Genomic DNA, 57,671 nt, shown 5'->3' on the forward strand with positions numbered 1-57,671 from the left:
TTTACTTGTTTAGTTTCAGGGTTAATTAAAATATTAGTTGGCTTAATATCCTTATGAATAATCCCATGCTGCATGAGATAATGTAATGTATTAGCAAGCGCGATCGCTACTTGTAAAAATTCATCTAAAACCCCAACACGATTATGGTGGTTGAAATACTCCTTGAGAGAAATCCCTCGGAAGTCTTCCATCACTAGTGCGTAGCCGTTTTGGTACGGTTCCAGCCTATAAGCTTTAATGATTCCAGGATAGTCGAGATTTTTAGCAATGGTGTATTGATTACGAAATTGTACTAGTTCACTGAAACTCGGATAAGGATTTTTCAGCAGTTTAATAACTACAGGTAATGAATCAGCTTGCCGAACACCGCGATAAACTATGGTTCTAAAACCGTTATATAGCTTTTCTCTCAGATCATATCCTGGAATATTTACTAAACTCATTTTACTAGAATCTCTTGAAAATTTCCGGTTTTATTGTTCCCAATTTTTTATTTAATACAACAATATATGGGTTACTTCATTATTTTCTCTTGCATATCACATAAAACTTAATCATGTATGGCGTAGAGATTCTTAATTAACAGTAATAGTTAGAGATTTAGTGAATTAAAGAATTGGTAAAGAGACGAGAAATTCTGTTCCCTGATCAAGGGTAGAATTGACAGTGAGGGTTCCATTATGTCTACCCGTGATAATTTGTTGCGCGATAGCCAAGCCTAAACCAGTCCCTTTTCCTACAGGTTTAGTGGTAAATAAATGGTCAAAGATTTTTTGCTTAACTTGCTCATCCATACCAACTCCATTATCAGCAATCTTGACTTGAACCTGATTATTGCTGATAACGGTGGTGATGGTAATCTGGTTAGGGTTTGCTTGAATCTCCTCAAAACTGCGTCCAGCGTTTGATTCATCTAATGCGTCAATAGCATTAGCAAGAATATTCATAAAGACTTGATTTAATTGTCCAGGGAAACATTCTATTTCTGGTAAATCACCGTAGCTTGTATTGACTTGGATTGCTGGGCGTTGTTCGTTGGCTTTCAGGCGATGCTTGAGAATGAGAATTGTGCTATCAATACCAGAGTGGATATTGAATGGGACTTTATAATCTTTGTCCTGACGAGAGAAAGTACGAAGACTGGTGCTAATGTTGGTTAGGCGATCGCACGCCATATTCATAGAATCGATCATCTTCGGCAAATCCTCTAAGCTATACTCCAAATCAATTTCAGTTGCATGGTCAATAATTTCACGACTTGGACTGGGCAGAGATTTTTGATAGAGTTCCAAGTGTTCAAAAATATCTGTAATTATAGGTTTAGCTTGCTGAAGACTAGCAGCAATAAAGCCCAAAGGATTATTCATTTCATGAGCAACACCTGCAACTAAATTACCTAAAGCAGACATTTTCTCACTTTGGACAATTTGTAATTGAGCTTGTTGCAAATCTTGTAATGCTTGTTTTGCTTGCTGATAAAGCCGAGCATTTAAGAGTGAGATTGCAGCTTGGGACGAAAGTAGGTTGATAACTTGTAGGCGTTGAGGAGTAAAAACACCACTTGTGAACTGATTTTCTAGGTAAAGAATCCCTACCAAATTTCCCTGGTTAATAATAGGTATACACAAGGCACTTTGGGGTTGATGTCGCAGCATATATTCCCCAATCACACCAGGTATATCTGTTTGACAATTGTCTATAGTGATAGTTTCTTGAGTATTCTTAACGTAGTTGATAATTGTGCTGGGAATATCTTGACAATTGTCTATTAGTTGTGAGACAAAAATCGTCTCAATAGAAGTTTGAGAATTGGACTGTTGATTAATCAGCGTAATAGCCTTCACCTGCCAGGTATCTTCCTGTGGAAGAATGAGAACAGATTTTTTAGCACCAGAGTTTTCTAGGATAATACGGGAGAGGTTAGCAATAAGTTGATCTAATTCCAGAGAACTGGAAATTGCCTGAGCAGCTTTTAGTACACTTGTAAAATCTAGAATATCGGAAATATTGGTGGTACCAGAGGTAGTTGTAGTAGTTGATGAGGAAATTGAACGACTAATAGTCTCTATAGGGTTGAGGTTGCGTCGTTGCTGTTGCAGAATTGGGTGCAGTAGTTGGGGGTACCTTTTTTCTAAGTCTCTAACTTTAGCGAGTGCACCCCAGCGAGCGTAGCAGTAATAAGCGTCTTCTATGTATGCTTTGGCAACTTTTGGTTTGCCCCAGTCAAGGTAAAATCTAGCTGCCAACTCGTTTGCTAAGGCTTCTTCCTGAATGTAACCGTTTTCTTGGGCAAGAGCAATGGCTTTTTCATAAAATTCCATTGCGGCTGAATTTTGTCCTAAGATCCGATTTTTTTCGGCTTCTACTAACTTGAATCTATGCAGATTATTCATAGGGGCATAATTTGCCCACTGTTGCATGGTGTTCTGATTTTCGGCTACTTTCTCTAAAATTCTCTGTTGTTCTTCAATTGAGGACTTAGGAAATAAACCCAATTGCAGCAGTGAATCATAAAAATTCTGCAATGCAATACCTGGCGATGCATATACTGAACCAGAATGCTGTTTTGCTTTGACAACACATTCGGCTGCCAAATCTAGTTCCCCAAACAGATAACAAAGGATCAATTTGTTGAAAAACAAATGCCATAAAGCAGTACCATCATTAGTTTGTTCGTGTAATGCCAGCATTGTTCTTTCATCATACGCTGAGCCGACTAATTCCCAAGGAATAGTTCCAGAGCCTCTTAAATTCAAGACCACTTGTTGGTAAATATTATTGTAATTAAGAGCGTTTCTTTGGTTGATTTTTTCTAGTACTGCCGTATAAATCTCTAATTGATCAGCTAATGTAGTTAATTCTTCACCAGCAAAATAAGCGTTTATGCAATAAATATTGGCAGCAGAACCAGTAATGCCTAAATCCCCAGTATCTAACCCTGTAGTGTAGGCTTGTAGTATTGGTTTGGACACTGCTGTAAGAGGTTCTTTCCAGTGGATGATAAAAGAATAAACTAGAAACAGGACTATTGCTTCGTCTTCTCGCGCTTGAAACTTGGACAATAATTGCAGCGCTAATTGACCAAATTCATAACCTGTTGAGATACTATCTACCTGACCACAAAGCATGAGTCCATACTGTGAGTAAGCAACCGCAGAGCCGAAAGTATTTCCGTACCTGACACAAAGACTCACCTGCTTAAGCACAACCAAGCGATGGAGTTCTGGTTTTGCTAAATAAGCAGGCATATTTAACTTGACTAAAACCCGCAAGGCTGCACGTAATTGTGGATCTTCCATTTCTGGTAGATTAACCAACTCAGCTACTGCTTTGCCTCCTAAGATAGTCTGAGTTTCTTGCATAGCCACAAGAAAATCTAAGAGCGTTGGTTCCTCTGGAAATTCAATCCCTATCGGCTGCAAAAATTGGAGCGCTGTATCAATAGCTGCCAAGAAATTTCCTTGGACTGCGTAAGCTTCAATTTTTACTTCATAGACTTTGACTGTATCAATTAGAACTTTTGCATTGTGTAAAACCTCTTGGGCAAAACTTTCCATTTCATCGAGTTTGCCACATAGATAACTAGCTTCGCTGGCTTCGGTATACAAGTTAATCGTCAAATTATAATCAGATTCCCAAGGGTTTGATGGTAGTAGTTGGATACCTGTTTTCAGGTAAGCAAGTGCAGAACTATACGCTGTTGAAACTTTTGCTTTTTTACCAGCTATGAGATTTAAGCAGGAGATTTCATGGCGTTCTTTTGCTTGTTGGAATTGTTCCAACCCGATATTTAGCTGATTGACAATCCCAAAAATTTGATTCTCTAACTCAGCTTCAGGAGTGTTTTGCCATAGTAACCGACCAATTTTGACATGAGTCGCCTGTTTTTGCTCTTCTGGAATTAAAGAATATGCAGCTTGTTGAACTCTGTCATGCAGGAATTTATATCCCACAGTATGACCAATTTCCTGATTTATCGCTTGATTTTCTTCACCTACATAAAACTTATAAACTTTACTAATTGGCAAAATTAATCCAGATTGTAAAGCTTTCCACAATGTAGTCGCAGTTTCACCTTGCGATTGTTCACTAACAATTGCTAAAGTAGCCAAGTCAAACTGATTCCCAATACAAGCTGCCAAGTTTAATGCTTTCTGAGTTGCTGCACCCAGTTTCTCTAACTGTTGCGCCATAAACTCTACTACATCATCTGTCAATGCTAGTTGCTTGATTTGGGCAATATCACACTGCCAATGTCCTACTTGAAAATTAAATTGAATATAATTATCCTCATGCAGTGCTTTGAGAAACTGGGTTGCGAAGAAAGGATTTCCTTCTGTTTTTTGATATACCTCTTGTGTCAAGAGTTGAGCCATTTCTAGTTGACAATTGAGGGTATCTGCTACCAACTGATTCACAGTTTCCATTGATAGCGGACTGAGTGTGATTGTATTGACTCCTGCTCCTGCTTTGGCTATCTCATTTAATGTCAGTATCAGGGGATGTCCTGGGAAAACTTCATTATCTCGGTACGCCCCTATCAGGAATAAGTAACCCTTGTCGGATTCATCGATGAGCAGTTGCATCAGCTTCAATGAAGCTGAATCTGCCCACTGCAAGTCATCTAAAAATATTACTAAGGGATGTTCTTTTGTTGTAAATACTTGAATAAATTTTTGGAAGAACAGATTAAATCGGTTTTCTGCTGCTATCCCGGATAGTTCACTAGCAGGGGGTTGGGAACCAATAATTTGTTCTAATTCTGGTATTACCTGAATAATTACTTGAGCATTTTCACCCAAGGCTGTTAGGATTTTATCGCGCCACTGCTGTAATTTTATATCATCTTCAGCTAGTAGTTGCCCCATCAAATCGCGGAATGCTTGCACAAAAGCAGAAAAAGGAATATTTCGATTAAATTGGTCATATTTGCCTTTGATAAAGTAACCCCTTCGTTTCACAATTGGCTTGTGGACTTCGTTAACTACAGCCGTTTTCCCAATTCCAGAAAAACCAGTGACTAACATTAATTCAATGTTTCCTTGCGCGACTTTCTCAAAAGCTGCTAATAGTTGCTTGACTTCTTGTTCTCTACCGTATAATTTTTCTGGAATGACAAACCGTGCACACACGTCCCGCTTTGCAATTGTAAAACTCTCTATTTTGCTTGTTTCTTTTAATTGCACCCAGCACTTTTGTAGATCATACTTTAAACCCAATGCACTCTGATAGCGCTCTGATGGATTCTTCGCCATCAACTTGCTGACTATTTCTGAGATAACGCTGGGAATATTTGGATTAATTTCATGTACTAATGGTGCATTTTTCGCAATATGAGAATGTACCAATTCCATCGCGTCTTCTGAAGGAAATGGTAATTCTTTTGTCAATAATTCGTAAAAAGTAACACCTAAAGAATAAAAATCTGTCCGATAGTCAATCCCGCGATTTATCCTTCCTGTTTGTTCTGGTGAAATATACGCAAGTGTTCCTTCTAATATATTAGGGCTGATTAAAGTTTGTGTCTCTCTTGGCAGTAATGATGCTATACTAAAGTCGATTAATTTTACTTGTTTAGTTTCAGGGTTAATTAAAATATTGGCAGGTTTAATATCCTTATGGATAACTCCATGCTGCATTAAATAGTCTAATGTACTAGCAAGCGCGATCGCTATTGGTAAAAATTCATCTAGAATCCCAACACGATCATGGTGAGTGAAATAATCCTTGAGAGAAATCCCCCCGAAATCTTCCATCACTAAGGCATAGCCATTTTGGTATGCTTCCAGGCTATAAGCTTTAATGATTCCAGGATAGTCGAGATTTTTGGTAATCGTGTATTGATTGCGAAATTGTACTAATTCATTGAAACTGGGATAAGCATTTTTCAGCAGTTTAATAACTACAGGTAACGAATCAGTTTGCCGAATACAGCGATAAACTACGGTTCTAAAACCGTCATAGATCTGTCTGCCCAGATGATATCCCGCAATACTTACTACATCCATGATCCTACTATCTCTTCAAGCCTTCTAGATTTATTGTTCCCAAAATCTTTTATGACGAACCTGTAGTAAGCGCTACCAAGCAGCGTCTTTAATTCTGTAAGAACATTATAATAGTAGTCTGTTGATTAGTAATCACTCAAAACAACTGCGCACGAATAACAAAGCAATGCAAATACCCCGCTTGCACCCAGACACAATTGAAGAAGTTATACAACGGGCTGATATTCATGATGTCGTCTCGGAACATGTTGTTTTACGCAAGCGCGGTAAAGACTATTTGGGTTTGTGTCCCTTCCACTCAGAAAAAACACCCAGTTTTAGTGTGAGCCAAACCAAGCAAATGTATTACTGCTTTGGCTGTCAGGCTGGAGGAAATGCAATTAAGTTTCTTATGGACTTGGAGAAACGCTCTTTTGCTGAAGTGGTATTAGATTTAGCACGGCGTTACCAAGTTTCGCTTAAAACCCTCGAACCTGAGCAAAGACAAGAATTACAACGTCAAATGTCTATGCGAGAGCAACTTTATGAGGTTCTCGCTTCTGCGGCGCAGTTTTATCAACATGCTCTTAGGCATAGTGTAGATAAAGCAATGGTATATCTGCAACAAAAGCGCCAACTAAAGGAAGAAATTATTCAGCAGTTTGGTATAGGGTATGCTCCGCCAGGTTGGGAGGCTCTTTATCGTTATCTTGTAGATGATAAGCGCTATCCAGCAACACTGGTGGAGAAAGCTGGTTTGATTAAACCACGGAAAGAAACCAGTGGTTATTATGATGTGTTTCGCGATCGCGTAATGATTCCCATTCATGACGTGCTAGGGCGAGTTATTGCTTTTGGTGGTAGAACTTTGGGTGATGAACAGCCAAAGTATCTCAACTCACCAGAAACTGATGTTTTTCTCAAGGGGAAGACTTTATTCGCTCTCGACAAAGCTAAAGCTGCTATTTCCCAGCGAGATCAAGCTGTGGTTGTAGAAGGATATTTTGACGCGATCGCTCTCCACTCAGTAGGTATTCCCAATGTTGTCGCGTCTCTTGGTACTGCTCTGAGTATAGAACAAGTCAGGCAGGTATTGCGATACACTGATTCTAAACAACTCATACTTAACTTTGACGCCGATAAAGCTGGAGTTATAGCAGCAGAAAGAGCAATAGGAGAAGTGGCTGAACTCGCATATAAAGGAGAAGTTCAGCTAAAAATTCTTAACCTACCAGATGGCAAAGACGCTGACGAATACCTGCAAGCACACCAGCCGCAAGACTATCAACAACTCTTGACAGATTCTCCTCTCTGGCTTGACTGGCAAATTCAACAAATTACAAAAGATCGTGACTTAAAACAAGCAACTGATTTCCAGCAAGTGTCTCAGCAGATCGTAAAATTGCTGAAAAATATTAATAATATTGATACTCGCGACTATTATATTGATCGCTGTGCTGAAATACTATGTTTTGGGGATAGCAGGCTTAAACCGTTACGAGTCGAAAACCTGTTAACTCAGATAGCTCCTAGTGCTATCCAGCGTAAGCCCGTAGCAGTAAAAGAGAGTCCTAAAAAGGAAGTTACTCCCCAATCTGAAGGTAGTCTTTTAGAAGTTGCTGAGGCTTTGGTGTTACGAATTTATTTGCACTATCCGCACCATCGTCAAACAATAATTGAGGCGTTGGATGAACGAGATTTGCAATTTAGCCTCTCGCACCACCGATTTTTGTGGCAACAAATCGTTGATATTCCACCAGAAATTCAGGATGATTTGATCTCGACTGTCCAAAACCGATGTCTAGAGTTTCCAGATGATATTAAGTTGGTGTCCCATTTATTTCATTTAAACGAGAAAACCCAGAAGGAAATACGCTCACATCACGAGAAATGGATTCAAGCTGCGATCGCTTGTATGGAACGAGTGCTTATAGAGAAGCGTTATCGTCACTTCCTAGAACTATGGGAGCAAACAGATCCAGAAACTGAACCAGAAAGATACCGCTCATATTATGATGCTTTCTATAAAGAGAAAATGCGACTCCAGGAACTAGACCGTCAACGAAACTTTACCATTAGCGATTTTTTGTAACATCATAGTTAACGAGGAAGAACATCATCCAAGCGAAGTTGGAGACGAGGCAGAAGCGGCGAATTAATTTTCTGGTTTAGTCGATACTGTTGCTGAGTATAAGTGTCTTCAATCAACTGGCAGACAGTGAAAGTTGGTTGTTTCGGTTTACCGATAAACGCTACACCACCCAATCCTCGATAATCTACGATCCAATATTCAGGGATACCCAACAGAGCATATTCCTCAACCTTTCGAGCGTAATCCGTTTCCCAATTGGTGCTAACAACCTCAACTACCAATTTTACAGAACGTCCCAGCGTAATTACTGGTTCTTTTTCCCAAAGAGGTTCACGCTCAAGAACAGTTTCATCAAGAACTACAATATCAGGACGGCGAGCTGTAGCAGAATCTATAAAGGGGTAAATTAAACAAGTACGAGGAATAAACCACGGAAGTTCTTCTGCTACAAGATGGCTCCCTATTCTAGTTGCTAGCTTACCACTCACCGTTTCATGAGGACCAGTCGGTTCCATGTCAATTAGTTCTCCATCCGCCAGTTCATACCGTGGATTATCCCCGTATTGAGCAACAAAATCTTCTTTGGTGAGTGTTGTTTGGGAAATATATGTCATTAGTGAATTCTACCTCCCACGTTGTAGTTACCTATATATATTTTAATGAAGATAAATTCTGACATATTCAACGAATGCTACTCTTGATCACCAATGGTCCTGCTGGGTATCGATTGTCAATTGAAGATTCTATCGTTACGATAAAACCTGAGACTCCTGCATCATAGAAATCAGCGGGCATAGAAAACTTTTCTATAAACTTACCCCGTGGGTGAGACTTAAGCTGTCCGCAAGGTATTTTATCACCATCAACGATCGCCCAAAGTCGGTAAATACGCCCCGGTGGTGGAGCAGGAAGATTTTGGATAGCAATAACCCCTTTTTGTTGCTCAAGATTTAGTACAAAGCTCCCAGAAGCAGTGCTTGCTGCATTCACTCCTTGAAGAGGGAACAAGCGTGTGTCAGAGTGCTGAAGCAATGTATTAACATCCTGCGCAAGCCTTAAATCATGTCGTAATCGGTAGTTATCAACCCCTAGCCATAAAATTAATAGCGCTGCTACACTTCCTAAAATTGTGCGCCAAGGTAAGGAATGCCGTTTTATTAGCTTGATTTCATTAACAGAATTGCTTGCCGCAAGAATTTCTGTTTTGAGATGTTGTGGAGGTTTTACTTCATTTAAACCAGAAATGACTTGGTTTAATGTTTCTTGTAAAGATTCTACCTCAACTGCCAATTCTGGATTTTCTTTCAAAAGCCGCTCAAATTCTAAAGCTTCTTCAGGAGCAAGATTCCCTACAACAAAGCCTGCGGCTAGCTGTTTCTCTATAGAATTAAGATTTTCTGGTTCAGTCATAGGGTTACTAATCTATAGTATCTTGTAAAATTTGCTTTAGTTTCAGTAGTCCTTGGCGTGTCCAAGTTTTTACTGTTCCTAATGGTTTGTCGAGTTTTTGAGCAATTTCTGACTGACTTAATCCTTTGTCATAAGCCATCTCTATGACTTGGCGTTGTTGTTGTGGAAGTTGTCCTAAAGCATCACGAACACGTGAGGAACGTTCAGTCAAGGAAGCTACCTCAAAAGGTGTCGGAGAAGGTGATTCGCTTGTGAAGGTGTGGGAAAAGCGTTGTAGCAAGTTTGTTTTTCTGGCGCGATCGCGAAGTTTGTCAATCGCCCTTGAGCGAGTCATAGTAACAAGGTATGCCAGAAAATTGTCAGGATAGACATTCATCTTTCGCCATAATGCCAGAAAAATTTCCTGGGTTAAGTCTTCTGCTTCTTGGGAATTTTGCAAAAGCTTCAATGCAATCCCGTAAACAACACCACTATAACGGTCATAGAGAATACTTAATGCTGAAGATTCCTTAGACCTCAATCTATCAAGTAATTCTTTATCTGTTAAGGGTGGTGGGGGTTCAGGCGATGGATTATTGGGAGAACTAGATTCCATACTGGAACACAAGTATACCTGAGTTAATAAGGGCTTCGGTGGTTCTAATCCTAGTTTCACAACATTCTTTAAAAAATAAAATTGCTTCTATCTCTTAAACGCTTGGCGAAACAGATTGGATTTTAAAAAGGAGACAGAAGTCAGGAGGAGCCAGTGCGTTGGGCGGCTCTGCCGACTTGAAGCACCTGGCGTTCAGGAGTCAGGAGGGTATCTCTCTATGGGAATTTAGCCTTCAAAATGTACGGGTAACGAAAGGCTGAAACTGAAATCCAAGGGCGAAATCAATTCTGACTCCTGTATTCTGACTCCTGACTCCTCTGTTAAATCCAAAATTAAAGTTTGTTCGTCTCTAGGAATAGATGCGAACAAAGAGAAACTGCTTACACATTTATGAGAGTAGCATTTCGGAAACACCATCGACTCATTGCCATTACAGTCTGTATTCCTTTAATGATTACCGCCATTACTGGAATTGCCATAACATTTACAGATCAATGGTTTCATCAAAATGATTTAACCGGATTTCTTCTACAAATTCATACTTTTCAAATCTTTGGATTATCGGCGTTTTTACCGATTTTCAATGGACTAGGGTTAATTGGCTTAATCCTAACAGGATTAAGTATGACAGGTTTATTTTCACAACGGCGTAAGCCCAAGCAAAGAAGTGAACTACCATGAAGTACATATCTTATTTTCTGACAGCAATTGCTACTGCATTGGTTGTTATTTTATTATCATTGTCGTCTTGTAGCCCCAATCATCAATCTACAGCACCAACTAACCAATCACAGGTTAGTGCGGCAAATACCAATGGTACGGTCAAAATTGTCAACTTTAAATACATGCCAGAAACCCTAAAAATTGCTGCCGGGGAAACTGTGCAATTTGTCAACAAAGATGAAGAACCACACACGGTAACTTCTACAAGTGGTGCGTTTGATTCAAAAGCACTTGATACAGAACAAAGTTGGTCGCATACGTTCAATCAGCCTGGGAATTTTCCTTACTTGTGTTCTATTCATCCTTATATGAAAGGAACTATTAATGTAACTTCTAAAGGGAACGGAAAATGAAACGTAGAAAGTTTATTGAGCATGTCGGATGGACTGGGCTTGGCATTTTATGGGTTGTAGGCGAAAATGGTTTACTGACTTCATGTAAAGTTGGTAATTCTGAAGAGCAAAAACTATCCAATTCTGCAGCCTTATCTTTTGTTCAAATCAGTGACACACACATGGGCTTTGATAAGCCAGCCAATACACACGTTAAAGAAACATTTACCAAAGCTATTAATGCTATCAACGCATTACCTACACCACCAGCGTTCGTGATTCACACAGGAGATATTACCCACCTTTCCAAACCAGCAGAGTTTGATCAAGCTAAGCAAATTCTTTCCCAATTGAAAGCACCACTATTCACTTTACCCGGAGAACATGACACGATAGGCGATAGAGGTAAAGCTTACTCTGAAGCGTTCAGCCAAAAGGATAAAAAAGAAGGTTTTGAGTCATGGGATCACTCTGGTATTCATTTTGTTTCATTGACGAATGTGCTAGAATTTGGTGACACAGGAAAAGGTAAACTTGGTCAAGCTCAACTAGATGTACTCTCGAAGGATCTAGCTCGGCAAAAGCAAGACACTCCTTTGGTTGTGTTTAGTCATATTCCTCTATATGATCTTTATCCACAGTGGGGTTGGGCGACTGCGGACTCAGCGAGTTTACTCTCTTTATTGTCGCGCTTTTCTTCTGTAACTGTTCTCAACGGTCATATTCATCAAGTCATTCAACATACAGAAGGAAACATTCGCTTCTCGACAGCTGCATCTACAGCTTATCCGCTCCCTTCTCCAGGTAAAGCCGAAAAACCTGCTCCAGTAAAGTTACCAGAAAATGATTTACTGGCTGTTTTGGGTTTCCGCAGTGTTGAGTTTGTGCCTAAAAACGATGTTAAAATTGACCAGCATTCTTTAGCTTAAATTTATCAAACAGAATTCAGGAGTCAGGAGTCAGGAGCCAGAATTCAAGATTGAATTCTTTAAACTGATAGATGAGTCGTGGCGATAATGTTAAATATCGGTTGATGAAACCCTTAGCTTTTAGCTTGATTCCTTGCGGTATTCTGACTCCTGAATTCTGAATTCTGACTCCTTTTCATATCTCCACCCGACAGAGGGATGGGGATTTAAAATATTTTTGTTAAATTAAATGAGCAATAAATTCTCCAGTAAAATGCAATCTGAGTTCAACTTTTTTCAACATTGGTATCCTATTTACCCCATTGAAGATCTTCAAAAGGATCGACCAAAAGCAGTTACCATTTTAGGAATCCGCCTAGTTGTGTGGAATCCAGGAAAATCTGAGACTTACCAGGTATTTTTAGATCAATGTCCTCACCGTCTTGCTCCTTTAAGTGAAGGGTTTATTGATGAAAAGACGGGTAATCTAGTCTGTAGTTATCATGGTTGGGAGTTTGATTCTCAGGGAATATGTACTCGTATCCCTCAAGCAGAGAAACCAGAATTGCTTACCAATCATTCGCAAGATTTTTGTGTACAGACGTTACCTTGTCGCCAGGAAAATAATTTACTTTGGGTATGGCTTGACGCTAAGTCAACAGAGCAAGCTTCTACTACACCCTTACCATTGTCTCCTAAAGCCAATGCAAGTGAGGATTTTGTTTGGTCATCGTACGCACGTGAGTTAGAATATGATTGGCAAACTCTTGTTGAAAATTTGGTAGATCCTAGTCACGTTCCCTTTGCGCATCACGGGTTACAAGGAAAGCGAGAACAAGCAAGAGCAATCCCTATCAAAATTGTAGAATCAACACAAGATTTGATAAAAGCAGTTAATGAAGGAATTTACAGAACAACAATCACTTTTAAACCACCCTGCTACTTGGAATATGCTATCACTTTTGGCAATGAAGGAAAGCAAATGGGATTGGTTACTTACTGTATACCAGTATCGCCTGGTAAATCAAGAATTGTAGCTCTCTTTCCTCGTAATTTTGCTAAAACACTTTTTCGTTTAACACCTCGTTGGTGGGAACACATCAAAACCCGTAATCAGGTTCTTGACGGGGATATGATTATTCTGCATCAGCAAGAGCATTTTCTCCAACAAAAGAAACCTGTGGAAAGTTGGAAAACTGCTTACAAGTTACCGACAAGCGCAGATCGCTTAGTGATTGAGTATCGGAATTGGTTTGATAAATATTGTGACAGTCAGCTACCTTGGCATGAAGTTGGGATCACTGCTCCTGAAAGTGCGACAATCAATGAGAACCGTGAGGAAATGCTAGATCACTACAAACAACATACTCAACATTGTAGTAGCTGTCGGGGTGCGCTTAAGAATGTGCAGCGTTTGCAGTGGGTGCTTTTGGGATACTTCGCGATCGCTGTTTCATCTGTCGCAATCCTTCCTGATGCACTGCGAGTCAAGGTTGGTTTACCGCTAATTATTCTCGCACTTTTAGGTCTCGGATTATACACTTGGCTTAAATTTTGGTTAAGTCCTAAATTTTACTTTGTGGACTATGTACATGCCGAAAGATAAGCAGAGCACACCTTCATTGTAAGTAGTTTACTCGGGGAGGGGAAAAGGGTGAAGGAACGAAGCTACTTACAGCGTTGACGGCGCAATTTTTTTTCATTGGATTATCCTGTGAACACTTCTGTTCGGATAAAGTTATCCTTTATCTTTACCTTCTGGTATACTATAGCATTAGTAAAATACTCAGTCTAGATCAATGTTCAATCCAGTAGATCCTCGTTATATGATTACAAACCATGAAACATTAAAGGAAAGAGAATGTATAGCAAATAACTTATTATTGGGATAAATATAACTTGGCTTTAAGTATCTTTTCCATAAATTTGCTTTAACTTAATGTAATTTTCATTATAATAGGGAGCTACTTGCTTGGAGTTGTATGGAGTACTTCCGAAAAACGGAACGTCAATTTGAGGTTTGAGTTTGTAAGTATACGACGAAGGTAGGGGTTCGGCAGATGTCAGATATCATAATCTCCGTTGAGAAATTAGGTAAGAAGTACGTCATTGAAAATCAGAAAGAAGGGAGTGTTAATTACAAGACACTTCGGGGAGCAATGACTCAAGCAGTAACATCTCTTGCTGATACACTTAACCCTCGTGTAAAGAAACAAACAAACTCCCGGGAGGAGTTTTGGGCGCTGAAAGATGTGTCTTTTGATATCAAGCTGGGAGATAGAGTTGGTATTATTGGTCGAAATGGAGCTGGAAAATCAACGCTGCTGAAGATTCTTAGTAGAATTACAGAACCAACAACAGGAAAAATTAGGATTAAAGGAAGAGTTGCGAGTTTGTTGGAGGTAGGAACAGGTTTTCACCCGGAGTTAACTGGTAGAGAAAATATTTTTCTTAATGGTGCGATACTAGGAATGAGCAGGAGCGAAATTAAACGTCAGTTTGATGAGATTGTTGATTTTGCAGAAATCGAAAAATTTATAGATACACCAGTTAAACGCTATTCATCAGGGATGTATGTACGTTTAGCATTTGCAGTTGCTGCTCACTTAGAACCAGAAATTTTAGTAGTTGATGAAGTTCTTGCAGTAGGTGACGCAGCATTCCAAAAGAAGTGTTTAGGAAAGATGGAAGATGTATCAACTAAGGAGGGAAGAACAGTTTTATTTGTGAGTCATAGTATGAATGCTGTTGAGTCTTTGTGCAGTCGATGTATTGTGCTAGAGTCAGGGTCATTATTTATAGACAGTAGAACGCACGAGTCAATCCGTGCTTATTTAGAAAATACTTATAAAGTTATGACTGAAACTCCTCTTACGGATCGCAAAGATCGAAGAGGTTCAGGTAAGGTAAGAACAGTAAGCTTCAGAGTTTTAAATGCGGAAGGCGAACAAGTGAATTCTTTGCAATCAGGCAGAGATTATTATTTTGAAATTCGATATATAAACTATACGGGAAACCCGCTTAATAATGTTGTTTTTAGCTTTGATTTCTTGGATGAGAGAGGAAATGTAATTTTACTTTTTAGAACTAATTTTACAAATAGTAATCTAAATTTGGAACCTGACACAGGGTGTATCAGATGTAAAGTAGACAATTTACCATTAGCAAATGGGACATATCACTTTAATATTTTTATTTCTCACGCAGATCTAGACATATTAGATTGGATTGAAGATGCAGCCTCTATTAAGGTAGATGGGGGAGACTATTTTGGTACTGGTAATCCTGGATTGCCAAGTATGTGTAAAATTTTGAGGAAAGCTCAATGGTCTGCTTTAGGTGGTTGAAGAAAATTAAGTTTAATATGAGGAATAAGAAAGGAAAATTCTTGACAAGACAACATTGTCTAAATGAAGATAGGTTACTTTAGCTTAAAGTATAAGCCAGAATAGACTGGCACGGTCTTTTCTGGATGGAAGGGAATCAAACAAGAGTCTACATTATCTTCCCAAATGTCTATTAACTCATAGCCAATATTAGTAATTGCTTCAATAAACTCAGTTTTATTAAAGACGTACTGAGGATAAAACACTTGACCTCCATTTTGGAGTGTAACAAACTTTTGACCATGATAAAGAGGCAAACGATTAATCAATAAATGCTTAGGTTTATCAAATTGAGATAAAACATATGCAAGATTTTCTACATATTGAATTGAGCCAGATGCCATAAATATATCTTTATTATTGGCGTCATTTAAATTGATCGTAAAATATAAATTATCTACCTGACGCTTTTGGGCTATAGTTTTTCCAGCTAAAACAATTGCTGGTAGATCACAAACAGTCCATTGTATATTTTCGGGATACTTAATATATTTTGAATAGTTATAAAAATGAATTCCTACATTACCTCCAAAATCAAAAACGTTATTACTACTGTTAGGATTAAAAATTGATTTTAGCCAGAATAAGACTGGATAATCGTAAGATGCAATTATTCGCCCACTATTTTCCCAATTTTCTTGCTCTAGCATTTTGGCGTATTCTTCTGCCAAATCTGCATTATCATATCCAATACTTTTGGTTTGTGGTGCTGCTTCTTTAGCTTGCTCAAATGTGTCAAAAATACCCCAGAATGTGCCATAACCATTGGTAGAGAATCTACGTCTATACTCCAGCTCCTTGAGATACCGGTAAAATTTTTGAGTAAATGGGATTTGTTTAATAATGCGTTTCATAGAAAAACCTATATTTCTGCAAATGATATCTAACATTTAATCATACTTACTTAAATTGAACAAGGCAGTCGTGATGAAGAAAATTTCCTGGTTATACATGTGAGTAGACTTGTTCCTTTTCTCGAATCTCAATATCCTACTTACAAGTCAGAAACAAAGAAATATATCTGTTCTGCTGTAAGGAGTTAATAGTGCCTACTTCAATAAGCTTCAAGTTAGTAAAAATGGTAGTTGTTTTTCGTTTAAATAACTTCCAATGGAACAGACATACATCCAAAGCCCCAAGATTGAGAGAAAACGTGAGTTTCATCATCTTGAGGGGAGCGGACTACTTCAAATAATAGGCAATTTTCAACGCGGTCATAATATTCAACCCAAGGGATGCTTAAGTCTAAGCTAATAAAGTATGAACCCAAAGCAAGTTGATGAACTGGAAGTGTAAAAGAGATTGGATTCAAACCTGGGCATAATTCTAATAATTTGCTTGGTTGGGATTCTCCAATCTCACCATAACCAACGGGAACTGTCATAGCATCATATAATCTTAAGCTCAAAGCTAATTCACATTTTGATTCTGCAAATATTTCTAAATTAATTTGGATCTTTCTATGTTCAAAATCAGTATTTGATATCAATTTTCCAGAGGTAATTGTAGGTTTACTATTCTTTTGCGGAGAACGGACAAAACTGTTAGAAGTAGAAGTATCTTGTAAGTAACGTTGAACAACGTAAGCTGATAGATCATCTATAGCTAGCCGTCCTGATTGGAGCATAATACAACGAGAGCATAGCGCCTGAATTGTACTCATGTTGTGACTAACAAACAATACTGTTCGCCCGTCTTTTCCTACATCTTCCATTTTCCCTAAACACTTTTTTTGAAACCGTGCGTCTCCGACAGCCAATACTTCATCCACTATTAAAATTTCGGGTTCTAAATGTGCCGCGACTGAAAATGCTAACCGTACATACATCCCGGAAGAATATCGCTTTACTGGTGTATCTAAAAATTTTTCTACTTCTGCAAAATCAACAATTTCATCAAACTTACGTTTAATCTCCTCCGCATTCATCCCTAAAACTGCACCATTGAGAAAAATATTTTCTCTACCTGTAAGTTCCGGATGAAATCCAGAACCTACTTCTAGTAAGCTAGCTACTCTACCCTTAATGGAAATTTTTCCTGTGGTTGGCTCTGTGATTCGACTTAAAAGTTTTAAAAGGGTTGATTTTCCAGCACCATTACGCCCAATAATGCCAACCTTGTCTCCCTGCTTAATCTCAAAAGAAACATCTTTCAAAGCCCAAAACTCTTCACGGGCTGAATAGGTGATTTTCGTACTAGAAGGCTTGAATAATTTTTTATTTAATGACTTGGCTGCATTACTAATAGCTTCCCTGATGGATTTGTATTGAGAGCGCCCTTCTTGTTGATGGTTAATAATATATTTTTTACTTAGATTTTCAACTTTAATTACTGTATCAGACATGTAATTGTTCCTCATTAAATAACGTCAGCAAAGGTACGCTTGATCTCGCGTATGTATTTTATGATACTAGCATTTTCGACTGAAACTATGTGCAAAGCACGCCTAAAACATGCATATCTTTTTTATTACTTAAGTAGGATTCCATACGATTATAGATCTGAGTATTCAGCATCTGGAAAAATCAGAGGGTGTAGGGGGTTGGGTGCAGGATATAAGGGGAATCCTGATCGGGCTTGTTTATACCCAAGCTAGAACCATGCATTTTTTGTCCTACACCCAGCAAGCATCATTAAAGATCCCATGAAAAGTCAGGATTATAGATGAATTATCTCCAATTCTTGGAGATCTCTTGTACTAAAACGCAATTGGCTTGTACAATAAATGCTGATATTTATCAAAGTGTGCGGAGTGTATCAGAAAAATTAATGTATTTGGTGTACCAATATCTTTGAATAAATAACCGAAAAGTTATGCGACTGAGAAATTGGGCAACAACAGTACTGTTAAGTTCTTTTTTTGTGACAAGTTGGGTTATAGCTTCTTCTGCATTCAATGCCATGACGTCTGCTGAGTCAATAGCTGCTAAACCTATTGTTGTTAGTAAAGCTGAGTTTGGGCTTTTTAAATTTGACCACAAGGGTAAAGTGACCTTTATTCCGACAGATAAGGTGTTGTTAACCGAGGGTAACCAGTACGGATGGAGGATTTGGCTTAAAGACTACCACGGTGAAGTGAAATGGCGGGAGGTATTGCGGCTGCCAAAGCTTCCAGAAAGCTGGAGTACAGATCATGGTGAAAATTTCTCAATGACAGCAAACGGTACAGGAGGAGTAACGACTCGCACACAACCTGTAAAAAACGGTGTCATTCAAAATTATTGGACTGTTCTTCACGGTGATCCGGTTGGGAAGCATACGGTAGAAGTCTACGTTTATAATCGCCGCCTTGCTTCTTTTAACTTTGAAGTGCTTCCACTCAATAATTTACCTTTACCTGGACTAAAACCACAGAAATTTTAGCAAGTTGTTTAAGCCACTAACCGCTTCAAGTTTCTAGTAGGTTACAGCATTTTTCACATACTACCAACCACAGTCGTACGCTTCGCCACTATGACTTGGAATTTTAAATTTGCCTTAGCTGTGTGTTCAGATCTTTTTTTGGGTGCATAAGATATCATAAATTCTGTTGCTTGCAAAGATGTATTTTTACCGTTATAGAGATTTTTTTGCTTTTGGTAGTTAAGAATTTATTAATACATAAGCAAAGACTTTTGAAGATTGAAATCTATATAGATAACTAGTATTATTAACAACGAATTCTTCAATGAAAATCAGAGAATTCTCTATTCCGTTACAAAAAAGCCTCAAAACAAGACCAATATGAAAGGAACTTGGCAAGAAATAACGGCAAGTCTGCTGACAATAGCCCAGGTACAACAGACGGAACCTGTTCGACCAGGACAAGCTGTTGAAGCTGGAGTGAATTATGTGCAACAACTTATTGTACAATTAATCAATTTTCTTCCAACTTTGCTGGCTGCGCTATTAATTTTATTAGTGGGCTTGCTGATTGCAGGGATCGCATCTGCTACCGTCAAAGGAATCCTCAAACGCACTAACGTTGATGACCGCATTGCAGCAGGAATCACAGGTCGTGCAGATAGTAGGGATTTGCTACAAGTAGAGAATGTAATCTCTAGTGGTGTTTTTTGGGTCGTCGTCTTATTCACTATAGTTGCAGTTCTGCAAGCATTAAATTTGCAGACTGTCTCTCAACCTCTCAACACTTTTCTCAATCAATTCATCGGGTTTGTACCCAGGTTGGTGGGTGCGATAATTCTCGCAGTAGTGGCTTGGGGTATAGCAACGATTGTCAAAGTAGTGACAACACGAGGACTACATGCGTTGAGGTTGGATGAAAAATTAAATCAGCAATCTAATGTTGGTACTACAACGCCTGATCCCAACCAATTGTCTCTCACTGATACAATTGGCAATGCTCTGTATTGGTTTATCTTTCTACTGTTTCTATTGCCGATTCTCAATACTCTAGAACTGAATCAGGCTCTACAACCAGTACAAGTTCTCATTACACAAATCCTCTCCATTCTGCCAAATATCCTAGCGGCGGTGCTGATTGCCGGTGTTGGTTGGTTGGTGGCTACAGTTGTAAGACGGATTGTGACGAACTTACTAGCATCAGCAGGAAGCGATCGCCTAGGTACACGATTTGGGTTACGACAAACAACCTCTGGTCAATCGCTTTCGGGGATTGTTGGTACAATAGTTTATGTTTTGATTTTGATCCCTGTTGCGATCGCCGCGCTTAATGCACTGCGAATTGAAGCGATTTCGCTTCCGGCGATCGCAATGCTGCAACAAATCCTCAATGTCCTACCCTCTATTTTCACCGCAGCATTTGTGTTGATTATCTCTTACTTTCTTGCAAGGTTTGTAGGGGAGCTTGTCACCAATATTCTCACTAGTCTTGGCTTCGACAACATTTTTTCTATTCTTGGGTTACCCCCAAGGATTGGGCGAACAACATCACCCTCAGATGCGACAGCTGTAGCAACAACCCGCACACCATCGGAAATTGCTGGTATTGTGGTCGTTGTTGGCATAATGCTATTTGCTACTGTCGCTGCTGTTGATATCTTGAAGATTCCAGCACTCACTGCATTAGTGAGTGGTTTGACTGTGATTTTTGGCCGTATTTTGGCAGGGTTGATAGTGTTTGCTATTGGACTATTCCTCGCCAACTTGGCATTTAATATCATTATCAGTTCTGGTGGTCGTCAAGCCCAAATTTTAGGGCAAGTCGCACGGATAGCGATTATTGCTTTAGTCTCCGCAATGGCACTACAACAAATCGGTGTTGCTAGCAGCATCGTTAATTTGGCTTTTGGCTTATTGTTGGGTGCGATCGCTGTAGCAATCGCCCTTGCTTTTGGCTTAGGAGCCCGGGATGTTGCAGGACAACAAGTGAGAGAATTACTAGCGTCGTTTAAAGGCGATCGTAATCAACCACCCAGTATTTAGCACAATTTTAGCTGAGAGAAAAATTGGATAAAAGTTTGGTTTGTTCCTCATCACTTTAATAGCCCGCATAAGCGGGCTTCTTCGTTAGAACTTTTCCCTATCTGCTATATTGACATTAACTGACAACAGTAGACAGAACCGACGAGCGCAAGTGATCAACCAAGCTTTGCAAATTACCAGTGTTCAATCGGTAACTTAGAGGATGAGCAATTAATCGGGCGGTACTTTCATACAAAGTGTGAATTTCAATCAAACCATTCTCTCGCAGAGTTCTTCCTGTAGAAACTAAATCAACAATTGCTTCCGACATACCCGTAATAGGGCCTAGTTCCACTGAACCGTAAAGTGGTACAATTTCCACAGGTAGATCTAAACTATGGAAAAATTCCGCAGCACAGTTAACGTACTTAGAAGCAACTCGACCATGAGGAGGCAATTCCAATGTTGAACGGTAAGGACTAGATTGCTTGACTGCCACCGACATTCGACAATGCCCAAACTGCAAATCAACTAACTGAGCAACTTGTGGCTTTTTTTCTCGCAGCACATCGTAACCAACAATACCCAGTTGTGCCTGACCATATTCTACATACACTGGCACGTCCTGCGATCGTACTAGCAAACCTTTCGCCTTCCCGTTAGAATCAAGGATTTGAAGTTGGCGATTACCTGAATCCAGAAAAGCACTAAAGTCCAATCCTACACTTTGCAACAGGCGGATACTATTCTTGAGAAGTTCGCCTTTCGGTAGCGCAACAGTAAACATATAGCGGTTTTAGATAGGGTGAGTCAAAGTTGGTAGGATATCAGTTTATCAGGATACCCAACGCACTGCTTCGTCTATATAAATTGATATGCAAATTTTGGTAGTTGATGATGAAGTTGAACTGACTGATCCCCTGAGTCGCTTATTAACTCGTGAGGGATACGATGTTGATGCAGCTTATAATGGTATAAACGGTAGTGAACTTGCACAAGCAGGCAATTACGACCTACTAATTTTAGATTGGATGTTACCAGGAAAAAGTGGGTTAGAGATTTGTCAGGAATTGCGACGCCAAGGCAAAACCATACCCGTGTTGTTTCTTACTGCCAAAGATACTTTAGATGACAGAGTACAAGGTTTAGATGCAGGCGCTGACGATTATTTAGTTAAACCTTTTGAACTGCGCGAGCTACTAGCACGAGTTCGTGCTTTGTTACGTCGCTCAAGTTCTCAGTCTTATACTATAACACAGCAAAGACTGACTGTAGCTGATTTAGAACTGGATTACGAAAACCAAGTAGCTTATCGTCAAGGACGAATGATAGAACTATCAGAAAAAGAATGTCAGTTATTACGATACTTCATGGAACACTCAGAACAGCTACTGACTCACGCGCAAATTATGCAATATCTATGGAAAGAAGATGAACAACCTAGTAGCAATGTGATAGCAGCATTAATTCGCCTACTGCGCCGCAAAATTGAAATGACTAATGAAACACCATTGATACACACAGTATATGGAAAAGGATACCGTTTTGGGAGTTCGTGAAGAGATTGGGGATTGGGGACTGGGGATTGGGGACTGGGGATTGGGGATTGGGGATTGGGATATAGATATTAGGGGAAAAACCTGGTTTCATTAGAAGTGACTTGCTTAGAGGTTAGGTCAACATTTTGTGGAATCTCAATCAAAAACTCAGATCCCTGATTAGGAGCCGAGATACACTTCAGTTTTCCATGATGCATATTTACAATAATTTGATAGCTAATAGATAATCCTAAACCTGTTCCTTCGCCTACAGGTTTTGTTGTAAAGAAAGGTTCAAAGATCCGCTCCTTCATTTCCTTCGCCATTCCTGGTCCATTGTCTTTAATGCTAATTTGTACCCATTTCGTATTTAGAACAGTTGTGCGAATTGTAATTAAGCTATGATGGTTATCACTCTTTTTTAAAGACTTTTCTTTATCATGTTCTTCTAAAGCATCAATTGCATTTTGAAGAAGATTCATGAACACCTGATTAAGTCTGCCAGGATAGCATTCTATTGCTGGCAAATCATCGTATTCTTTAACAACTTCAATACCAATATCACCAGGCTTAGATTTAAAATGCTTTTGCAGCAGTAACAACGTACTATCAATGCCATCGTGAATATTGACAACTTTTTTCTCTGCTTCATCCAGACGCGAGAAGTTTCGCAACGTTAACACAATCGAACGTATACGTTCAGTTCCCGTTTGCATCGATGAAAGAATTTTTGGTAAATCCTCAATTGCATACTCTAAGTCGTATTCTTTAATTAAATTTTCAATTTCTGGCGTGGGGTGAGGATAATTTTTCTGGTAGAGTTCAAGCACAGATAGAATACCTTGAAAATAATTACTGACATGAGTTAGGTTGCCATAAATGAAGTTCACAGGGTTATTTATTTCATGAGCAACACCAGCTACAGTTCGACCTAAAGACGACATTTTTTCTGCCATTAGCAATTGAGGTGCAAGCTGGAGCTTTTGGAGAGTCTGCTCTAGTTGTTCAGCCTTGTGCTTCAGTTGCGCTTGTGACTCACGTAATTCTTTTTCTATCAAAGAACACTGTTTAATTTGCAGCGTTAACGGACGATACAAAAAAAGATATAGAGAGGGCGTAATTAGTAGCGAAAGTAGAGTCGAATCAACAAAAGCCTCTAGTAATTTGGGCAATTCTGGCAAGACCATAAACACTAACATGATCAACGTCTCAGCAGCAAACACAGAAAAGGCGATTTGACCCACAAAAAACCAAGGAGACTTTTGCATATTAATAAAGTTTATACGTTTAGCGTTTTCGCTAATCGCCCAATTATAAAAATGATCAATTATACTCTAGTCTGAATAGACTGTTTTTAGGGTAAAAGCACTGACTTTCTTTAACTTGATCATTTGAATCTGGAAATAACCTCAGTAAAAATGACGAACTTATTGCTGTCTTTTAAATAAGATTTATTACCGTAACAAAGCGTTTCTCACGAGTGCCATCCAGGGGAGAACACTTGCTACCTTTTAAAGCGCGATCGCACTTCTCCCTAATCCCCTCACGAAAGCGCGATAAACTTTCATCAAAATCTAACCTTTTAACATTTTTTCATAAACTTACCTAAACCAAGGCTTAACCTTTTAGATTTAGTCTATATGCCTAAGGCTAAATTACTTTTTGTCAATACTTGCTAAAATACTTTTAGCACACTTGATGCCATTTCAGATCAGGAGGAATTCGTGGAACAAGTTACGCAGACTTTGGCTACCATTCCCGAGCATGTCATCACCAATCTTAACTCGGTCACTCCGATGGAGGCGCTGATGTTGCGCTACGAAGCTGTCAGTGTTGCCGACCACCCGTTCTTTCAGCGCCTGCGTACTGAGCCCTTCAATGCTGGAGTCTTATGGCTCCTGTTGGTGAACATCCATGAGGGGGCGCGTGACTTTGTGATGTGGCTTGCTGACCTGACGGCGCGAATTGGCGATAACCGCATCCGCTCAGTGTTGGCTAAGCAATTAAACGATGAGCTTGGGGACGGAGATTTTACGCGCATTCACGCTGTGCTATTCGATCAACTTCTAGCTGGGATTGAGTGTTGGCGTCCGCCTCAGTTTGTGGATGAGATGATACAGCCTGGTCGCAACCTTGGCTTGGGGCTTACGGCTCAGTTCCTGTCTCCGGATCCGTACCAGGGTGTCGGCGCAGCGATGGTCACCGAGATCTACGCCAAGAAGTTCGATCTGTGTGTTGGTAGCGAGATGCGTAGGCAGAACGACATCAAGCCCGAAGCCCTCACCTGGTTAAATGTACACGAGCAGCTCGAGCTTGAGCACGCTGCCGACTCCCACAACCTCGCGCTGCTGATCCCCGATCAGGGATCTGCTCCGAAGGCTGTGCAGCATGGAGCTGAAGCCACTTGGCACATATTCTGGGTCTTTCTTGATGATCTTCACCGACTGTGTTTTGAGGCACCTCCCTCAATGCGCTAGCTCTCCAACGCACTAGCTCCTGCTGAATTCTTCGTTGTTAAATACCGACGAATTTGATTTTGCATTTTTTCTCGCAATTCTTGTGCGTGTTTATAAGCAGATGAACGCTCCTTGCTTGAGTCATTATCTGTTGATATTAAAGATAGTCTCTCCAGAGGCTGTATAAAATAACGCAAATGGCTTTTCATTGCCCAAATCCCCATCGAAGGAAAGAGAATAAAGACAAGCATCAAAGGGGATAAAGGTAAAAATGGTAATTTTAATAACCTCTGCAATTTTTTGAAATTAACAGCCCAGGAATGTAAATTTTCATTGCCAAGACAGATAACAGGTAAAATAGGAGCTTGATAACGTTGGCTTAACTGAATAAAACTTAAATCAAACCTTTCCAATTGATAACGCCTTCTCCAACCTTTTCTAGGTCCGCGTAAACCTTCGGGTGCATATAGAAGAATTGTACCTTGTTGTATAGCTGCGTCAAAATCTTTTAACTCTGCTCTAACACCACCTAAAACTTTTGCCCAACCAGGTGGTAACCACCAAATTACCCAAGGATGATCAAACAACGATACGCCAGCCAAAGGCTGTACCACCCATCCTTGAGCTTTACTGAGTAAATAGCTTAACGTCACAAAGTCCCACGGAAAACACATCCCTGCATGATTCATCACAACAATCATTGGTTGTGTTTCTGGTAAGTTCTCAACTTGTTGCAACTCCGCCCGAAAATAATATTTCACAATTGGAGCAAGAACTTCTTCCCCAAAAGCGTGTTGATAACCTGGGTTAAACTCCTCAATTTCACGACGCGGTGAACGACAACCAAGACGTAACCAACGAATCAGCAGTGCTAAATAAAACCCGCCAGGAAGCAAAAATAGCCCATACTCTAGCCAATTCCAACCATCTGGATCTGTGTGATAGTGTTGCCAGTGTCGGTTAAATAAAATCAGCCACCCAGGAGGATACCATAAACAAAACCAATCAAACCAGCTAAATTGATATCCCTTGCTGGATGCTTGTTCCCGCTGAGGATTTAAAAGGTTTTCAGAGTTTTGATGAATCACGGAAAATCTGGGTTAGGGGTTAGAAGAGGGTTTTTGCATGAGTAAAAGACCTAATATAACTTAGTATTATTGCAATTTACCTCCCACTCTAGTACGACTATTTGGCTTACGTGTCTAAGGATGGGATTGGGATTTAAACTAGAACCCCACAACCTTAGTGGCGATCGCAAAGTCGAATGTATGTCGAGGTGGTAATATGACCCCAACCCTACCCAACTTAGTGACCTTTGAACAATTCATTGAATGGTATCCTTCAAACGGGGTGCGATACGAACTACATAAACGAATCATTGTAGAAATACCACACCCAACTGGCGCACATGAGAATGTAGTTGGATTTTTAGCGGCTCAGATAGCCTTCCAATTCTTGCAAATGGGACTTCCGTTCCGTATCCCCAAAACTGCACTGGTCAAAATCCCTACCAATAGCTCAACTTATTCTCCCGATATTTTGGTGTTAAATCATGACAATCTCGTCAATGAACCTTTGTGGAGCAAGCAATCAACTGTTACTGAAGCTTCATCTATTCCTTTAGTCGTTGAGGTTGTTGGTACTAACTGGCGAGATGACTACTACGATAAGTTCAGAGACTATGAAGAGATGGGGATTCTAGAGTATTGGATTATAGATTATGCTGCACTTGGGGGTAAAAGATTCACTGGTAATCCTAAACAACCAACTATTACAATTTGTGAATTAGTGGATGGAGATTATCAAATGAGTGTGTTTAGGGGAAATAATTTAATCGCGTCTCCCTTATTTCCGCAACTCAGCCTTACAGCACAGCAAATTTTTGATTCGGCTTTGTAATTAAATATTGGTATTACTTTGGGTTTGTCGCTAAGCCAATAGAGCCAGCATCTAAAAGCACAACTCGGCTCACCAAGACACACCCTTCATTTCTAGAGGAAATAATTTACGATCAGATAACCTGTCTTCATCCAAAGCTTGAATTAAATACTCGCCTGTGTGTTTTTGCTCTTGAGCATCATCTTCATCTAGCCAAGACTCAAGTAAATTAGCTAGGCTGGTTTGTTTCTGTTTTTCTAAAATATGCTCGGTCAAAATTTCCAAAGTGTAAGCTTCCAAAGACATGCCTTTTTGCTCTGCTCCTTGTCTCAGATATAACTCTATCCCTGGTGTTAAAGTTAGGGTCAGTGTCATGAATTTTTTTTAACAACACTTTGTATTTTACAGCAATTTTCGCCCAAATGAACCGCTCGGTTTGTCAGGGTGCAAGGCATTGTGTCTTTGTAATTACCTGACAATTACTCTAGCCGAGAACCCCATTAAAATGGGTTAAAAGATTACCCAGTGAGCTTTTAGCCCGAACTTTAGTTCAGGGCGAATTTTCGGGCAAAACCTACGCAGTATTGGGAATTTCTCTGGTTTGCAGGCGAAAAGCGTGGCAAAGGCTTGAAAGGTTGGTAGTTGCGCTGTTTTAGCGCTAAAGCGCAACTACGAACTAATAGCAGGCGGGTGTTTGCCTACTTATTTCTCATTAATCGGATGAAAGCTATACTGAGAACCTTGGGGAGATGGTCCACCTTTACGAACTTGAACAAGACTGTATTCCTTATCAATCTCACCATTTGTGAACCGAAGTCTAGATCCTGATGTTTTATCTGGTGGAAGATCTAGGGATTTCAGTTTCTCAATGACCTCTTTTCGGGTAGGATTGCTGGATAGTGAGTTAATGAGAGCCTGTGCTGCATCATAACTAGTAGCGGTTTCCGAGTTAATCTTTCCTTTCCATCTGTGGTTTGCTTTTTTCGCATAGGGTGAATTTTCATCCAAAGGGGTTACAGCTAAAATCAGACTATTAACTGCAGATCCTCCCTGTATTAAAGTTTCAGCACGATTCAACGAACCTCCACCAAACAAACGCAGCTGTTGATCCGGGGGTAGGTTCGCATTTGCTTTAGCAATAGACATAGCGGCATTTATTGTTTTTATTTGTGCACTTGGGAATAAAATAGCAGCACGCACTTGATCCTGATTCACACTGCGCTCGATTTCAGCCTTGGCATCAAAGTTGGAATTTCTCAAATCAACAAATCGGACAATACCCCCCTTAAGTTCGGTAAAATCCTTCTGAAAATTTCGTGCAGCGCCGGTACTGTAGATACTTTCAGAGTCAAAGAAAATAACTACTTTGTATAAGGGCGGAATTTGAGTTGTAAGGTACTCACTCAGTCTTTTACCCATTGTCTTATCAGAGGGAATAGTCCGAAAGAAAACTCTACCTGATAACAATGAGCTGACGCTGCTGGGAGAAACCATAGCTAAACCGGCTTTTTCATATACCTCTAGTGCTGCGAGACTTCCCTCGCTGAAAGAATGCCCAATCACACCTAAAATTGCTTGGTTATCAGCCAGTTTACGGGCAACTTTTTGTGCTGCATTTTTGTCGTTTTCATCGTTAGCAATGACAATCTCCAATAACCGATTATTTAAACCGTTGGTTTCGTTAAAGTTAGTTTGTGCATCCGCCACACCTCGCAATATTACTTTAGCCAGATTGCGGTCATTGTCTACTGGTACTACTACTGCTAACTGAAAAGGATTACCTTTCAGACGAGCTTTGGCATTGTTGAGGTAAATCTGAGGTTCTGGGTCATTAGGAGCAAAGTATACCGCTTTCCGGAATGATTCAATAGCTTTGGGATAATTGTTTGTTTTGAAAGCTTCAACCCCACGAGCAAGGTAACTGTTTTGGGAATTAAAGAGGATATGCTCCCCACTGCTAGAGACAAATTTAAAACAACCATCACTTACCCTCTCTTCACCCACAGGACAGTAGATGTTTTTCAGCCAGTAGCGGAATCCTCCTGCGAGGGTAGTGAGGGTAGCGATCGCAAAAATTACAGCAGCCACACTAGCCCAATTAGCTCGTTTTTCTTGACGATAAGCTGTTTGTGAAGCTTTTTCTCTAGCTAATTCTTGGCTTGCAGTTAAGAACTGATAATCTTGGTCGCTTAGGATTTTGTCTTTTGCCCACTCTTGGGCTTTATAAAGTTCTTCTCCTTGCAATAACCATGACTTGTCCTGACGATTGGAATCTAACCAACCTCTCAAAGATTTAGTGTAAGGGCGCAAATTTTCGAGTTCTCTCTCAACCCAAGTCTGGCTAAATACCGCCTTATAGATCGGGTTGTAAACTTTTAAGGAGTCGCCTTGCTTTACTACCAAACCAGACAGCCGCAATTCTATCTGTTCAGGACTATCATCAGCAACAATTCCTCCATGTTGCAAAATTTGATGGTACAAGCCTAATAAAGCAACGGTTCTATTCTGACTCCGCTTTAGGCGATCGCGAATTGTCCTTAAATGTTGGGGTATATCCTGTGCTTCCCAATTCTCAATCATTGATGAATGCACCATATCATCAATATATTTAACTTCACTTCCTTGAGAAATCGGGGTTTGTGCGTTTGCAATGAGTTTACAAAGCTTTTGCGTGAGGAAAGGTTGACCACCCGTCCATTCCAATATCTTATTCAGTGCAGCGCCTAGGTTTTTGTTGTTAACCTTCCCCACTAATCCAGGAGCTAAAGGTATCACTTCATCTTTAGAAAAGCCATGTAATTCAATTGCTTTGCCAATATTAAACGGTGACCTAGTTTTATCTTCAATGAGATCAGGAGGTGTTGCTACTCCCAACACTACAAAGGTGAGGCGTCTGTATTCTTGATTATCGGCACGTTTATTATAGCAAGAACGGATGAATCCAAAAAAATCGTCTTTAAAGCTTAATTTAAGAACACTATCAATTTCGTCAATAAATATAACTATTTTCTGAGAAACCTGTTGAAGTAGTAGATCTTCGATAAATGCGGTCAATCTTGAGCCAGGAGAAAAGATGTTTTGAGAATTCCACCAATCTTGTACGCTTCCTGAAAGTTTGAACGTTCTCCATAGCCAATTGATAAAGCCTGCGTACCACTCTTCTTCTTCTACTGAGTTAGCACCTATCGTACTAATATCTACGTTAGCACAGACAATTCCTTCTCCTTGTAAACGATGCATTGTTTGCACTAACAAGCTAGACTTACCCGTTTGCCGCGCGTTGAACACATAACAAAACTCGCCGTCCTTCAAAGCTTTATAAAGTTCTTCATCAGCCTGTCGTGGTACATAGCTAGGTGAATCAACCCATAAACTCCCCCCAACTTGATAATATGTCATTGTGCACCTTTTAAGTGTTCTTGGAAATACTGACGATACAACTCACAGCGAGGCTTTACACTCTTGTCTTGCCACTCTACAAGACCTAATTCATATAACTTTAATCCTAGATCTGACTCTATTTCTACTGGGTGCTTAGCATTGACAACTTGTTTTAGCGCTTGATCTAACCTAGGATGTTTGAGTGCTTGATCTAAGCTAGGATGATTTTTCTGGTTCTGCTGCAAATTCCATAAATGTTCTTGTAAAAGGTCACTATAAATCCCAGCTTCGGTGGGAGCATTTTTCAAAACCTCTTCAAGGGTTAAGCCCCACTTCGTAACATGTTCAAGGGTTTCCCTCACCAGATACGGATGTCCGCCTATCATATCCATTAGCTTCTGAATTTGGTCAGTGTCCCACTCAAGGTTATATTTGTGTAGTAACTCTTCCACCTGCGGCTGACTAAACTCAGGTAATTCTACTAAAATACCTATATTAAATGGTGACTCATTTATATCCAGTATTGGGTATTCTTTAGTATAAGTTAGTATCAATCCAAGTCTTTTCCAAATAGGGCGAGTTTTTGCCTTCTCGTGCAAAGTTCGCAGTAGACGTAAAAACTCTCCAGCAATTTCGGGATATTGATAAACCTGATCTACGTCATCTAAGCATAAGACTAGAGGAGGCTCGTTGTTATCTAACAGACAGTCCTCAAAATAATCCATGCATTTGAGCTTGCTGTTACCAAGTTGCTTATTCCAGTGTTCATTTACTTTATTGTCTGGCTCGATCTCTAGCATTTGAGTGATGCTACTACAAAACCATTGCAAGAATTTATCCAGAGTCTCAAAATCTGCTTTCTCTGCTAGCCGTAGTTTCAGATCAACTGCTCTATAGCCTTGATCTGCTGCGTGGTTGATTAACCTAGACATCAGTTCGGTTTTGCCCATTTTAGGTGCAGCTTTAATCCTCAGCAAAGCACCAGGCATCAAAATTGCTTTGTAACAAATATCTTCAGTAGGAGGGCGTTGTATATAGTAGTCACAATCCAAATCAACTGATTGTGGTGTCATACTCTCCAGTACCGCCCGAAAATTCCTTTTGCTAACCGGTTGTTTTAAGGCGTCTGAAAGTACCCTCCAAAACTTGTGACCGACATCTCCCTTGAGATAACTGGCTTCGTATGGGGAGTTTTTTGCCATATCGGTATAGGTCAAACCCTCCCAAGATGCTCGAAGTATAGTCAATTCAACATCATTCAGGCGTCTGTGTTCATGCTCCTGAATTGCTGCCTCTACAACCTTGCGTACTTTTTCGAAATTCATTGGCGGATAAGAACTCAAAATCTACTTTCCTGGCAAAAACTTAAGTGTATCTTGCTTTGTTCTATTTTAGTTCAACAGGGAAATCTTGGTTCGTAGTTGCGCTTTAGCGCATCAAATCCTAACTACAAGCCTTTTCAATACTGCGTAGGTTTTGCCCGAAAATTAGCCCTGAACTAAAGTTCGGGCTAATAGCTAAAGTGAGCTAAAAACTCACTGGGTAATTTTTTAACCCATTTTAATGGGTTTGAGCTTTGAGCCAGGAAATAAATTTCCTGGCTCTTAACCGAGCATGCAAGCCTTTGAAGTTATTTTACAAAAGTTTATACAGTTAGCATATTGATTTTTAAGGTATCGATATTTTACAATTTATTAGTTCTGTTTTTGGAATGCTAAAAGTCTGTCAAAGTAGTTTTTAACATGTTTATTGGTGAAAGAATAACCTTAGTGCGCTGAAGCGCAACTACGAACCTTTATAATAAGGAGTACAAACCAATGATACGTAGACGAGTTAAATGGTCGAAAGGAGATGTAATTGCCCTGCTGAGCTTATTAGTAGCAATTTTAAGCCTTTTTGTCGGTGTAGTAACGCCGGAAATCAGAGCCTTCCTTGCCTTACACATCTGTGGGATGAATTAGTCATAAAAAGTCAAGGTTTATTTAAATGATCAAGAAAATAGATCTGTTTTCTTGATCATTTGGTCTTCCTCATGTCAAAAACTGACCAACTGATTTACCCGTGGTCTGCCAAAGCGTTCCCATGCACTACCACCCCTGAGAAATAGTTCCATCCAACGTATTGGCTGTGCGTCGTTGGAGACTGACCAACCAGAACTACCAGGAGCAAACGCTAAAGTTCCCTCTGGGACTTTAAAACTGCCATCGGAATATATAGCATCACTCACTACATCTCCAACACGGATGACAACTTTGGCTTCAGGTTTGAGATTAACACTATCTGCTGCAATAGTAGTTTTGATGTTACCGTAACCATCCACCCAAGCTACGCGATCGCCTGGAACATCCGGAATCAAGCTTGGGTTCAAAACTTCTCCCAAAAGGCTCATGTCTCCATTAGCAATAGCAGCAGCTGCACTAGGAAAAACATCACGAGAACGGAACTGTGATCCACCTCTAGAAACCTTGACTATCTGCAATTCTTGTGCATAGTCCTTAATAAACGAGAGAGTGTAACCAGCATTAACACCTACAACTTTAACACCATTAGGCAACAGGGCATAAGTTAAACCTTCACCCTCGTTGTCCTGTCTTGGTTGTTTATCATCTTGGCGGGGCGCACAGTTATGATAAATCAAACGGTCTTGTGGTCCTGCGCTCAAACCAAGTTGAGCAATCCAAAACCCAGTTGCTAAAGTACTAAATGCAGGAACCGAAACTAAGCTAATTTGAGATTCTGGCAATAACATTAATAAACGCTGCGTGACTTCAGTAAAAGCCGGGTCACCGTTCCCATAGTCTGCGATCAATGTGATGAACATGGTGGTTTTCGTTGCTAGGTTAGCTGAATCGGGCTTTTAACTAATTACAGAGAATTAATGACACGCTTTGTTTTAATGTTCCCTGTCTCTAAGCTGTTGCCTACTTAATTTTTATCGGGGCGCGGGCAAGACGCCTGTACTACAATAAATAAATTTACATTTTCATCTTATACAAGAGATCTCAATACTCCTCTCCTCACTGAAGAATTTACTTAGAAGTTTCAACCACCTCTATACTAGGTAATCGATCAATCCAATCTTCAATTAATTGAGTCATCGTTTTTTCCTTTGCCTGTGCGTATGACTTAAGCTTATTTAACCTACGCTCAGATATCCGGACGTGTAATCCTTTCGCTTTCATCTAAAACTCCTGATACGTTTGTAAACTCTGCGCCATTAGACCACAGAGGAATCGAATATGCGACCCCAGAGGAAAGCAGTTGCTAGCGTAGACGAAGCATCTGGTGTCCTCATTAGGTGACTGACGTAAAGCTCTACGGAGACGGCTATGCTTAGCGCGAGACTGTCTAAGCATCTGTGGGTAGAAACTTTAACGCTTACCGATAACTTAGTAAACAAGGTGTGCGAGAAGGTCAGCATGGTCTAGCGTGGAACTGGAACTTTTAGCCTGGCTAGAAGCCCCGTAGTGTCTTTAGACTGAGATTGCTGATAACTGTCTACAAAAAATCTAAACGTATCCTACCATAGATTAATTACGACTCTGCGCGTTAACCCCTAAACCCTATACCCTACCCCCAATTAATCCACAGACTTTTGGTAAAAGGTAGGTAATTGTATGGTAAAGTTTGAACCTTCAGAGGGCTTGCTCTGTACCACAATAGAGCCCCCTGAACGCCTGAGCAACTGTTGCACAATCGTTAATCCTAAACCAACACCGCCAGGATCTTCTGTTGCTGACGAACGTAAACGATAAAAGCGTTCAAATATTTTAGAAATTTCGCTTTCAGGAATACCAATACCAGTATCTTTAAAATCTAATTGTACATAATCCCCTTGAAGACGCCCCATAACCCAAACTTGCCCACCATTTGGGGTAAATTTAATGCTATTGGAAAGCAAATTAATTACAATTTGTTTCAGACCACCACTCACACACCAAACAGATGGTAAATCTGTAGGCACAGTGTAAGCTAGCATAATGCCTTTTTCTTGCGCTATCGGCTGGTAGGTACTCACCACCCCTGGTACAACATCGCTAAGGCGTACCAATTCCAAGGTCATTTCCTCTAAATTGCGTTCGAGTTCAACCAGATCTAAAACCCCACTGATCAAAGAGTTTTGGCGATCGCACTCGTTATTAAGCATTTGTAAATAGCGTTGTCGTTGAGAGATCTTTAGAGTTGGTGAATTCAACAGACTAAGGGCTGTTTTCATGTGAGTGATAGGTGTACGGAGTTCCTGACACACACTGCTTAAACATTCATCTTTAAGTTTTACGGTCTTGAGCAATTTTTGTTTTTGGTGCTGTACCTTAGCAATTCGCTTGTTTGTAATTAGACGATTAATTTTATCTTGTAGCTGAAGTTGCTTTGCAAACAGTTGATTTATGAGAGTTGGTTCTGGTGCTAGAGGGCATACAAAGTCGTCTGGTATGAACAAAGATAAGTCTGACGGAACCGATTTTTTAATACCATCAAGCACATGTTGAATAACTCTCCCTTCAAAACTGGTTGCAGCCAGTAATGCTGGCGTTTTTTTGCCTTTAAGCGTCTCAGACTTAGTTTTGCGTCGTTTAAGTGGTCTATAAGCAAAAGTGAAACTACAAAACTGCTGTGACAAAACCATGAAAAAGTATTCCCGCCGTAAGTGACTATCTGGAGAAAAATCCACGTTTAGTAGACAAGAAGGGTAGAACGATATACTTCCGGTAGTTTCTTCTAATTTCTCACTTTCTTCTACATTGCAAGTGAAGATGACACAACATATATTAGGCTGCTGATAATAACGGTGAATTTCTGAGTACCAAATTTTTCCTGGTGGTAGCTTGACCCATAAAGTTGCTGTAATGTTCTGCGTAATTAGTAAATCAATTTGCGACCTCATTAATGATAATAGAGTAGCAGGACTGACGGGGGATGGTTGCACAGACGATTGTGCAGCCAAAGCCAGCTGATAAACGGACAAATCCTGAGTCTGAAAAACATTCATGAGCAAAGCACAACCAGAAAAAAGGATGAAGCAAGAAACATACTGATTAAATTTTCACCCTTATTTACCAATTTGTGGAGAAATTGTTAATTGTTGTTATTGGGCATGGGGAATGGGGCATGGGGCATGGGGCATGGGGATTGGGGATTGGGGATTGGGGATTGGGGCATTGGGCATTGGGCATGGGGAATGGGGCATGGGGCATTGGGGAATGGGTGATGGCTGGATGATGGATGAGCGGTGATGGGTAGGGGAGGAACAAAAGGCTTAATTGGAGAAGTATTGAGTTCCTTGCCAAAGACAGATTTACCAACAACGAATTCTTCTCCTATGCCCAATGCCCCATGCCCTATGCCCCATTCCCCATGCCCTATGCCCCATGCCCTATGCCCTATGCCCCATGCCCTATGCCCCATGCCCTATCCCCTATTCCGCAATGCTTCTCGTGCATGTTCTCGGTCATCAAAGTGGATCTTTTCAGTTCCGAGAATTTGGTAATCTTCGTGACCTTTGCCTGCAAGTAGGACACCATCGCCTGGTTTTGCTTGTAAAATGGCAGTACGAATGGCAGTAGCGCGATCGCATATCACAGTGGGAGTCACGGTTTCTGGAATTCCTGCCAAAATATCTTCTAAAATCTTTTCTGGATTTTCGGTACGAGGATTGTCAGAAGTTACCACTGCTAAGTCGGCTAATTCAGCAGCTATCTTCCCCATTTTCGGACGCTTAGTGCGATCGCGATCGCCTCCGCACCCAAACACACAAATCATCTTCCCTGGAATAAACGGACGTGCTGCTTTGAGCAGATTTTCCAAACTATCTGGAGTGTGAGCATAATCCACAATAACGCTGATGTCTTGCTCAGAACTAACCTGCACTCTTTCCATACGTCCAGGAACTCCGGGAAAATCAGGTATAGCGGAAGCTACGAACTGCAAATCTAACCCCAAGTGTAAAACTGCGCCTACTGCGGCTAATAAATTTTCTAAATTATACTGACCAACTAGTGGTGACCTAAATTTCACATCACCCTTTGGTGTATGCAGTATCCCGCTAACACCATTAGGCTCATAGCTCAAATCACTCATCCATAAATTTGCACTGGAGTTGTTCACACTATAACTCCAAACCCGTTCTGGATCTAAAGCTTTGATTAATCGGTTACCATAAGAATCATCAGCATTAATTATTGCTCGCCCTCGAAGATAATTAGGACTAAACAGTAAAGCTTTAGCAGCGAAGTAATCTTCCATGTCATGATGAAAATCCAAATGGTCTTGAGTGAGATTGCTAAACACTGCTACCTCAAACTCACAACCTAAGACTCTACCTTGTGCCAAAGCATGAGAACTTACCTCCATCACCCCAAACTGATTACCAGCCTCTAGCGCTTGAGCTAACTGCTCTTGCAGTTCTACCGCAAATGGCGTAGTATGAACAGCAGTTTGCACAAAACCTTGCCAACGGGTGTAGAGAGTGCCCATTAAAACTGTACGTAAATGGGCTTGGTTCAGTAAATATTCAACAAGGTGGGAGGTTGTGGTTTTACCATTTGTCCCAGTGACACCTACAAGTTTAAGTTTTTGTCCAGGATAACCGTAAAAAGCACTAGCTAATTGTGCACAAGCTTGAGTCATGTCGTTAGCTGCAATCACACAAGGATGAGCCCCGTTAACAGGATGCTTTTGTAATGCTTGGGGAGAGACAATCGCAGCGATAGCACCGGATGCGATCGCACTTTGCCAAAAATCTCCCCCATCGACTCGCGTTCCTGGCATTCCAATAAACAAATCTCCCACACCACAAGCATGAGAATTTGTCTTCAAACCCTTGACTTGTTCATCCATGACTGGATGTTCAGGTAATTGCCCAATATTATCTACAGCTACTAGTAATTCCCGCAGTTTCATCTGGTGAACCTCGCCACACACTTCTGTTGCGATTATTTTGTCTCATTATTTTTGTTTATTCAAACACCTCATAAATATTTCCGGAGCATTTGCTCCAACTGCGACACACTAGCACGAGGAGAAGGACGAGGGATAGGTTGCTCAGTACTGGAGTCGCTTACTATACTCAATACTGGCACCTCATACTGATAAGCACCAAACCAATCGTCACGAGTCGTAATATCTCGAACTTCTAGTTCAAAATTCACGTTGTGTATTTGTTCTAGCTTCTCTTGCAAACCTTCACATAAATGACAACCTGGCTTGCTGTATAGAATTAATCGCATTTATTTCTACTACTTAAAGAGAATTTTCAAATTATTATAGTTCCCTTTTACATAGCCAAACATAGACAGGCTACTTTACAGGTGTTTAAGCAACACTGACGGAAGCATGTTCACGCTTGAAAGTCGGTGTGATACGCCTCGGATGTACTACCAGACACCCTCTATCCCTCTTTAATTCTTCTTGCAAGCAATCAAAATAATTTGGGATTACTTTTCTACCAATGTTAAACGCTCCATTGATATCGGCAACAACTTCTATAACAAAACAACCTACTTTAGGTACTATCCTGACTTCACAGATATTTTCAAATTTCATTCCAGGTTTTACAGGAATTCTGAGCGGTGACATTGAAGGAACTATAAACCCTTTATTGAACTCTTTCTTTCCTACAGCTTGGTTGTTGAATTTTATTAGATTATATCTTTTGACAAGAAAACTAGGAATTTTCGGTTTGCCTGTAAACTTAGAACTGTCCTGTTTGTATTCGTCTAGAGCTGCATAATATGCACTCCAAGCATCTACATTTTGTTTCAATACCAGTTGCGCTACTTTTGCCGGCAATTTTTTATAGTTCTCGTTATCTTTAAAGCATTTGTCTAATTGTGACAAGTTAAGAAACTTGTGACCATAAAAATAGCCTTGTCTTTGATTGTATTGAACAGTGTTATAAAGACAGCGAGAAGTTGTTGTTATGTCTGTACAGTAGTTGTACCAGTCATGAGATTTTTTAATAATATGTTTTTCAACACTCTTCATTTTGTAAAGCCTCAATAATTTTTTCGGTTTTACGTTTCCACCTCCCTTATCCATATAATCTAGCAGCATAACTAGTAATAATTGCTATTATATCTTGCATTGATAACTTCATGTTGCCAGTCTTGCCACATTTGTCTATTTTTACACTCATTTGTCCACGTTCTTAATAAAATTTTACGATACGTGCTTTCTGTGCGAACTCCATTTTCCCATAAGCTGCTTACAAAGCATCAAGGTAAGACATGAACCACCCCACCGCACTCAGGGATGCGGAATTTCGCGAATTTGTTAAGTTGATTGCATAAATACATCGTCTCTAACATATCAAGATTATAAGGGCGAAAAACTAAACTACCTACATATCTGTCACTGAATTCAGTAGATATGCTTATGGATATTTACAGATAAATTTTCAATTCTAAAGAAGAGGAAGTTTTTATGCATTTAATTAAATTTTTCAGGCTTAGTGCATTTTCTCCAAAAGCTTTAGTTGCTAGTGCGTTTGGACTTTCAATTTCCGTTCTTATAATATTGCTTTTTGCACCATTGGCTGAGGAAGAGATAGTAGATTATGGAGCAGCGGCTGAGGTTCAAGACGCCGTCATAAGCCCAAATCCTCAGATTCTAAACCCGATTAACTTCGAGCTAAACCTTGTTTCTTCTTTGTATACGGCTATTGTTGGAACCTTAGCAATTTTTTGTATGCAGGCAATTGAAAAAATGTTTCCGTCCCCTTACAGTAAATAAGTAATCAGATTTTCCACATCTAGTTTACGGATTTAGGCTGATTCTTCATCAGTCTTTTTGAGTCTCTAGTGCTAAACAATAACCATTTTTTGAATTCAAAATTCAAAATTCAAAATTCAAAATTTAAGAAGAAAAAATTTTTGAATTAATTAATTCCGCTTCCTTGCCCCCAATGATTTTTTAAATCAGTGGTGCTTCTATGTGGCGGGTTTCAAGCCCCCACTGATTGTAATGAGCGAATTAATAATTTTGAATTGTTTTGACTTTAGTTAAAGCGCTTCATTTTTTTCATTGCTAGTTCCAAACTCCACTTCATGCGATTAAATGCTCTAGTTAGAGAGGCAATTTCCTCGCTAGAGAACTGTTCAAACTCAACTTCCATGTGTCCAGTACTAACTTGTTCAGCCGTACGAGTAATCTGTTTGAGAGGACGAACAACTTGTGTATTTAAAAAGAAGTTCACTACAAAAACGACGGCAACAAAAATAGCAGATACAAGCCCAACAATGACAAAAGAAGATTTATTTGCTTTTTCAATCACCTGACTTGCTGGAATAGAAATTATTTGAGCTGAGATGATTTCATTCAACTTCCATCTAAAGCCATTATCGCTACCATATTGCTCAATCATCGTTCTGGGTGCATTTTCGGGGACACCATGACACTGCAAACAACTTTGTTGAGAAACACTCAGTGGACGAGCAATATAAAATATATCCCCACCAGGTGTTGATCGAAATCCACTCAACTGCTTTAAATCTTTTTCTGTACGGAAGCGATTGACAATTGCTGTTTCAAAATTATCAGCTTTATCTCGCAGGTTTGTCGGATTGAGAGCTGCTTCTTTATAAAAGAATTCACGATACTCTGGTTTTTGGCGCAAGAGATCAAAAACCTCACGCGCAGAGTAGCCAGCTACAGCTTGTGGAAGAAACTGAGTTTCCAACTTGGGGGTTAGCTCGGGAGTGATTTGAGTATTTGTGTACTTCCTTACGGAACTCATAATGTCGATTAGCGCTAAAGCTGTTGTAGCCACTTCAGTTTTAGCATTTTGCCTTAGAACAGAAGACAGAACTATTCCACTTAAACTCAAACCCACTAGAAGAATTATGACTAGTAAAATGGTAAATTTTTGTTTTAAGTTAAGATTTTTGAACATTTCATGGTATTGGTAACACCTGTACAGTCAAAAGCCTGCTACTATCGGTTTAATAGAGCCAGAGAAAACTAAACATACCCGGACTTATGATGTAATAGGTCCGACTTTGATGCTTTATGCATTACTTAACAAGTATTGGGAAACAAGGTCAGAATTCAGTTGGGAATCGGATGGGAATTTAAACAACCCATTACCATACAGAATTCCTGCTGAATTTTGACTCCTGACTCCTGAGTTCTTTTGTTATACAAGCTATCATATTTTCTCCTTCATTGATCACCGAGGCAAGAAGTTTAGTTGAGCAATCCGGGAGATGTCAAACATGGTACTCTACAGTAGATTATTTGAATTCAGGTTTTTTTCACACTGATTTTTTCATGAGTGCAGATCTTTACCAACAAATTCAGGAATTCTACGATGCTTCCTCTGGTCTGTGGGAACAGATATGGGGTGAGCATATGCATCATGGTTACTACGGTGCGGATGGTACACAAAAAAAAGACCGCCGTCAAGCACAAATTGATTTAATCGAAGAGATTCTTAACTGGGCTCAGGTAGAACAAGCGCAAAACATTCTCGATGTCGGTTGTGGAATTGGTGGTAGTTCTTTATATTTAGCAGAAAAATTTCATGCTAGAGCAACGGGAATTACCTTGAGCCCTGTACAAGCCGCTAGGGCAAAAGAACGGGCTCAAAAGTTTGAATTGATTGCTAGGACTGATTTTCAAGTTGCAGATGCGCAGGCAATGCCTTTTAGCGATAATTCTTTTGACTTAGTTTGGTCGTTGGAAAGCGGTGAGCATATGCCTGATAAAACTAAGTTTATGCAAGAATGCTACCGGGTATTAAAAAAGGGTGGAACTTTGATTATGGTGACTTGGTGCCATCGTCCTCTTGATACACCGCTAACTGCTGATGAGCAAAAGCACTTGCAAGAAATTTATCGGGTGTACTGTTTGCCCTATGTTATTTCTTTACCAGAGTATGAAGCGATCGCTACTGAGCTTGGATTACAAAATATCCGTACTGCTGATTGGTCAAAAGCTGTTGCACCATTTTGGGATATAGTTATAGACTCAGCGTTAACTCCAAAGGCAATTTGGGGTTTACTGCTTTCAGGTTGGACAACTATTCAAGCCGCCTTGTCTTTAGGATTGATGCGTCAGGGTTATGAAAGTGGGTTGATTCGGTTTGGGTTGTTGTGTGGAAAGAAGTAGCAAACTAAGTCATAAATCCAAAATTTTTTATTATGAGTCAGGTTTCACAGGACGAATTTCAGAGCAGTTGGTTTTATGCTTTGTGGAAGTTTTCCCGACCCCATACAATTATTGGTACAAGTTTGAGTGTGCTAGGGTTGTATTTAGTATCAATATCCCTATTTCCTGCTGATTTTAAAACCCCAGGCTATCCCTACTACCCACTTCCTCATTTAGAGCAACTTTTGGGCAGTTGGATTGCTTGTCTGTGCGGGAATGTCTATATTGTGGGACTGAATCAACTTGAAGATGTGGCTATTGATAAGATTAATAAGCCTCATTTGCCTCTTGCTTCTGAGGAGTTTTCCAGAACAGAAGGCAAAGCGATTGTGATAATTACAGGAATTTTTGCTCTCCTTATATCCTGGCTTTGTGGACCATTTTTGTGTGGGATGGTGTTTACGAGTTTGGTGATTGGTACGGCTTATTCTTTGCCTCCGATTCGCTTAAAGCAGTTTCCTTTTTTTGCAGCATTATGTATTTTTTCAGTAAGAGGAGCAATTGTTAACTTAGGTCTATTTTTGCACTTCAATTGGGTTTTCGAAAAAAATTATTCGATTCCTTACGCCGTATGGGTGCTAACATTATTTATTTTGGTGTTTACTTTTGCGATCGCTATCTTTAAAGATGTCCCTGATATTGAAGGCGATCGCCAATACAATATTCAGACTTTTACCATCCAAATGGGTAAACAAACAGTTTTTAATCTTGCTCTTTGGGTATTAACTATTTGTTATTTAGGTATGGTTTTAGTTGGTGTGCTAAAACTTGCCTCAGTAAATACTCTCTTCTTAGTAATAACTCATCTCATTTTATTGTTGGTGATGTGGTGGCGGAGTCGAGATGTATCTTTGGAAAATAAGAATGAGATTGCTAAATTTTATCAATTCATCTGGAAACTCTTTTTTCTTGAATATTTAATTTTCCCTATTGCCTGTCTTTTGGGTTAAGAAAATGCTAGAAAAATTTCATCCTACTAATAGTATTGCCATTGTAGCGGTTATTATTGCGCTCTCCCTCTTGGCTTATTTTTCTTGGAAAACCTTGACAACTTCAAACCTTTTCCAAAAAGGCGTTAATCTTTTGCAAAAAAAAGATTACCAAGGTGCAGAAGAAGTTTTTCGCCAAGTTATTTCCCTCAACTCTACTAATGATGTTGTTCACTTACTCTTCGGCGAGGCTTTAATGCAACAAGGAAAATTAGAGGAAGCGACGCAACAGTTTGAAGAAGTGATACGCCGCGCTCCTAAAAAAGTAGATGCATATTTACTCCTGTCAAACGCTTTAATACAGCAACGAAAGAAAGAAGAAGCAATTAATATTTTGCAAAAAGCGAAAGAATTATTTTTGGTTCAGCGTCAACCTAAAAAAGCTGAGCAGATTCAACAGTTGTTAGAGAAAATTAACTGAACTATTTATAGTCCACTTTTAGTGGAGAACTGCTCGCAATTTCTGTGAGTAGAATGAGGCTGATTCTTCACCTCTTGAACATTGATCTGCAAATTTTACCAAATGACAACTAACATCCCTCCCTCTGTTCCTTTCCCAATTCCCGCCTCCCCCAATCTACCTTTAATGGGTAAAACGATTCTAGTGACTCGTTCAGTCGGGCAATCAAATGAATTTACACAACTTCTAGCTTCATCAGGTGCAAACGTCATTGAAATGCCGACAATAGAAATTGCTGCACCTTCTAGTTGGGAAGCGTTGGATAATGCGATCGCTAACTTATCCAGCTTCAATTGGTTAATTCTCACTTCCACTAATGGAATAGATTACTTCTTTGAACGCTTATTTGCACAGGGTAAAAGTACTCAGGCTTTGGCTGGAATTAAAATTGCTGTAGTAGGTGAGAAAACAGCCCAAAGTCTTAAACAACGTTCTCTACAACCAGACTTTATTCCCCCAAATTTTGTCGCCGACTCTTTAGTAAGTCACTTTCCTGAAGAACTCACAGGTAAAAAAGTTTTATTTCCCAGAGTCGAAACCGGTGGACGAGAAGTTTTGGTGCGGGAGTTGACTGCTAAAGGAGCAGAAGTTATAGAAGTTGCTGCATATCAATCGCGTTGCCCCATTAGTGTCCCTCCCTCAGCAGAGTTAGCACTAAAAAATGGGACAATTGATGTTATTACCTTTGCTAGTTCCAAGACTGTAAAGTTTTTTTATCAGCTAGCAGAAAAAATCTTTTTAAAAAATGCTGAAGGTAATGATTCCTCTGTGGTGGCAAATTCTCTAAAGGGAGTTTGTATTGCTTCTATTGGTCCCCAAACCTCTAAAGATTGTCGTTCTTTATTTGGACATGTGGATGTAGAAGCTAAGGAATATACATTACATGGATTAACCCAGGCACTAATAGAATGGGCAACAAAAAGCTCATATACCAATCCTATTTGATTGTTGACAAGATGTAGGGTGCGTTACGCAGCGTAACGCACCGAAACCTTGGAATAGTGCGTTATGGACTTCCTCCTAACACACCTTCGTATATTTCAACCATATTTCTATAATTATTGTTCAACAGGTTTTGCTATATCCCCTACCTTAAATCCTGTACCAGAAAGGATTTTTCCAACACTCGACTGAGCATCAACTTCTTTTATTTCAATTGTACCAAGAGGCTGTGTCACTTGACGGATAACTTTGCCGGTCGCAGGATCTTTGACTTGACGGGAGATTCTTTCTATCGACAGTTTCATCCCTTGTCGATAACCATCTGATTGACCTTTATTGAGGATAACTGTATTGGTAGAAATGTCAGCAACTAAAGCACTAATTGATGGTACAGATTTTGATGCAGCTGCTAATTTTGTAGAATTTGTACTAATTTGTTCTGAAACCTGATTAACCGCATCCACAACTGCATTTGTCATTAGTTTCGCTTCTTTGCTTGAATTTTTATCAACATTGTAACCACGTATCTCAATGGAACCGTCTCCATTACTAGACTTACCATTGCCTTCTGCTGTGAGTAGAATTTCTGCCGTATTCGTGTTGACTAAACGGACATTTAGTTTCACGTGTGCAGTTTTTCTTCCACCACCAATTTTACCTCCACCAAACAGAGGTATACCAAGTCCACCATTATTTTCCTCAATATTAAAGCCAGTGATTGAACCGATGACTACTGCATCTACGCCTAAAACTCGACCAATTTTAGCTGCACTATTTGCGTCTACTCTACCGCTAGCTCCTAGATTCTGTTCTTTGAGAACTTGCTCGAGTTGACTACGTTCAATAACTTGAAAATTGCCACTCTTAACTAGTTTATTAACCAATATTTCACTAACCCCTATGGTGTTACTATCTAACATCCACTTCACATTATCCGCAACGCTGCTGTATTCAAAATCAAGAACAGCAATACGTGGTTTATCTTTGGTGTCAGATTTTACACGAGTTATATTATTATTGGTAGAATTGGGAAGGAGGACTTTTTCTTTTGCTGTGGCTTGAGGTATATTTCCGATATTAAAACTTATTAGTAAAGTAGAAGTGATTATAGATAAAGCAACGGTGTTGTGTTCAGGATAATTTCTAGCTACTTTACTGAAACTATACATTCCCTTCCATAAAGTGTTAAAGTGCTTGATTGTGTAGTGACTCATAATTTAAATAGGCTAGATCACAAAGTTTTTGATACAAACTAGTATGTATTTATTACCACTTTCTATGCACATCTTGATAAAATCAATAAAAAAAATTTTACAAATCTTTATTAATTAGAAGTTGTTGGTCTTAAAAAGTATAAAGTGCAACAATAATATTTTGAATATGCCGAGAATGACTAAACGTATTATTGGTTTAACTGGAGGGATTGCAACAGGCAAAACAACTGTTGCGAATTATTTGGCTACTGCTTACAATTTGCCAATTTTAGATGCGGATATTTATGCGAGGGAAGCTGTATCTATAGGTTCGCCAATACTTCATGCGATCGCCCAGCGTTATGGTCAACAAATTCTACTTCCAGATGGTAATCTTAACCGTCAAGGATTAGGTGAGATTATCTTTAACAATCAAGAGGAACGTAATTGGGTAGAAAACCTGATTCATCCTTATGTGCGCGATCGCTTTTTGCAAGCAGTGGCTACATCAACAACAACCCTAGTATTAGTCATACCTTTGCTGTTTGAAGCAAACATGACTGATTGTGTTACAGAAATCTGGGTTGTGAGTTGTTCTCAAGAAGAACAACTGCAAAGATTAATACAACGTAATCATTTAACTAAAGAGCAGGCATTAGCGAGAATTCAAAGCCAGCTACCTCTAGAAGAAAAAGCTGCTCGTGCGAATTTTGTGATAAATAACTCTTCCACTGTCGAAGAATTGCTCAAACAGGTTGACGTTGCAATATTGTCTAGCAACACTCCCGGAAGCTTATGTTCTTGAGATGTCCCACTTTTGTGGGATGAACTGCAATAACGTGCGATCGCCCAGGGCAAACGCATTAAAACTCAAAGCAAGGCAGGCAGGGGAAGCAGGGGAAGCTCTTGAGGCTCTTGAGGCAGGGGAATAATTGGAGAATATGTGCTTGATATCGAGTTTGGTTAATGACTTATAATAGGTAAAAAATGAGTGGTTGCTTTTAATTATCTGACTCGCTTTAATGACAGAAAAACTTATAGACTGTTGTTATCAGTCATAAAGAAAAAACTCATATTAATAAAGTATAACTGATAAGTTGATAGTGGGAAGAGAAACAATTAGAGAGTGAAAAAAAAGAAATATTCAACTGTTCAGCTAGCGATCGCTCTCCACTAAGTATTTGGAAGTATCTTTAGATACAAGCCGCTCGTGTCATCAGTTCTGTGGCTACCATAGTGCTATGGACTGTGATTTCCATTACTAACTGAGTGTAGTGAAATTAGTGAAATTTAGTTATCAAGTCGGTAAATGCTTACCGGCTTTTTCTATTGGTAGCTTATTGGGAGTGGACTATATAATGAGGCGTGTAAGATATATCAAAGTCATTATAGATAAATGTAATGTCGATTACACAAGCACAAAAATTTTTAACCGCACCAATTGCGGCAAAAAATCGACCTAGCTCTAGATTTTCCGTAGCGTTTTGGTTTAGTTTAAGTCTGATTTTTGCAGCAAGCTATATTAGTGAGGGATTACAAGAAGCTTTTAGCCATGAGTATGTTGTAGGTGATAATGCCCGAGAATATGTATCTTGGATGTATCGGTATTTTAATCCAAAGTTATTTCCTAATGACTTAATCGCTGATTATTTTCAGTCAGTGACGCCCATTGGCTTCGGGGCGTTCTACAAGATGATGGCGCGTTTAGGCGTTGATCCAGTTTTGTTAGGTAAGCTTTTGCCAATGGTACTAGGATTGCTCACCACAAGCTATGGTTTTGCTGTATGTATGCAGATATTACCAGTACCACTAGCTGGATTTCTCGCAACTATACTGCTAAATCAAAGCATATCTCTTCATGACGACCTTTTTTCGGCTACTCCGAGAGATTTTATTTATCCGTTGTTTTTGGCGTTTTTATACTACTTGTTGCGGGGTTCTTTGTTGGGGGTTTTGGTTGCGATCGCACTTCAAGCGTTAATTTATCCCTTAATTGCATTCATCGATGTAGGAATCTTGCTTTTTAGGCTATGCAAATGGCAAGGTGGACAACTTCACCTGTCCAAAGACAAAAAAGACTATATATTTTTTGCTACATCTGCTTTTGTTGCTTTAGTAGCGATCATCCCTTATGCTATACAATCGTCTAAGTTTGGCCCAACAATCACTGCGGCTGTCGCAAAAACAATTCCAGAGTATTTGTCAGGAGGGCGGGTTAGCTATTTTAACCTTAATCCTGTAAGTTTTTGGCTTGATGGTAGAGACAGTGGATTTCTGGCTTTGATGAGTCCTCCCCAACTCTTTATTGGGTTGCTGTTGCCAATTATACTGTTTTATCAAGCAAGATTTCCTCTAGCCAAGCAAGTCACAAGCTGCATAAATATTATTCCTCGGATTATATTGGCATCTACATGTATGTTCTTTGTTGCTCATGCTGTAGCATTTCGGTTACATTGGCCAAGTCGATATACTCATCACACTTTCAAGATAGTATTTGCCTTAGCCGCTGGAATAACACTAACTCTGATGTTACATGCAGCGTTCCATTGGTCAGAACAACTAATAACCAAACCACGTCGAAGAAGAAGGCAGTTTTTAGCGTTGGGAACTGCTGCTATTGTAGGATTATTACTTTTATTGTATCCGAGTTCTTTGAAAGTTTTTCCTAAAACTCCATATGTCACAGGTGCAGCGCCAATGCTGTACGACTTTCTGCGACTGCAAACCCAAGATAGTCTTGTTGCATCTTTAGCTGGGGAAGCAAACAATATACCAGTTTTTGCAAAACGTCCAATTTTAGTAGGTAGTGAATTTGGGTTACCCTTTCATACAAAATATTATGCTCAGTTCCGCCAACGAGCCATTGACTTAATCAATGCTCAGTACACTAACGATATCAAGCAAGTTATCAGTTTTATAGATAAATATAATGTAAAATTATGGCTTTTAGAACGCACTGCTTTTAAACCTGAGTACATAGCTGAGAATAAATGGATTAAACAATATCAACCAGCGGCAGATAGCGCGATCGCAAACCTACAAAAAGGGAACACACCAGCCTTGTCCAGACTGATGCAATCTTGTAATGTTCTAGAGACTCACAATCTAGTTGTTCTTGAAGCAGAATGTATAACAAAAAGCAAATAAACTCTTTGTTCGTTTAAATTTCATCAACAGCTAAAGTAATTAATGCATCACTGGGGGTCAAATGCAGCTGCTTATCCAAACGAGGTACTAAATCTAGTCCAAAGTTTTTGTCTTTATCATGTGCTTGAGTGCTAATTTTTACACCAATACAAACTTCTTGGCGATATTGAGCAGCAAGTATACAGTCAGCAAATGTCAGATCCCCAATTTGTTCTTCTGGGAAGTAAAGTGATATTGGTTTAATATAAAGTTCGCTCCCCTCTGCCGAGAACAAATGACGATATATTGATAACACCTCTGGCTGCTGCGATACTTGGGCTAAAATTTTAGACACCAATTGATTGGTAAGCAAAAAGTCTTTAACACCTGCTTTGATAACTAAATCAGTGTCTTCCGAATCGATAATTTCTGCGATCAACTCAGTATTAACTTTATTTCCAGTTTGAGCAGTATACTCTTGAAAAATTTGCCTAAGTTCCAACAGGATAGTGAGAGTTTTCGCATCAATTTCTTCAGCAGTTTCGCCGCTACCTGCTAAAATCGAGATACTATTAAACTCGTGGAGTTTTAAAGTTACAAGCTCTTTAACTGAATCGACATTAACTTCTTGTACCTCCATCTTGACATGTGGGTAGATATTAGCAATCTTGTTAAATTCAGCTTGCACTGCATCCGTCAGATTTTGCGTCACTAAGTTAACCTGCGAACCTTCAGCTAGGTATTTTGCATATTCTTTCAAAAGAATTGGTGCTTTGCTGTTCCAACCAATGATAAGATACTTCTCAATTTTTCGCTCTAAGGTTTGTCTTCGCGCAGAAACTCCTGCGGAATCTCGCTTATCTTTTGGTTTGACTAGAGGCTGGGAATGTAACTGAATAGTTGAATCATCTTCTGCTAAAATAACGACTTCATCCTCGTCATCTAATTTGTAATCTTTGTTTGGGTTGAGTGTTAGATTACGATCTTTATGACGCACACCTATGGGTACTCCATAAGAAAAATGAAATGGCAATTCTCCAAAAGTTAGATTCTGCCAGCTTGAAAGAGGGCGATAGAAATAAAATTCATTTCCTTGAAAACCTACCAAGTTGAGATATACTGTTGCTAGTCCCACGTTTCGTGAGGTTTGCACTAGAATCCGAGCTAGAATATCTGCTTCACTAAGAGTTGTGATTGCTTCAGGAGCAATGCTTTCAGCAAGTCGCCGATATTGTTGTGAGTATAATTCCACAACAATTTGTGGTAACTTTTCTTCTTCGTTTGCTGCCACAACTGCTAAGATTGCCTTGAGTACCCTTGCATCAGACAAAGTCTTAGATTCTTCAGAATCTGAGGGTTTAGCATCATTTAAAATGACAACTGATTTTGCATCCTTGACTGCAACTTTATTTAAGTCACTTATATTAGTCATTGAGCCATTGCGAGTGACTAATCGTGTTGTTTTAAGAGTACCTATATTATTTCGGAGGAAATCATCCATATCCTCCTTATTCTCTTGAGAGAGTATTACAACAACAGCATCTGGTTCTGATTCATTACCTACCACTAACTCTTTAATAATATCTGTGATTCGGTCGTTGAATCCAAGAATTAAGGTATGGTTGTCTTCGACTACCAAGCTTTTACCCTTACGTAGTAACTCAAGCCTTGATTCAAACTGCTGGGTAATAAAAGCCACAAGACTAGAGAATAACACTAAACCAACAAAAATTGTGATTACACCTACAAATTTAGTGGCTAAATTGGCATTATCTCCTGCGTCTCTTAGTCCTATAAGCTGGACAAATACATCCCAGGCCAAATCTGAGGAAGCGTCTAAATTTTTATTAGGGAAAAACCATTCAGAAATATAACGTGCGAGCGTCATTATAGCAAAAGACGCAAAGAATAATGATAATAATGCTAGAAAGACAGAGATTCCTCCCCTGGACATAAAATTGTCGAATTTATACTGGAGGATCTTTTGCCGTGAAACTCTCTTTTGAGAATATCTATTATTGTTTATCAACTTTCCTACTAACCTGCGAACAATAATTTTGCAACTTTAAAGTTGGATTTTATGGGAGTATCGCAACTGTTAAAGTTTTGGTGCGGCTGTTTTAGCCGCATTATGTAAATGGAGCAAGCTCCTTCGACTACATAGATTTTTTTTGATTGAGTACTCCCGGGATTCATTATAATCCAAACTTTTCATATAATCTTAGTTTGGGTAGAAGAAAACTATCTCTGGGTTAGATATGGCTCAAAGACGCGGAGAGTCTCTACGCCCCCTGTCCGGGGCGACATGCTATTATACGATTTTTTTTCACCCAGAATTTTGATAAAGGAAAATATACCTTCTCCAAATTGCGCAGCATTAAGGTTATAACTAAGCAAGAATTGTATACCGTACATTAAATTTAGAAATGTCTGTCAACAAACTGTTTTTTCTGGGACTTTTGCTGTTTATTCCAATTTCTCTCGCAGCTCACTTTCTAGAATGGGGACCCCTGAGTGTGTTTCTAACAGCAGGTTTAGCTATACTACCCTTAGCAGCTTGGATGGGTGCAGCTACCGAAGAAATTGCAGTCGTTGCGGGTCCAACACTTGGAGGGCTACTAAATGCTACATTTGGTAATGCTACTGAACTGATCATTGCCCTAATTGCCCTCAATGCTGGATTATTGGACGTTGTCAAAGCTAGTATAACTGGCTCGATTATCAGTAACTTACTGTTAGTCATGGGCTTTGCTATGCTCCTAGGAGGTTTGCGCTACAAAGAACAGACATTTCAACCCTTCGTTGCCAGAGTGAATGCTTCGTTAATGAACTTAGCTGTAATCGCTATCCTACTACCAACAGCAGTCAACTTTACTTCCAGTGGAATCGCTCCAACTACAATGCAGCGTCTTTCTATTGGTGTTGCTTTGGTGTTAATCTTCGTCTACGCAATGACGTTGCTATTTTCTATGAAAACTCACTCATACCTCTATGAAGTGGGTTTAGCTGAACAAGAGCAGGTTGAATTAGCAGAGTCAAATCTTGCTGAAGGTAAACCCCAAGTTAATGTCTGGTTCTGGACGGGTGTACTGTTGTTGACTACTTTGTCTGTTGCTGTTGAGTCAGAACTACTTGTGGATTCACTAGAAGCAGCTACATCTCAATTAGGATTGACAGCATTGTTTACAGGGGTAATCGTGGTACCGATTATTGGTAATGCCGCCGAACATGCTACAGCAGTTACAGTAGCTATGAAGGATAAAATGGATCTTTCGGTTTCCGTAGCTATGGGCTCAAGCTTGCAAATTGCCTTGTTTGTCGCTCCATTTTTAGTTTTGGCAGGCTGGTTAATGGGTAAGCCGATGGATCTAAATTTTAACCCTTTTGAATTAGTGTCAGTGGCTGTGGCAGTTTTGATCACTAATTCTATCAGTTCTGATGGTCGCTCAAACTGGTTAGAAGGTCTTTTGCTCTTAGCTACTTATACGGTTTTAGGGTTAGCATTCTACTTTCATCCAGTAATTGACGTAATTGGTTAATCAACGAGTTTTTGCAAATTTTTGTTAGGAAAGGGGATCGCGTCGTTATCTATTTTACCCATGAGACTCCCACTATACTTGGTACTCCGGGTGAGTGGGGGTTATTAGCTGTCAACTTGATGTTTACCCAGATTTGCATAAATTTCATCTAATGATAATTTGTTTGGTAGTTTATTTTTAATGGCTTCTGGGTTACTTGGGTTTTAAAGGGGACTGCAATGTTGGGGATAGATCGTATTTGCTATAAACTACTAGGTGTGATGATAGGTGGAGTTTGTGCATTGATTACTAACTCTGCAACTGCTCAGATTACACCTGATAGGACACTATCTAATAACTCCAACGTTACAATCAACGGCAGTATCTTCAATATCACAGGGGGAACACGAGCCGGACGCAACTTATTCCATAGTTTCCAAGATTTCTCAGTTCCATCTGGCAATACGGCTTTTTTCAATAATGCCTTAGACATTAGCAATATCATTACTCGAGTAACTGGCAATTATATCTCTATCATTAATGGTTTACTTCAAGCTAATGGCGGTGCTAACTTGATCCTAATTAATCCCAACGGTATTAATTTTGGTTCCAATGCACAGTTAAATATTGGTGGATCTTTTTTAGCAAGTACAGCAAATAGCATTAAGTTTGCTGATGGTGTGGAATATAGTGCAACAAATCCTCAGACTTTGCCCCTATTAACGATTAGTGTTCCGATAGGCTTGCAATTTGGGCAAAAAGCCGCAGCAATTAATGTGCAAGGTACCGGTCATAATTTAACCACAGCTGATAACATTTTCTCACCTGTAACTAGAGGTACTAGTTCAACTGGTTTGCGAGTACAACCAGGACAAACGTTGGCATTGGTTGGGGGTGATATTAATCTCAACGGAGGTTCACTCACAGCAGAGGGCGGAAGAATAGAGTTAGGTAGTGTTGGTGAAGGATTAGTTAGTATTCAACCAACTCTGGGTGGTTGGACTTTAGGCTATCAAGGAGTGTCTTCTTTCAAAGATATTGATATGCGATCGCTCTCATTAGCAGATGCTAGCGGTGTTAATGCTGGATCTATTCAGATTCAAGGGCGAAATCTCACAATCCAAGATGGTTCCCTGATTTTAATTCAAAACCAAGGTTCTCAAGCTGCAGGAGCAATTAGGATCAACACCTCAGAGTCTGTGGCAGCGCTCGGAACCAACGCCAATAGTACAATTCGCAGCAGCATTAGAAATGAAACAGTGGGGCTTGGGAAAGGAGGAGATGTTGAAATTTCCACTCCTCAATTAACTGTAGAAGGAGGCGCAGGTATAGCTGCCAATACCTACAGCGAGGCAACAGGTGGTAAGGTGAATGTCAATGCTTCCAAATCCATACAAGTCGTAGGTACAAGCGCTCTTGATCCTAGCGTTACTAGTGTTATTGTTACCTCCGCTTTTGGATCTGGAGATGCCGGTGATAACATAATATCAACTAGTCGCTTAACCACAAGCGCAGGCGGAACAATTGACTCTATTACTCTGGGAACGGGTAAAGGCGGAAATCTCTACATCAATGCATCTGATTCTATAAGCATCAGTGGAGTGAACGCGGCATCTTTTATTCCTAGCGGTTTATTAGCTTCCTCATTTAGCGCTGGAGATGCTGGTATTCTTACAATCAATACACCAAGATTAACAGTAGAAAAAGGGGGAAGAGTTGGCGCTTTTGCCTTTGCCAGTGGTTCTTCTGGCAGTATCGTTATTAATGCTGGTGATTTTGTAGAAGTTAAAGATACAGTACCAGGATCTATTAATTCTAGTGTCATTGGTGCTTCTGCAAGTGTAGTAGATCCTAGCTTGCAACAGATTTTTAGATTGCCTCCGTCTCCAACAGGAAAATCAGGAAACACGACGATTAATACAGGACGGTTGATTGTTTCAAATGGTGGTGAAGTGACTGTGAGGAATAGCGGTTCAGGAGATGCAGGAACTTTGCGAATCAATGCTCGTTCTGTAGTTGTTCAAGATAGGGGAACTATAGATGTAAAAACTTTAGGTATAGGGAAGGCTGGTAATCTCGAAATCCTAGCTGACTTGATCAAGCTTGATAATAATGGGACTCTATCTGCAAGCACCAAATCAGGTGAAGGTGGTAACATCACTCTCGAAACTAATACTTTACAACTTCGCAACGTCACTCAGATATCAGCACAAGCAGAAGGCACTGGTAACGGAGGAAACATTTATATTAGTAGTTCTAACGTTACCTTTGCTAACTCTGTGGTCTTATTAGAAGGTAGCACAATCAATGCTAATGCCTTCCGAGGGAGAGGCGGAAATATCCAGATAAGTACTTCTGGCTTATTTACCTGCGCCGAGTGCCAAATTAGTGCTAGTTCAACATTAGGGTTTAACGGTGTTGTAAACGTCAAGACACCAAATACTCAAATCAAACAAGAAGTGATCAATTTGCCACAAGAGGTTGTTAAGCCTGAACAAATTGTTGCACAAGCCTGTCCATCAACAAGAGAACGAAACAAAAGTGAGCTTACTGTATTAGGGCGTGGAGGTTTACCACCTCGCCCCAACGATCCACTAAACAGCGAAGCTTTGACAAGGTTTCAACCTTCTTCTGCTCAAGCAGAAGATATTTCTAATTCCAAATTAGATAGAGGGAACACAAAGATTTCAAAGCTACCGCCTCCAGCCCGAGGGTGGTATGTTAACCAAAGAGGCACAGTTATATTAACAGATCAAGCTCCTACAACTGCCCCCTATACTTCTGGCTTGATTGCATCATCGTGCAATACTAATTTCTCTTCTGGAAGATAGATCGGAGGTTTCTAAGCTGCAAACACTGCGCCAGGTAAAACCCCGCTGCGCTGAGTTTACAATATGTTTTCTGTCTTCGACTAGAAATTCCATCCTGTTTAGAAAGAATCAAAGGTTCTTTTTTTACCTGAGTGGAGCGGCATTCAGTAAATCAAAATTGATCTAGACAGGTAAAATTGAGATGGCAGTTATTTTGTCAAGCTAAAAGTCACGAAAAATTTAATGGCTAAAGACCGCTTTCATTATTCTGTTAGAATTGGCTTGGAAAAACAAGGGTGGACAATTACTGCTGACCCTTATGAGATCACTGTTGGTGATGTAGATTTTGAAATCGATTTAGCGGCAGAAATGTTGGCTGCCGAACGTTCAGGGGAGAAAATTGCAGTTGAAATCAAGAGCTTTATTGGGGGATCAAATGTCTCGGAATTTCACACTGCTCTGGGGCAATTTCTGAACTATAAATTTGCTCTTGAAGAAGTTGATCCGCAACGAAAACTTTATCTTGCTGTACCAGAGTCAATTTATAAATCGTTCTTTCAACGTCGTTTTACACGGTCAGTAATTGAGCGAACTCAAATTAACCTACTTGTTTATAATGAAAAACAGGAGGTGATTGTTCAATGGCTGTAGAACAATATCGTCAAATTATCAAACAATTAATTTTAGAAAGGGCACAGCGACGATTAGGGCAAGAGGAAATAGAAACACAAGCTATTTTGGATACTGAGCGTGACCATTACCTTTTACTACATACAGGCTGGCGCGATAATAGTCGGACACATGGATGTAGTATACATCTCGATATAAAAGACGGCAAGATTTGGATTCAGCATGATGGCACTGAAGTGGGTATAGCTACACTATTACTGGAGCAAGGCGTGCCTGCATCTGATATCGTTTTAGCGTTTCACTCCCCTTATATGCGCCAATTTACTGAGTTTGCCACCCATTGAGCAATTCGTAAGTGTCGACGTATATTACCGCAGTTTAATTTTAGGGAGTTACACTTCACTCCCTACCTCTACCGCTGGATATTGCTGCAACGCTTGCTTTAAATACTGACCGGTATAAGACCTAGAATTTTCTGCAATTTCTTCTGGCGTACCTACAGCAATAACTTCTCCTCCTTTATCGCCTCCTTCTGGTCCTAAATCTATCACCCAATCAGCACAACGTATCACGTCTAAATTGTGTTCAATCACTAAGACTGAATTACTTTTATCAACCAAACGTTGCAGCACATCCAGCAATTTGTGAACATCATAAAAAGATAACCCTGTGGTTGGTTCATCTATCAAATAAAGTGTCTTACCTGTGGCGCGCCGTGAAAGTTCTGTGGCTAATTTTAACCGTTGTGCTTCACCGCCAGATAATGTTGTTGCCGGTTGTCCAAGTCGAATATAACTCAAACCCACATCTACTAGAGTTTGGAGTTTATTCACTGCTTTAGGAATATTTGTGAAAAACTCTAGGCTTTCTTCAACGGTCATGTTCAGTACATCAGAAATAGACTTGTCTTTGTACTTCACCTGTAAAGTCTCGCGGTGATATCTCGCACCTTTACAAATCTCACATTGTACATAAACATCAGGTAAAAAATTCATTTCAATGACGTTCACGCCCTGACCACTGCAAGCTTCACAACGTCCACCTTTAACATTAAATGAAAATTGTCCTGGTTTATAACCTCTTGCTTTGGCTTCTACTGTTTGAGAAAATACGTCTCGAATAACGTCGAAAACGCCTGTGTAAGTTGCTGGGTTAGAACGTGGTGTTCTACCGATAGGAGATTGATCTATAACAATTGCTTTATCAATCGCATCTAATCCTTGAATTCCATCTATCTCTTTAGGAAAAGGCACTTTTCTCAGAAGATGATGTTGCAGTGCAGGGTAGAGTAATTCGTTGATTAAGGTCGATTTACCAGAACCAGAAACGCCAGTAACAGCAACAAGCTTACCCAGGGGTATTTCTACATTTATATTTTTTAGATTATTGCGGTGAGCATTTTGAATCACCAAACTGAGCCCATTTCCTTCTCTGCGTGCTTGTGGAGTTTGAATCACGCTCCGTCCTGACAAATACGCGCCTGTTAGCGATTTTTCTGCGTCTAGTAATGCTTGTAAATCACCTTGGGCGACAATATCTCCTCCATGAATACCTGCACCAGGACCAATATCAACTATATGATCAGCAGCCCGTATTGTTTCTTCATCATGCTCTACTACAATTAAGGTATTGCCCAAATCGCGCAATTTCACTAAAGTGCGCAGCAATCGTCCGTTGTCTCGTTGATGCAAACCAATACTCGGCTCGTCTAGAACGTACAAAACCCCTGTTAAACCAGAACCAATCTGGGTTGCTAGACGAATTCGTTGTGCTTCTCCCCCAGAGAGTGTCATTGCTGGACGATCTAATGTAAGGTAATCTAACCCTACATCTAAGAGAAATTGCAATCTCGCTTTAATTTCTTTGAGTACCAAATCAGCAATTTGTAGTTGGCGATCGCTCAACTTTAGCTGCGAAATCCTCTCCCGACTCTCCCGAATCGATACCCCAGTCAAATCCAAAATTTTGTACTGTCCCAATCGTACCGCTAATGCTTCTGGTTTTAAACGCTTCCCCTCACACACCGGACACGACTGATCAACCAAATACTGATCTAACCTTTGCTTAACGAGTTCCGAACCACCGTCATACTGCCTTTGCAACATTGGGAGTACGCCTTTGAAATCTTGATCCTTTTGCTTCTTCCCTGTTCCATGTAAAACCACATGTTGCTGTTCTTGTGTTAAATCATTCCACAACGTCTGAAGCTCAAATCCGTAACCTTGACCAAGTTTATATAACAACTCTAAATAATAAGAATGCTCTTTATCTGACCAGGGCGCAATTGCTGAATACATTGGTGCTTGCGGATCTGGTATTACCAAATCTGGAGAGAATCTTCTTAAAGTCCCTATTCCATGACAGTTTGAACAAGCTCCATAAGGAGAGTTGAAAGAGAATAAACGCGGTGATAATTCTTCCATTACCGCGCCATGTTCTGGACAAGCAAAGTTTTCAGAAAAGACTAATTCTTGTTCTTGGTTATCTGAAGTATATATAATAACGGCTATTCCACTTGATTGCTTAAGACACGTAGAAAGAGAATCAACCAAACGCTCTTGAATATCAGGTTTTTTCACAAGGCGGTCAACAACCACCTCTATCGTATGGTTAGAATTTTTATCCAAGTCAATTGAATCAGATAATTCCCTCACCTCACCATCAACCCTAACCCGCACAAAACCTTGAGACGCTAGACTTGATAAAAGTTTGCTGTGTGTCCCTTTTTTACCCCGAACAACAGGCGCAAGAATTTGAAAGCGAGTGCGATCTGGTAGTTCTAGAATGCGATCGCACATCTCGTCTATT

46 protein-coding genes (1 of these 46 running past the window's edge) are annotated in these 57,671 nt (G+C 39.8%); 23 read left to right on the forward strand and 23 right to left on the reverse strand.

All coding sequences use genetic code 11. The features are described 5' to 3' along the window. Together G4P69_RS20730 and G4P69_RS20735 are read right to left on the reverse strand one after the other, a co-directional pair. Window positions 1-443, reverse strand: a 443-nt coding sequence (locus tag G4P69_RS20730; RefSeq protein WP_208342166.1) for a serine/threonine protein kinase, incomplete at its 3' end; no start/stop codon positions are given. Window positions 444-608: 165 nt separating this feature from the next. Next, entirely contained in the window at window positions 609-6,008 is a 5,400-nt protein-coding gene (locus G4P69_RS20735) for an ATP-binding sensor histidine kinase (protein ID WP_208342164.1), read from the reverse strand. 166 nt (window positions 6,009-6,174) lie between these two features. On the opposite strand from G4P69_RS20735, the gene dnaG reads away from it, so the two are divergent. Further along, window positions 6,175-8,079 carry a DNA primase gene (gene dnaG / locus G4P69_RS20740; RefSeq protein ID WP_208342162.1) on the forward strand — a complete coding sequence of 635 codons (1,905 nt, stop codon included), beginning with the start codon at window positions 6,175-6,177 and terminating at the stop codon, window positions 8,077-8,079. Between the two features lie 8 nt (window positions 8,080-8,087). Here dnaG and G4P69_RS20745 read toward each other — a convergent pair whose 3' ends face one another. The 3 genes from G4P69_RS20745 to G4P69_RS20755 all read right to left on the reverse strand — a co-directional run bounded on the left by G4P69_RS20745 (window position 8,088) and on the right by G4P69_RS20755 (window position 10,084). Beyond that, window positions 8,088-8,693, reverse strand: a complete 606-nt coding sequence (locus G4P69_RS20745; RefSeq protein ID WP_208342160.1) for a Uma2 family endonuclease — start codon at window positions 8,691-8,693, stop codon at window positions 8,088-8,090. 67 nt (window positions 8,694-8,760) lie between these two features. Beyond that, window positions 8,761-9,489: an anti-sigma factor gene (locus tag G4P69_RS20750; protein ID WP_208342158.1), complete on the reverse strand. Its 729-nt coding sequence runs from the start codon at window positions 9,487-9,489 to the stop codon at window positions 8,761-8,763. 7 nt (window positions 9,490-9,496) lie between these two features. Next, window positions 9,497-10,084 (reverse strand): sigma-70 family RNA polymerase sigma factor, encoded by a 588-nt coding sequence (locus G4P69_RS20755; protein WP_208342157.1) that lies wholly within the window; start codon window positions 10,082-10,084, stop codon window positions 9,497-9,499. Between the two features lie 390 nt (window positions 10,085-10,474). Between G4P69_RS20755 and G4P69_RS20760 the strand changes: the two genes are divergently transcribed. The 5 genes from G4P69_RS20760 to G4P69_RS20780 all read left to right on the forward strand — a co-directional run bounded on the left by G4P69_RS20760 (window position 10,475) and on the right by G4P69_RS20780 (window position 15,394). Then, window positions 10,475-10,765 carry a peptidase gene (locus G4P69_RS20760; RefSeq protein ID WP_208342156.1) on the forward strand — a complete coding sequence of 97 codons (291 nt, stop codon included), beginning with the start codon at window positions 10,475-10,477 and terminating at the stop codon, window positions 10,763-10,765. Beyond that, window positions 10,762-11,160 (forward strand): cupredoxin domain-containing protein, encoded by a 399-nt coding sequence (locus G4P69_RS20765; protein WP_208342155.1) that lies wholly within the window; start codon window positions 10,762-10,764, stop codon window positions 11,158-11,160. Before G4P69_RS20760 ends, G4P69_RS20765 begins: the two co-directional genes overlap by 4 nt. Beyond that, window positions 11,157-12,068, forward strand: a complete 912-nt coding sequence (locus tag G4P69_RS20770) for a metallophosphoesterase family protein (RefSeq protein WP_208342154.1) — start codon at window positions 11,157-11,159, stop codon at window positions 12,066-12,068. The genes G4P69_RS20765 and G4P69_RS20770 overlap by 4 nt, the downstream gene beginning before the upstream one ends. Window positions 12,069-12,321: 253 nt before the next feature. Beyond that, the gene (locus G4P69_RS20775) at window positions 12,322-13,653 is read left to right on the forward strand and encodes an aromatic ring-hydroxylating dioxygenase subunit alpha (RefSeq protein WP_208342153.1); all 1,332 of its coding nucleotides are present in this window, start codon (window positions 12,322-12,324) and stop codon (window positions 13,651-13,653) included. A gap of 454 nt (window positions 13,654-14,107) precedes the next feature. Further along, on the forward strand, window positions 14,108-15,394 hold the full coding sequence (locus G4P69_RS20780) for an ABC transporter ATP-binding protein (RefSeq protein ID WP_208342145.1): 1,287 nt from the start codon (window positions 14,108-14,110) through the stop codon (window positions 15,392-15,394). Window positions 15,395-15,468: 74 nt separating this feature from the next. Here the strand turns inward: G4P69_RS20780 and G4P69_RS20785 are convergent, their stop codons facing one another. Further along, a complete protein-coding gene (locus G4P69_RS20785; RefSeq protein ID WP_208342142.1) occupies window positions 15,469-16,323 on the reverse strand; it encodes a methyltransferase, TIGR04325 family in 855 nt (284 codons plus the stop codon). Window positions 16,324-16,529: 206 nt separating this feature from the next. After that, window positions 16,530-17,777, reverse strand: coding sequence for an ABC transporter ATP-binding protein (locus G4P69_RS20790; protein WP_208342140.1), 1,248 nt, complete (start codon window positions 17,775-17,777; stop codon window positions 16,530-16,532). A gap of 470 nt (window positions 17,778-18,247) precedes the next feature. Here G4P69_RS20790 and G4P69_RS20795 point away from each other — a divergent pair, with 470 nt between their 5' ends. Both G4P69_RS20795 and G4P69_RS20800 read left to right on the forward strand, forming a co-directional pair. Next, a complete protein-coding gene (locus G4P69_RS20795; protein ID WP_208342138.1) occupies window positions 18,248-18,796 on the forward strand; it encodes a hypothetical protein in 549 nt (182 codons plus the stop codon). A 360-nt stretch (window positions 18,797-19,156) separates the two neighbouring features. Beyond that, on the forward strand, window positions 19,157-20,818 hold the full coding sequence (locus G4P69_RS20800) for a mechanosensitive ion channel (RefSeq protein ID WP_208342136.1): 1,662 nt from the start codon (window positions 19,157-19,159) through the stop codon (window positions 20,816-20,818). A 115-nt stretch (window positions 20,819-20,933) separates the two neighbouring features. Here the strand turns inward: G4P69_RS20800 and hisG are convergent, their stop codons facing one another. Further along, window positions 20,934-21,584 (reverse strand): ATP phosphoribosyltransferase, encoded by a 651-nt coding sequence (gene hisG / locus G4P69_RS20805; RefSeq protein ID WP_208342135.1) that lies wholly within the window; start codon window positions 21,582-21,584, stop codon window positions 20,934-20,936. 88 nt (window positions 21,585-21,672) lie between these two features. Here hisG and rppA point away from each other — a divergent pair, with 88 nt between their 5' ends. Continuing rightward, a complete protein-coding gene (rppA, locus tag G4P69_RS20810) occupies window positions 21,673-22,356 on the forward strand; it encodes a two-component system response regulator RppA (protein ID WP_208342134.1) in 684 nt (227 codons plus the stop codon). 68 nt (window positions 22,357-22,424) lie between these two features. On the opposite strand, the gene G4P69_RS20815 is transcribed toward rppA, so the two are convergent. Beyond that, the gene (locus G4P69_RS20815) at window positions 22,425-23,603 is read right to left on the reverse strand and encodes a sensor histidine kinase (protein WP_208342133.1); all 1,179 of its coding nucleotides are present in this window, start codon (window positions 23,601-23,603) and stop codon (window positions 22,425-22,427) included. A gap of 456 nt (window positions 23,604-24,059) precedes the next feature. Here G4P69_RS20815 and G4P69_RS20820 point away from each other — a divergent pair, with 456 nt between their 5' ends. Beyond that, window positions 24,060-24,812, forward strand: a complete 753-nt coding sequence (locus G4P69_RS20820) for an iron-containing redox enzyme family protein (protein ID WP_208342132.1) — start codon at window positions 24,060-24,062, stop codon at window positions 24,810-24,812. Here the strand turns inward: G4P69_RS20820 and G4P69_RS20825 are convergent. Then, the gene (locus tag G4P69_RS20825) at window positions 24,809-25,879 is read right to left on the reverse strand and encodes a 1-acyl-sn-glycerol-3-phosphate acyltransferase (RefSeq protein ID WP_208342131.1); all 1,071 of its coding nucleotides are present in this window, start codon (window positions 25,877-25,879) and stop codon (window positions 24,809-24,811) included. The two genes, G4P69_RS20820 and G4P69_RS20825, sit on opposite strands and share 4 nt — an antisense overlap. A 196-nt stretch (window positions 25,880-26,075) precedes the next feature. Here G4P69_RS20825 and G4P69_RS20830 point away from each other — a divergent pair, with 196 nt between their 5' ends. Further along, on the forward strand, window positions 26,076-26,690 hold the full coding sequence (locus G4P69_RS20830) for a Uma2 family endonuclease (RefSeq protein WP_208342130.1): 615 nt from the start codon (window positions 26,076-26,078) through the stop codon (window positions 26,688-26,690). A 69-nt stretch (window positions 26,691-26,759) separates the two neighbouring features. Here the strand turns inward: G4P69_RS20830 and G4P69_RS20835 are convergent, their stop codons facing one another. The 6 genes from G4P69_RS20835 to G4P69_RS20860 form a co-directional block, all read right to left on the reverse strand. After that, complete coding sequence (locus G4P69_RS20835; protein WP_208342129.1) at window positions 26,760-27,044, reverse strand: hypothetical protein; 285 nt, start codon at window positions 27,042-27,044, stop codon at window positions 26,760-26,762. Window positions 27,045-27,371: 327 nt separating this feature from the next. Next, window positions 27,372-30,068: an AAA-like domain-containing protein gene (locus tag G4P69_RS20840; protein ID WP_208342127.1), complete on the reverse strand. Its 2,697-nt coding sequence runs from the start codon at window positions 30,066-30,068 to the stop codon at window positions 27,372-27,374. Then, entirely contained in the window at window positions 30,065-31,375 is a 1,311-nt protein-coding gene (locus tag G4P69_RS20845) for an AAA-like domain-containing protein (protein WP_208351009.1), read from the reverse strand. Before G4P69_RS20845 ends, G4P69_RS20840 begins: the two co-directional genes overlap by 4 nt. 710 nt (window positions 31,376-32,085) lie before the next feature. Beyond that, window positions 32,086-32,871, reverse strand: coding sequence for an SAM hydrolase/SAM-dependent halogenase family protein (locus G4P69_RS20850; protein WP_208342123.1), 786 nt, complete (start codon window positions 32,869-32,871; stop codon window positions 32,086-32,088). 208 nt (window positions 32,872-33,079) lie between these two features. Then, window positions 33,080-33,232, reverse strand: coding sequence for a hypothetical protein (locus G4P69_RS20855; protein ID WP_208342121.1), 153 nt, complete (start codon window positions 33,230-33,232; stop codon window positions 33,080-33,082). 398 nt (window positions 33,233-33,630) lie between these two features. Then, window positions 33,631-35,040 carry a DICT sensory domain-containing protein gene (locus G4P69_RS20860; RefSeq protein WP_208342119.1) on the reverse strand — a complete coding sequence of 470 codons (1,410 nt, stop codon included), beginning with the start codon at window positions 35,038-35,040 and terminating at the stop codon, window positions 33,631-33,633. Between the two features lie 112 nt (window positions 35,041-35,152). On the opposite strand from G4P69_RS20860, the gene G4P69_RS39985 reads away from it, so the two are divergent. After that, entirely contained in the window at window positions 35,153-35,284 is a 132-nt protein-coding gene (locus G4P69_RS39985; RefSeq protein WP_279606307.1) for a hypothetical protein, read from the forward strand. A 175-nt stretch (window positions 35,285-35,459) separates the two neighbouring features. Here the strand turns inward: G4P69_RS39985 and G4P69_RS20865 are convergent, their stop codons facing one another. The 3 genes from G4P69_RS20865 to G4P69_RS20875 all read right to left on the reverse strand — a co-directional run bounded on the left by G4P69_RS20865 (window position 35,460) and on the right by G4P69_RS20875 (window position 38,102). Next, window positions 35,460-36,950 carry a UDP-N-acetylmuramoyl-L-alanyl-D-glutamate--2,6-diaminopimelate ligase gene (locus tag G4P69_RS20865; protein WP_208338343.1) on the reverse strand — a complete coding sequence of 497 codons (1,491 nt, stop codon included), beginning with the start codon at window positions 36,948-36,950 and terminating at the stop codon, window positions 35,460-35,462. 68 nt (window positions 36,951-37,018) lie between these two features. Beyond that, the gene (locus G4P69_RS20870) at window positions 37,019-37,276 is read right to left on the reverse strand and encodes a glutaredoxin family protein (RefSeq protein WP_208338344.1); all 258 of its coding nucleotides are present in this window, start codon (window positions 37,274-37,276) and stop codon (window positions 37,019-37,021) included. 85 nt (window positions 37,277-37,361) lie between these two features. Then, window positions 37,362-38,102 (reverse strand): hypothetical protein, encoded by a 741-nt coding sequence (locus tag G4P69_RS20875; protein WP_243903004.1) that lies wholly within the window; start codon window positions 38,100-38,102, stop codon window positions 37,362-37,364. A gap of 369 nt (window positions 38,103-38,471) precedes the next feature. On the opposite strand from G4P69_RS20875, the gene G4P69_RS20880 reads away from it, so the two are divergent. Continuing rightward, window positions 38,472-38,780, forward strand: a complete 309-nt coding sequence (locus G4P69_RS20880) for a hypothetical protein (protein WP_208338345.1) — start codon at window positions 38,472-38,474, stop codon at window positions 38,778-38,780. A gap of 265 nt (window positions 38,781-39,045) precedes the next feature. Here G4P69_RS20880 and G4P69_RS20885 read toward each other — a convergent pair whose 3' ends face one another. Next, complete coding sequence (locus G4P69_RS20885) at window positions 39,046-39,939, reverse strand: c-type heme family protein (RefSeq protein ID WP_208338346.1); 894 nt, start codon at window positions 39,937-39,939, stop codon at window positions 39,046-39,048. 377 nt (window positions 39,940-40,316) lie between these two features. On the opposite strand from G4P69_RS20885, the gene G4P69_RS20890 reads away from it, so the two are divergent. From G4P69_RS20890 to G4P69_RS20905, 4 genes are all read left to right on the forward strand, one after another. Next, window positions 40,317-41,156: a methyltransferase domain-containing protein gene (locus G4P69_RS20890; RefSeq protein ID WP_208338347.1), complete on the forward strand. Its 840-nt coding sequence runs from the start codon at window positions 40,317-40,319 to the stop codon at window positions 41,154-41,156. A 32-nt stretch (window positions 41,157-41,188) separates the two neighbouring features. Next, the gene (locus tag G4P69_RS20895) at window positions 41,189-42,145 is read left to right on the forward strand and encodes a homogentisate phytyltransferase (protein WP_208338348.1); all 957 of its coding nucleotides are present in this window, start codon (window positions 41,189-41,191) and stop codon (window positions 42,143-42,145) included. Between the two features lie 4 nt (window positions 42,146-42,149). Then, window positions 42,150-42,605 carry a tetratricopeptide repeat protein gene (locus tag G4P69_RS20900; protein WP_208338349.1) on the forward strand — a complete coding sequence of 152 codons (456 nt, stop codon included), beginning with the start codon at window positions 42,150-42,152 and terminating at the stop codon, window positions 42,603-42,605. Window positions 42,606-42,707: 102 nt separating this feature from the next. Further along, the gene (locus G4P69_RS20905; RefSeq protein WP_208338350.1) at window positions 42,708-43,589 is read left to right on the forward strand and encodes a uroporphyrinogen-III synthase; all 882 of its coding nucleotides are present in this window, start codon (window positions 42,708-42,710) and stop codon (window positions 43,587-43,589) included. A gap of 113 nt (window positions 43,590-43,702) precedes the next feature. Here the strand turns inward: G4P69_RS20905 and G4P69_RS20910 are convergent, their stop codons facing one another. Next, window positions 43,703-44,800 (reverse strand): CsgG/HfaB family protein, encoded by a 1,098-nt coding sequence (locus G4P69_RS20910; protein WP_243902066.1) that lies wholly within the window; start codon window positions 44,798-44,800, stop codon window positions 43,703-43,705. A 175-nt stretch (window positions 44,801-44,975) separates the two neighbouring features. Here G4P69_RS20910 and coaE point away from each other — a divergent pair, with 175 nt between their 5' ends. Both coaE and G4P69_RS20920 read left to right on the forward strand, forming a co-directional pair. Next, complete coding sequence (gene coaE / locus G4P69_RS20915; protein WP_208338351.1) at window positions 44,976-45,584, forward strand: dephospho-CoA kinase; 609 nt, start codon at window positions 44,976-44,978, stop codon at window positions 45,582-45,584. Between the two features lie 596 nt (window positions 45,585-46,180). Further along, a complete protein-coding gene (locus G4P69_RS20920) occupies window positions 46,181-47,926 on the forward strand; it encodes a hypothetical protein (RefSeq protein ID WP_208338352.1) in 1,746 nt (581 codons plus the stop codon). Between the two features lie 13 nt (window positions 47,927-47,939). Here the strand turns inward: G4P69_RS20920 and G4P69_RS20925 are convergent, their stop codons facing one another. Then, a complete protein-coding gene (locus tag G4P69_RS20925) occupies window positions 47,940-49,793 on the reverse strand; it encodes a CASTOR/POLLUX-related putative ion channel (protein ID WP_208338353.1) in 1,854 nt (617 codons plus the stop codon). A 538-nt stretch (window positions 49,794-50,331) separates the two neighbouring features. Between G4P69_RS20925 and cax the strand changes: the two genes are divergently transcribed. The 4 genes from cax (at window position 50,332) to G4P69_RS20945 (ending at window position 55,207) form a co-directional block, all read left to right on the forward strand. After that, window positions 50,332-51,444: a calcium/proton exchanger gene (cax, locus tag G4P69_RS20930; protein WP_208338354.1), complete on the forward strand. Its 1,113-nt coding sequence runs from the start codon at window positions 50,332-50,334 to the stop codon at window positions 51,442-51,444. Window positions 51,445-51,662: 218 nt separating this feature from the next. Continuing rightward, window positions 51,663-54,254 (forward strand): two-partner secretion domain-containing protein, encoded by a 2,592-nt coding sequence (locus G4P69_RS20935; protein ID WP_243902067.1) that lies wholly within the window; start codon window positions 51,663-51,665, stop codon window positions 54,252-54,254. Between the two features lie 222 nt (window positions 54,255-54,476). Continuing rightward, window positions 54,477-54,884 carry a XisH family protein gene (locus G4P69_RS20940; RefSeq protein WP_208338355.1) on the forward strand — a complete coding sequence of 136 codons (408 nt, stop codon included), beginning with the start codon at window positions 54,477-54,479 and terminating at the stop codon, window positions 54,882-54,884. Beyond that, the gene (locus G4P69_RS20945) at window positions 54,875-55,207 is read left to right on the forward strand and encodes a XisI protein (RefSeq protein ID WP_208338356.1); all 333 of its coding nucleotides are present in this window, start codon (window positions 54,875-54,877) and stop codon (window positions 55,205-55,207) included. Before G4P69_RS20940 ends, G4P69_RS20945 begins: the two co-directional genes overlap by 10 nt. A gap of 48 nt (window positions 55,208-55,255) precedes the next feature. Here G4P69_RS20945 and uvrA read toward each other — a convergent pair whose 3' ends face one another. Continuing rightward, on the reverse strand, window positions 55,256-57,671 hold the 3' portion of the coding sequence (uvrA, locus tag G4P69_RS20950; protein WP_208338533.1) for an excinuclease ABC subunit UvrA. 452 nt of this gene lie beyond the right edge of the window; 2,416 of the gene's 2,868 nt are visible here — the last part of the coding sequence; its start codon lies beyond the right edge, outside the window; it ends in the stop codon at window positions 55,256-55,258.

The organism is Aetokthonos hydrillicola CCALA 1050 (genome assembly GCF_017591665.1).
GTDB lineage: Bacteria > Cyanobacteriota > Cyanobacteriia > Cyanobacteriales > Nostocaceae > Aetokthonos > Aetokthonos hydrillicola.

Excerpts from the sequence above, each read along its gene's own strand:
- G4P69_RS20735 (WP_208342164.1), bottom strand. The coding sequence starts at position 6,008 with ATGGATGTAGTAAGTATTGCGGGATATCATCTGGGCAGACAGATCTAT.
- dnaG (WP_208342162.1), top strand. The coding sequence starts at position 6,175 with ATGCAAATACCCCGCTTGCACCCAGACACAATTGAAGAAGTTATACAA.
- G4P69_RS20745 (WP_208342160.1), bottom strand. The coding sequence starts at position 8,693 with ATGACATATATTTCCCAAACAACACTCACCAAAGAAGATTTTGTTGCT.
- G4P69_RS20750 (WP_208342158.1), bottom strand. The coding sequence starts at position 9,489 with ATGACTGAACCAGAAAATCTTAATTCTATAGAGAAACAGCTAGCCGCA.
- G4P69_RS20755 (WP_208342157.1), bottom strand. The coding sequence starts at position 10,084 with ATGGAATCTAGTTCTCCCAATAATCCATCGCCTGAACCCCCACCACCC.
- G4P69_RS20760 (WP_208342156.1), top strand. The coding sequence starts at position 10,475 with ATGAGAGTAGCATTTCGGAAACACCATCGACTCATTGCCATTACAGTC.
- G4P69_RS20765 (WP_208342155.1), top strand. The coding sequence starts at position 10,762 with ATGAAGTACATATCTTATTTTCTGACAGCAATTGCTACTGCATTGGTT.
- G4P69_RS20770 (WP_208342154.1), top strand. The coding sequence starts at position 11,157 with ATGAAACGTAGAAAGTTTATTGAGCATGTCGGATGGACTGGGCTTGGC.
- G4P69_RS20775 (WP_208342153.1), top strand. The coding sequence starts at position 12,322 with ATGCAATCTGAGTTCAACTTTTTTCAACATTGGTATCCTATTTACCCC.
- G4P69_RS20780 (WP_208342145.1), top strand. The coding sequence starts at position 14,108 with ATGTCAGATATCATAATCTCCGTTGAGAAATTAGGTAAGAAGTACGTC.
- G4P69_RS20785 (WP_208342142.1), bottom strand. The coding sequence starts at position 16,323 with ATGTTAGATATCATTTGCAGAAATATAGGTTTTTCTATGAAACGCATT.
- G4P69_RS20790 (WP_208342140.1), bottom strand. The coding sequence starts at position 17,777 with ATGTCTGATACAGTAATTAAAGTTGAAAATCTAAGTAAAAAATATATT.
- G4P69_RS20795 (WP_208342138.1), top strand. The coding sequence starts at position 18,248 with ATGCGACTGAGAAATTGGGCAACAACAGTACTGTTAAGTTCTTTTTTT.
- G4P69_RS20800 (WP_208342136.1), top strand. The coding sequence starts at position 19,157 with ATGAAAGGAACTTGGCAAGAAATAACGGCAAGTCTGCTGACAATAGCC.
- hisG (WP_208342135.1), bottom strand. The coding sequence starts at position 21,584 with ATGTTTACTGTTGCGCTACCGAAAGGCGAACTTCTCAAGAATAGTATC.
- rppA (WP_208342134.1), top strand. The coding sequence starts at position 21,673 with ATGCAAATTTTGGTAGTTGATGATGAAGTTGAACTGACTGATCCCCTG.
- G4P69_RS20815 (WP_208342133.1), bottom strand. The coding sequence starts at position 23,603 with ATGCAAAAGTCTCCTTGGTTTTTTGTGGGTCAAATCGCCTTTTCTGTG.
- G4P69_RS20830 (WP_208342130.1), top strand. The coding sequence starts at position 26,076 with ATGACCCCAACCCTACCCAACTTAGTGACCTTTGAACAATTCATTGAA.
- G4P69_RS20835 (WP_208342129.1), bottom strand. The coding sequence starts at position 27,044 with ATGACACTGACCCTAACTTTAACACCAGGGATAGAGTTATATCTGAGA.
- G4P69_RS20840 (WP_208342127.1), bottom strand. The coding sequence starts at position 30,068 with ATGACATATTATCAAGTTGGGGGGAGTTTATGGGTTGATTCACCTAGC.
- G4P69_RS20845 (WP_208351009.1), bottom strand. The coding sequence starts at position 31,375 with ATGAATTTCGAAAAAGTACGCAAGGTTGTAGAGGCAGCAATTCAGGAG.
- G4P69_RS20850 (WP_208342123.1), bottom strand. The coding sequence starts at position 32,871 with ATGTTCATCACATTGATCGCAGACTATGGGAACGGTGACCCGGCTTTT.
- G4P69_RS20855 (WP_208342121.1), bottom strand. The coding sequence starts at position 33,232 with ATGAAAGCGAAAGGATTACACGTCCGGATATCTGAGCGTAGGTTAAAT.
- G4P69_RS20860 (WP_208342119.1), bottom strand. The coding sequence starts at position 35,040 with ATGAATGTTTTTCAGACTCAGGATTTGTCCGTTTATCAGCTGGCTTTG.
- G4P69_RS39985 (WP_279606307.1), top strand. The coding sequence starts at position 35,153 with ATGGGGCATGGGGCATGGGGCATGGGGATTGGGGATTGGGGATTGGGG.
- G4P69_RS20865 (WP_208338343.1), bottom strand. The coding sequence starts at position 36,950 with ATGAAACTGCGGGAATTACTAGTAGCTGTAGATAATATTGGGCAATTA.
- G4P69_RS20870 (WP_208338344.1), bottom strand. The coding sequence starts at position 37,276 with ATGCGATTAATTCTATACAGCAAGCCAGGTTGTCATTTATGTGAAGGT.
- G4P69_RS20875 (WP_243903004.1), bottom strand. The coding sequence starts at position 38,102 with ATGCTGCTAGATTATATGGATAAGGGAGGTGGAAACGTAAAACCGAAA.
- G4P69_RS20880 (WP_208338345.1), top strand. The coding sequence starts at position 38,472 with ATGCATTTAATTAAATTTTTCAGGCTTAGTGCATTTTCTCCAAAAGCT.
- G4P69_RS20885 (WP_208338346.1), bottom strand. The coding sequence starts at position 39,939 with ATGTTCAAAAATCTTAACTTAAAACAAAAATTTACCATTTTACTAGTC.
- G4P69_RS20890 (WP_208338347.1), top strand. The coding sequence starts at position 40,317 with ATGAGTGCAGATCTTTACCAACAAATTCAGGAATTCTACGATGCTTCC.
- G4P69_RS20895 (WP_208338348.1), top strand. The coding sequence starts at position 41,189 with ATGAGTCAGGTTTCACAGGACGAATTTCAGAGCAGTTGGTTTTATGCT.
- G4P69_RS20900 (WP_208338349.1), top strand. The coding sequence starts at position 42,150 with ATGCTAGAAAAATTTCATCCTACTAATAGTATTGCCATTGTAGCGGTT.
- G4P69_RS20905 (WP_208338350.1), top strand. The coding sequence starts at position 42,708 with ATGACAACTAACATCCCTCCCTCTGTTCCTTTCCCAATTCCCGCCTCC.
- G4P69_RS20910 (WP_243902066.1), bottom strand. The coding sequence starts at position 44,800 with ATGAGTCACTACACAATCAAGCACTTTAACACTTTATGGAAGGGAATG.
- coaE (WP_208338351.1), top strand. The coding sequence starts at position 44,976 with ATGACTAAACGTATTATTGGTTTAACTGGAGGGATTGCAACAGGCAAA.
- G4P69_RS20920 (WP_208338352.1), top strand. The coding sequence starts at position 46,181 with ATGTCGATTACACAAGCACAAAAATTTTTAACCGCACCAATTGCGGCA.
- G4P69_RS20925 (WP_208338353.1), bottom strand. The coding sequence starts at position 49,793 with ATGACGCTCGCACGTTATATTTCTGAATGGTTTTTCCCTAATAAAAAT.
- cax (WP_208338354.1), top strand. The coding sequence starts at position 50,332 with ATGTCTGTCAACAAACTGTTTTTTCTGGGACTTTTGCTGTTTATTCCA.
- G4P69_RS20935 (WP_243902067.1), top strand. The coding sequence starts at position 51,663 with ATGTTGGGGATAGATCGTATTTGCTATAAACTACTAGGTGTGATGATA.
- G4P69_RS20940 (WP_208338355.1), top strand. The coding sequence starts at position 54,477 with ATGGCTAAAGACCGCTTTCATTATTCTGTTAGAATTGGCTTGGAAAAA.
- G4P69_RS20945 (WP_208338356.1), top strand. The coding sequence starts at position 54,875 with ATGGCTGTAGAACAATATCGTCAAATTATCAAACAATTAATTTTAGAA.